This is a genomic window from uncultured Sunxiuqinia sp., from assembly GCF_947495665.1.
In the GTDB taxonomy this organism is placed as follows: Bacteria; Bacteroidota; Bacteroidia; order Bacteroidales; family Prolixibacteraceae; genus Sunxiuqinia; species Sunxiuqinia rutila.
Map to the genome: position 1 here is coordinate 1 of NZ_CANLZV010000002.1, position 57,671 is coordinate 57,671.

The following is a 57,671-nucleotide window of genomic DNA, read 5'->3' on the forward strand; positions in this document are numbered from 1 at the left end:
TAAATATGAGTACTCAAGTTAAGCCCATTTCCTGCACAATCAAAGCCCAGCCCGCATCGCGGGGTTTAGTTCAACACTTGTATATCCACAGTCTTGTGGATCTATTCGCTTTAGCTGGAGGTATTTTTGTTGGTTAATAGGCTGATTGTGTGCGGTGGGTGTCCGTTGGTTAATACTGTCATTGGTTTTTTCCTTTTTCGATTTCGCCGATTAAGTTACAAAAATTTACAAAATGTATGTACGAGTAAGCATCTTTTTGTTTTCATTCTAAGTAGTTGATAATCTTTATGGAGCATTTTCTATTTAACACCCCAGGGGGGTACCTCCGAGGTACCCCCCCCCACCTCAAACATGACTCGAGTTACCTCTGAGGTGACTGCAGTCGGTTCTGACCTGACTCGACTTACCTTGGGGGTGACTGCAGTCGGGTTCGAACGGACTCAAGTCATCAAAAAGGTGACTGCAGTCGGTAAAAGGGTCGGCGAAGTCAGCGCTGAGCAAACTCGAGTCGGCAAAAACAGAACTCGGGTTGGTTCCGGACAAACTCCAGTCGGGGATCAACTACGAGCTTCCCACCTGGGCCCATGTTCACCTGTAAGCTCAGAAGCTCCATTTTAAGCGGGCAAAGAGTAATTTACCAATTTCACCAAATTCGGTGCCTTCTTCCCCAAAAAACAATTGCCCGGTGGCCATTAGTTCCAGGTTGTTTTGAAGCGAATAGCTTGCTGTGGGGCCAATGTACCAGGAGCCATCGCTGGGATTCAGGATGCTGGAAAGATCGACGGAAAGCAGGGGCGTAAGCGGATAGGAACACTGCCCGAACAAGGAATAACGAGCCAGCGAAAGGTATTTGGCGGAAAGTTTGTTGTTGAAAAAGGGGTCTAATCCGCCCGCTTTGCCTGTGGTGCCATGGCTATTGTACAGAATGCCGGAGTGAATATAGAGGGAGCCAGGAAAAGTATAGTCGGCCGAAATGGAGGCCACCGTTGCGGTTTCAGACCCGGAGTCTTCTTGTCGTGGCTTGAAATGGGTGATCTCTCCGCGAAAACCGGCACCTTTAATATCGCCAGCCCAGCCGGCGCCCAGCATGTAGTCGGTACCAACCCATCCGCCGATAAACTGAAAATCGTAATCCCATTGTGAAAATCGGTACAGTCCGGCCAGGGCCATGTCGTTTGCATTTTCTCCCAATTGGTAAACCAGTTCAGCCGAAGAGGTCATTCCGGTATAGTATTGAATGCGCAAGGCATCGGTTCCGGGGCGCTCTTCGTAGTCGAAATCGAAATAGGAAAAGGAGTTGAAAACGTCGTTTGGATTCCACACCAGGTTGACACCCCAGTTGATTCGCTGGCGTCCCAGCCGGATTTGCCAGTTGCCCGAAACCCAGTCGAGGTAAGCCCGGTCGAAGAAGCTGTGCATGAACCAGCCTTTTCCTTCGAATGGCACAAAGGATAAATCCAGGTAGCCATTATCCACATCAACCACCGACTGGTAGGCAGGGTATTGCTTCACGAGGTTTCCAAACAGGATGCGGTTGCGCATTTCCACCACGGCTGTCAGTTGGGTGGACGCGTACCATTTAAAATTCAGTCGGTTGTGAAAGGTGTTGGCCACCAAGGCATCGGAGCCAATGCCCGGCAGCTCCTGGTCGGGTTTGTAATACATGAACAGCTCCTTGGCATACCCGGTCAGGCTAACCGCTTGCTGGGCCTCTGCCAGCAAAGGAACAGCCAGGAGCAGGAGCAGGTAAAAACGTTTCATCGTCCGGTTGCTGTAAAGCCATCAGTAAATTCAATGGTGCAAAAATAGTTGTAGGTCGGATGCTTATCTGCTGCCACGCCAACGGTGGTAAAACCGGCATCCAGAATGTTGGCACGGTGTCCGCGGTTAGCCACGCCGTCGTCAATTAACAGCGAAATGATCGCGTATTGGGCATTGGTGTAGCCGTACACCAGATTTTCGGCCAGTCGCGAAGTGTAGGTGCCAAAGCGTTTGACCCGAACCTGAGGCGTCCAGCCACTTTTGGTCAGGTGGCCGGTTCCGCCATAAGACTTTTGATCTTTGACCAGCAATTCAGCGGCGGAGGTTAAGCTGCGCGAAGGTTCCAGTGGCGGAACCGGAGCTGCTGTTTTCAAGGCCTGAATGGCTTCTTCCAGGGCGGCAACTCCCTCGCGGGTTTGCAAAGGCGCCTCGCCGGGGAAGGTGAGCACCTTGTTGTTGTAGGCCGCTTTTAACGGTTCGAGGTAGTCGGCCGCATAGCGGGCCGGGTTGTTGCGAACCTTGTTCAATTCCAGTACAATTGCTTTTTCGTAAGTATCCAGGTAAAAGGCTTGCTCGACGGTATTGATGCTTTCAGGCCACGAGTCATCCTGGGGCGTGTTGGCTGGTTCGTGGTTGTTTGAGGTGGAGACTAAAACTCCGAAAAGAATGAGCATGAGGTTTAAGATTGCCTGCATAATTAGCTGTTTTTACGATTGTCATTAATTATTTTTCCATCTTCAAGGGTAATAACCCGATGGGCTTTGTTGACCACGCGCTGGTCGTGCGTGCTAAAGATAAAGGTTATTTTTTCTTGCCTATTCAGCTCTTCCATGATATTGAGCAGATTTTCGGTTGATTTTGAATCGAGGTTGGCGGTGGGTTCATCGGCCAGCACAAACCGGGGTTTCGAAGCCAAGGCCCGGGCCACAGCTACCCGCTGTTGCTGTCCGCCGGAAAGCTTGGCCGGCCGGCTGTTTTCGCGTCCTTTTAGCCCGACAGCTTCCAGCAGTTGCATGGTGCGCTCCTCCCGTTCTTTTTTGGGCCTTCCTTGCAGGTGCATAACAAACTCCACATTTTCTTTGGCTGTCAGTACCGGAATCAGGTTGTAGGACTGGAAGACAAAACCTATGTTTTTCATTCTGAAATCAATGAGTTGTGACGATTTGAGCTGGGCCAGTTCGGTTTGATCAATGCGAATGGTTCCTGAACTTGGTTGGTCCAGTCCGCCAAGCATGTTGAGCAGGGTGGTTTTGCCCGAGCCGGAAGGGCCAACAATGGCGGTAAACTCTCCTTCATCAATGGATAAGTCAATGCCATTGACCGCGTGTACCTCGATTTCTGAATCTTTGTAGGTTTTAAACAGGTTATTGATGCTTATAATTGTCATCGTTGGATGGTTTTAAAAGTTGGTTCTTGAATTATTCTGTTCTGATGGCTTCGGCCGGATTGTATTTCAGTGCTTTGCGGGCCGGGTACACCGAGGCAATAATTCCGGTGAGAATGACCAGCAGGATAATGACCAGCACCATTTGAGTTTCAACCACCGGGTAAATGATGGCCGAATAGCCAAAATCTTCCAGCCCCTGTGCCCAGTTCGACAGGTTGATGCCTTTTTCCTGAAGGGCAAAAGAAGCTCCCAGCCCCAGGACGATTCCAATGAGGCCACCGGTAAGCGTGAGCAGGGTGGTTTCAAGCATAAGCATCAGGAACACCCGAAGCCGGCCCATGCCGATAGCCATGAGCATGCCAAGCTCTTTCACGCGTTCCATCACCACCATCAACATGGTATTAATAATGCCGAATCCCAGGGAAAGCAGGATGATGATGACAAAGATGTAGGTGTATAAATTGCCAATTTCATTGAGGTAGCCGAGTTCAGGGGTGAGCTCTTTCCAGTTCATGACTTCCAATTCAGGGTATTTGGCTCGAAGCTCTTGGGTGACGGACTCCAGCTTTTTCTGATCGTTAAGGTGAACAATGATTTCGTGCGCCACTCCTTCGGGAAGCATGCCTAAGCGGGCCAGATCGTTGTACCGGACAAAGACATTGGCCTCTTCAAACATGCTGTTGGTCAAATCAAAAATACCACATACCCGGAACGCTCCGCCGGTAATGTTTCCATCGGCATCCTGAAGTGTGATAACCACTTTGGATTTTAACTTGATTTTGAGTTTTTCGGCCAGTTTTTTTCCGATGATGATTGGGTTTCGGCTGATGCTTTCAAAATAGTCCCCTTCAGTAACAAACTGGCTTAATTTAGTCACCTGCTTCTCTTTTTCAGGAATGATGCCCATAATTTTAACGCCGGTGCCGGTTTCGGCCGAAGCAATCATGGATTGAATGGTTACCCGCGGACTGACTCCATCAACTTCAGGGAGCGCTGAAAGCTGGTCAGCCAGCTGAACTCCCTGCCGGATGAATTGGTTGATCTCATAATTTTCGCGATAGGTCGGCTCATGCAGCTGGATGTGTGAGGTTTCTGTCTCCACGCCGGCTTCCAGCCGCTGGTTCATCCAGCCTTTTGTGAAGGTAGCACTAAACACGCCGGCAAACATGCCAATTGAAATGGCCGTGATGATAATGCCTGACCGAACCGGGTTTCGCCAAATATTTCGCCATGCAACAGAAGTAATCATATCGGGTGGGTTTAAGCGTGTAGTGCGTTAATTAATTTCATTCGGTTGGCCGAAAAAATGGGGTAGAAGGCAATGAGCAGCGTGATCAGGAATACGGTGAGTGCCTGGTGCCAGAACACCGAAGGGGCCAGGGAAAAGAACATATACGGTTCAAAGCCGTAGTCTTCCATCAGTTGGGCTGCTTGTCCGGTTAGAGGAATGGGGTTTTGCGCCTGGAAACTGAGTAGCGGAATGCTGACCAGTAAGCCTGACAGGGCGCCAATCATGCCGATAAAAACCGTTTCGTAGAAAAGGATGGTGGCCAGTTTATAGCGTTGCATGCCAATGGCAACCATCACGCCAAACTCCCGTCTGCGTTCAGCAATCATCATCATAATGGTGCCCAGAATGCCAAAGCCTATGACAATGTAAAGCACTGCTTTCATGATGATGCCACCTGCCCGGTCGCTTTCAATTTGTTGCACCATTTCGGGCGACATCTCCTGCCAGCTCATAATGGAATAAGGTGAGGTGAGATCGGCCCGTAGTTTCTTCAGGCTCCGCTGAAGCAGGTCGTTGTCCTTGATGTTAACCACCAGGGAGCTTAGTCGGTTGGGTGCCGAAAAGAAATCCTGACAAACGGGAAGTGTCATGTAAACAATCATTTTATTCAGCTCTGGTGAGGCATGTTTGATGATGCCGCGAATGGGGTATTTCCCGGCGGCACTGATGCCGTGGTACCCTTGACTGATAAGTACCAGCGTGTCGTTCACACCCAGACGGAGATAGTTTGCCAGCCCTTCGCCAATCAGCAGTCCCTGGTCTTTTTCATCCAGGTAGGTGCCTGAGCGAACATTGCTTTTTAGCGAGGTCAGGCGGTTTTCCGGTTCCGGTTCAATTCCTAAAACCAAAACGCCCTTGGTTAGTTCGCGCGAGGAAGCCAGTGCGAAGGATTCCAGCCTCGGAATAAGAAAGTCCACTTCGTTGTGGGCTAAGATTTTTTGCCGGAGGGAGTCGTTGTCTTCAAAAGTGTCGTTGATGCTTTTGCTTTCCCAGTAGTTTTCGTGGTGTACCTGCATGGACCCCGAGTAATACTTTACGACCATGTCAACCATTTTTTCGTACGAACCTTCCTGCATGCTGGTCATGTAGGCCGAAAGCAGTACGCCAAAAAAGATGGAGGCCACGGTAATCAGGGTTCGCCGTTTGTTGCGCCAAAGGTTGCGCCATGCTATTTTTAGGTTAGTGGACATAAGTTACGGATTGAAGGATTGAAGGATTGGAGGATTGAAGGATTGATGGGTTGGTTTCATCGTTTATTGGTTTGAATTTTTTCGGGCTTTTGCCATGATCTTTAGCAGTTCAAGACTTTCGTTATGCAGGGCCTTTGTTTGCTTGTTGTTGCTCAATTCTGAAAGAATCAAAAGATCAAGCCACATTTCCGTTTCATCGGCTTCCTCTACGACAATGCACAGTTTACTGTAGAATTCATTTTTTGAACGGGCTCTGCAGGCTGCTCGGTAGTTGGCGTAAATTGAACTTCCTGATCGGATTAACTGATCTTTGATAATTTTCGTCTCTTGAGAATATGGGATTTGCGTTGTTAATTCCAGAAGATTGAGGACGAATGTTCTCAACCGCTCTTTCATCTCCATTCGATATTCTATTTGCTCTGAGGTTGCCATTCCTAGTTGTTTTTTGTTCGAACGTTCCATCTCTGCACCCTTCTGTCCATCAATCCTTCCATCCCTCAATTTCTTATTCTTTTCATATTCTGAATGGAGAAAAAAGATGCCTTCAAATCAACATCAAAATCGATCTGGTCAAAGGTCATGATGGTTTTGTGTCCTTCTTTTTCGGCCGGAATCATTTCCAGATGCGTTGGAATAATCCGGTCATCCATTTGCCTGATATCACTTAAAATTTCGGTGTTGACCAAAAAATTATCTTCGTCGTAAAATTCGGCTTTCAACCACAGCAGCTCTTCCTGGCTGACCCACATGTAAATTTTGCCCCACACAACGGCTGCTTCTTCATGTGGAATCAGTTCTATTTTATAGCATGCATAGCCTTCAAGGTTTTCTTCGCCTATCAGCTGGTGTTTATAATCTTTCACCAGCGATGATTCCTTCACCAAATCGTCGTTGGTAAAGTCGGAACCCATCCAGGATTGCATCATCATTGATGGCGGTATTTTAATCATCCGGTCAATGCTGGGAACCCAGTTCCACATTTCGTTTTCACGTTTCAAAAAAACCTGTCCTTTTTCTTTGGCAGGCGCTGTAATCAAAATCAAAGAATAGTCGGAGCCCAACGTCCAGTTTTTCATCGAAATGGTTCGTTCCCACGCCGGGCGTTGAATGGTCATGGTAAACTCGCCAATGCTGGAGTTGCCGCGTAGTTTTTGGTCGGCTTTGCGAACGATCTCTTTGATATCGACCGATTGGGCAGTGGTTGACAGGGTCAGGATAAACAGGACGAAGTAGGTTGTTAATTTTTTCATGAAAGCATTTTTAGTGAATGGTTTCGTTGACCGGTCAGGCAAACAAGTTTTGCAATTTATCCATTCGCTTGCTTGATTCGGTTTTTGGTTATAACCATTGTGTTAAGTTAAAACAGTGTGGCTTATTTTGCAACTTAATGGCCATGAAATTGCCTGCGGTATTGGGTAATTGGTTATAAGCGGCTTAATGAACCGCCTGATTTTTTTTGCAGGATAACTCTTTCCATGAAAAATAAGGAATTTGTGCAATCGAATTCGCATTTTACTTATTTCAATTATCTTTACAGGAACTACCAAATAAAATTAATTAAACACAACGTGATGAACGATACCCGAAGAACCTTTATCAAACAGTCGGCTGTTGTTACTGCCGGAATAGCTGCATTGCCTACGATTATGAATGCCGGATGTGCTTCGCCCAATGAAAAAATTACGGTGGGGCTGATTGGCTGCCGTGGAATGGGTTTTAACAACCTGCAATCATTCCTGAAAAACAAGGAAGTGGAATGCCTGGCTCTTTGTGATGTGGATCAGCGTGTGCTGGATAAGCGGGGCGAAGATGTGGAGAAAATGACCGGCAAACGTCCGATTTTATACAACGACTTTCGGCAGCTGATTGATAACAAGGATATTGATGCTGTGATTGTGGGAACACCTGATCATTGGCATTGCTTGCCCATGGTTTATGCTTCGGAGGCGGGAAAACATGTGTATGTTGAAAAACCCATTGGAACGACCATTGAGGAATGCAACGTGATGGTAGCCGCACAAAAACGCTATGGTAACGTGGTACAGGTAGGGCAGTGGCAACGTAGCCACCAGCACTGGAACGATGCGGTAAACTATGTACAAGGCGGAAACATTGGACGGGTGCGCTCCGTACGTTCGTGGTCCAATGTGGGCTGGAAACGCTCCATTCCGGTAGTGCCCGACTCGGAAGCTCCGGAAGGTGTTGACTACGACATGTGGTTGGGACCTGCTCCGAAACGTCCGTTCAATAAAAACCGGTTTCATGCCTCTTTCCGTTGGTACTGGGACTATGCTGGTGGGGTGATGACCGATTGGGGCGTACACCTGCTTGATTTTGCCTTGTTTGGGATGAATCAGTATGTGCCGAAATCAATTATGGCAGTGGGCGGAAAATATGCCTTCCCGGATGATGCTATGCAAACACCCGACACCATGACGACGGTATATGACTTTGGCGATTTTGGCTTGGTGTGGGACCACACCATTGGTATTTACGGTGCCAATTACGGAGGCCGCGGACATGGCGTTGCTTTTGTTGGCGAATACGGAACCTTGGTGATTGACCGTAGTGGCTGGGAAGTGATTGCAGAAACCAAAAGCACCAGTAAGAAGGAAGGTTATGATGGAGTGAAGTTGCAAAACGCCCAAGGAGATGGCCTGGATTTGCATGTGAAAAACTTTTTGGATTGTATTCGCACGGGCAACAAGCCCAATTGCGATATTGAAACCGGGGCGCACATTGCCCGCTTTGCTCACCTGGGGAATATCTCTTATCGCCTGGGACGCAAAGTAAACTGGAACCCCGATGCACAGCAGTTTATTAATGACGATGAAGCGAACGAACTGGTTAAAGCCCATTACCGTTCGCTCTGGACACTGCCCAAAGTATAACAATAATATTCAAATACAAAGCCCGGAGATTTCAAATTCCGGGCTTTTTTATGAGCTTAAACCAAGCTTCCTGGTTTGGTCTTCGAAGCCGGTTAAATGTTGATGATTTCTTGCATGTTCAATAAATCGGTATCAATGCTGTTTTTCAGCCTAACTGCTTTGCTAAAGGGAACATGCGTAATCCGGTTGTTCCTTAGCCCGATCATAATGCTTTGCTGATCGTCAAGCAGGGCCTCAATGGCTGCAATCCCAATTCGGGTGGCAACAATCCGGTCTTTAGCTGTCGGACTTCCGCCGCGCTGCATGTGCCCCAAAATGGAGACGCGGATTTCCAGATCCGGATTTTCCTGTTGGGCTTTTTCCGCCAGTTTGATTGCGCCGCCCATTTTGTCGCCTTCAGCAATAACAACAATGCCGCTTGTTTTTTTACGCTTGTAGCCCTTGCTGATGTAGCGTTCAAATACCTCTTTGTCTTTGGTTGACTCCGGAATCAGAATGACTTCAGCGCCAATGGCAATCCCGCTGTTCAGAGCCAGCAGACCTGCTTCCCGCCCCATCACTTCAATAAAGAAAATGCGACCATGCGAGGCAGCGGTATCCTTAATTTTATCGACTGCCTGAACAACCGTGTTAAGGGCCGTATCGTAGCCAATGGTGTACTCCGTGCCATAGATGTCGTTGTCAATCGTTCCCGGAATCCCAACAATGGGGATGTTGAATTCCTTGGAGAAAATAAGAGCTCCGGTAAACGAACCATCGCCACCAATAACGACCAAGGCGTCGATTTCGGCTTTTTGCAAATTTTGATAAGCTTTTTCGCGTCCCTCTTTGGTCCGAAACTCTGCGCATCGGGCCGTTTTTAAAATCGTTCCTCCTTGCTGAAGAATACCGCTGACATCGCGCGAACTAAGCGGTCGAAAATCGGCGTCAACCATTCCTTTATAACCATGGTTAATTCCAACCACTTCTAATTTATTGTAAATGGCAGCTCGTGTTACGGCGCGTATGGCCGCATTCATCCCGGGAGCATCACCTCCGGATGTTATAATGCCGATTTTTTTAAGCTCCCGTGATTGTCTGATGTTGGTTTTTTCTGATTTTGTCATGGAATACTTCGATTTATATTGACCTTGCAAATTAGCCATTCACGGGGCGATTAGCAATTATTTCGAGGAAATTATAACGGGTACCCTGCCTTGGGGCGTTTTCGAAATCCAGGTTATGAGAGATTCAAATTTCGGGAATTTTAAGCCCAAAGGGTGTGAGTTTCAGAGAGAGGATTCAGTTGCTTGCAATTAATAGCTTTTCACCAGTTCGGCTACTTCTTCCATCAGCCACTGCGGGGTAGAGGTTGCTCCGCAAATGCCCGCCGACTTTTTCCCTTCAAACCAGCCCGAATCAAGTTCATCTGGTGATGAAACAAAATGGCTGTTGGGATTTACTTTCAGACAAACTTCGAACAGAAACTTCGCGTTTGAGCTTTTTTTGCCGCCTACAAAAATCAGGATGTCATGCTGAGCGGCAAACTCCTTCATGCGGGGCACGCGGTTGGCTACCTGCCGGCAGATGGTGTCTTTCACCACAAGCTCTCCGGTTGATCGGGATTCAATCTTTTGGGCAAGCTCGTAAAATTCATCCACCGGTTTTGTTGTTTGCGCAAACAGGTAGGCCGGCTTGTTGCTGTTGATTTTTGCTAAGTCGTCTTCGTGTTCAACAATGATGGACTGGTTGTTGGTTTGCCCGTTAAGACCAATGACTTCGGCATGTCCCTTTTTTCCAAAGATGATAACTTGCCCGTCTTTTTGTTCCATTTCCTGAAAGGCTTCTTTTACCCGCTGCTGAAGTTTAAGTACCACAGGGCAAGTGGCATCAATCAGCTCAATGTTGTTGGCTTTGGCGTAAGTGTAGGTTTCAGGGGGTTCGCCATGTGCGCGAAGCAAGACCTGGCAGTTTTTCAAGGTGAAGTATTTCTCGCGATCAATCGTTATTAGCCCAATGGACTCCAGTCTTTTGATCTCCATGCCATTGTGCACAATATCGCCCAGACAAAAGAGCATACCTCCCTTGTCAAGGGTTTCTTCTGCTTTTTTGATGGCATTGACCACGCCAAAGCAAAAGCCTGATTTATGATCGATCTCTACTTTCACGGTAAAATTCTCTGTTGTCGCTTGGTCATTCAGCTAGCAGTTTTCAATACGCTCTTTGGCTCTTTCCACCGCCCATTTCAGTTGTTCTTCACGGTTGAGGTAACTGTTGTCCAAAATCAAGGCATCGTCAGCGCGCATTAGCGGGCTTTCCTTCCGGCCTGAATCAATCCGGTCACGGTCTTCCACATTTTTCAGAATTTCGTCCAGCTGCACCTGCTGCCCTTTGGCAGTTAGTTCATCGTATCGTCGTTGTGCCCGGACTTCAGGGCTGGCAGTCATGAAAATTTTCAATTCAGCCTGAGGGAAAACCACTGTGCCGATGTCCCGCCCATCCATAACAATGCCTTTGTTTTTGCCCAGCTCCTGTTGTTGCTTGACCATGGCCTGACGCACTTCTTTGATGGTGGCAACCGGGCTTACATGGTTTGCAACCGGAAGCTGTCGAATTTCTTCTTCTACATTCTCCCCATTCAGGTAGGTCTCGTTTTGCCGGGTGGCTTCGTTCCAGTGAAACTCAATTTTAATTTTCTCCAAACGGTCAATCAGGCCCTGCTCATCCACAGTCCCGTTTTTGGCCAGTTGGTTGCGTAATGCAAACAAAGTTACTGCGCGGTACATGGCACCGCTGTCCAGGTAAAGGTAGCCCAACTGTTTGGCCAGTTGTTTGGCCACCGTGCTTTTGCCACATGATGAGTGTCCGTCAATGGCAATCACAATTTTTTTGCTGTCAGTCTGATTCATTGTCGCAAATATATTGTTTTCTATGGAAGTTCCGGAAAATTGAAGGAAACAAATCACTAAACCAATACGGTTTGTTTGTGGGAGGAGGAAGTAGAAAAAGTCAGACCTGTCGTTTTTTAATGAAAGTTTTCATTCAAATTAATGGCCACGGAAATGTGGTTGCTGCTGGCTGCCAGGTGGTAGCGGGCAGACCCGTAATTGAAGTGAAACCGGTTGATTTTAAATCCGAAGCCCCATGAAAAACCAACAGTCGAGGCTTTGTCGTTAAAGATGAGCTCTTGCCGGCGTTGGTAATTGTAGCCTGCTCTTAAAGTCAGGTTTTCTGTTGGGAGCAATTCAATACCCAATAACAGGTGCCGCATAAACTGTTTCCCAAAGCTGTCTTTTTGAATGGTACTTTCAAAACCGTTATCGTTCTCTTTAGGTTGTGCCAGTTCCCATTTTTGAAGGTGCTGCAGGGTAGCCGACAGGCGCAATGGAGCGTGCTCAAGGCGCTTGGAAAAACCCAGTTGAATATCGAATGGAATGGACTCGCGCTCGGCTCCATCGTAATATGTGGTGACCTGACTACCGATATTTCGAAAGACAAGGGCAACATTGCTTAGCCGGTTGGGACTGGCATAACTTACGCCCAAATCGATGGCAACTCCGAAAGACTGGTAAGCCTCGAAAGAAGATAAAATGGGTTTTAGTGTGGCTCCAACCCGCAGCCGGTTAAAGGATTTTGACCAGAGAATATTCAGCGCATATTCCGCAGCTTTAAATGTTCCGCCTCGCTCTCCAAATTCATCGGCATACACAAATTTGCCGTAATTGATGTAATGCATGCCCAAAGCAAATACGCCTGCTTGTCCGTAGTTTTTCGCATACGAGGCGTAGCCAAATTGAATATCGTCAAAGTAATTGATGTAGTTGAGCAATAGTTTATTGTCCATTTCAGCATGGAGCAGCGATGGATTGTTGTAGGCAACATTCAGGTCGGTGGAGTCGTTGATGGCAATTTGGTTACCTCCAAGTGCTGCCATGCGGGCCGAGTTGGGAAGGTTGAGAAACTCATAGGTATTTTCGCCCCCAATTTGGGCACGAACTTGCAGTGTGGCAAAAATAAGAGCAAGCAAAATGAGTTGTTTGGTTTTCATCCCTCAGGGCTGGTTGGTGCTTCAAATGCCAAAGATATTTTTTTATTTTGATAAGGAGATGATTTGTCGCGATTTTCCCGACAGCTTAGGAGCTTTTGGGTGCTGATCAGGGAAGGCTAGGTTGCCCGTTTTTTCGGAGATTGCTTTTGTCAGCAGAAGGAGCGAGGGGTATAAAAAAACAGAGGCTGCCTTTTTAGGACAGCCTCTGTGAGCATATTTTGTCTTTTTTTATTTTGCCTCTTTATAAGTCAGGCGGTCAACGGTAGAGATTTCCATGAATGTGGAACCACCACCAATTCCAAAGCTTCCTCCAACATAGATCACCATGTCGTCTTTGGTTAAGCGACCCATTTTCTCAAGGGTTTTCAATGAGGAGCGAACAACTTTAAATTTGTCTTTTTTAGGCTCAATTAAAATTGGACGAACACCATAGGACAAGGCCAGTTTACGGAAAATCTTCATTTCGTAACAGCTGGCATATACTGGGTTTTTACCACGGAAAGCCGCCAGGTAGCGAGCTGTTTTGCCTGTTAGTGTGTTGGTAACAATGGCTTTGGTGTTTAGCTCTTCTGATGCAAGAATAGCTGCTTCTGACAAATAAGCCACCACCTCGTTGTTCACAGCTGGCAATGTAATGTCGTTCCGCTTGTCTTTGCTTCCTTCAACCTGATTTGCAATTTTTTTCATGGTAGCAACGGCTTCAACCGGGTATTGGCCGTAAGCTGTTTCTCCACTAAGCATTACTGCATCCGTTCTGGAATAGATCGCGTTGGCAACATCGCTTACTTCAGCACGCGTTGGGCGCGGATTCTCAATCATGCTGTGCAGCATTTGGGTAGCAATGATTACTGGTTTTTTACGCTGAACGGCTTTCTTGATTAAGAGGCGTTGGATGCCTGGAATTTTCTCTGCAGCAATTTCAATACCCAAGTCACCACGGGCAACCATAATACCGTAGGCGTGATCCAGGATTTCGTTGATGTTGTTTACGCCATCCAGGTTCTCAATTTTGGCGATGATTTCAATCGGACTGTTGTATTTGTCCAGTTCCTCCTGAACTTTCAGCACATCCTCTTTATTACGAACAAAGGAGTGAGCAATGAAGTCTAGTTCATGCTTGGCTGCAAATTCAATAAATTTTCGGTCTTTTTCGGTGACTGAAGGCAGGTTGACGCTAAAGCCCGGTGTGTTTACACTTTTCTTACTCTTAATCTGCCCCGGGTTTTCAACCCGACATAAGACGTAATCATCGTGTTTTTCCTGAACGGATAGTTCTAATTCTCCGTCATCAATCAAGATAGTTCCATCTGCCGGAATTTCAGTATGGAAGGCATTATAAGACACTGTAAGAACAGTTCGTCCTTTTTCACTTTTGCGTTCTATTCCTGAGACTTCAACCAGTTCGCCTTCAGCAACATCAATTGGGTCTTCGAGTGCACTTGTTCTGATTTCGGGTCCTTTGGTATCGATCAGAATGGCAATCTTGTCAGAAACTGAACGGATGTTGTTGACCATCATTAAAGCTGTCTCCTCAGTGATGTGGGCAGTGTTCAGCCTGGCAACATTCATCCCCGCTTGATATAAGGCTTTTACGAATTCTGGCTCGCACCTTCGATCTGATATTGAAGCGACAATTTTGGTGTGTTTCATCTCTGTTATTTAAAAATTAAGGGCTGCAAAATTAGGCTTTTTTCTTTCAGAGCGAAGAAAAGTGCATCACCATAGCGTTAAATGATTCAAAAATTAACGTTAGAGTAGACTTTCGATACCCAATCGGTAAGAATCAAGCCCAAATCCCATAATACTTCCTACACAAACGGGACCGATCAACGATTCGTGGCGGAAGTTTTCGCGCGTGAGTATGTTCGAAATGTGTACCTCAATTACGGGAGTTTTCACGCCAGCGATGGCATCGCGAATGGCAACAGATGTATGTGTATAAGCTCCCGCATTTATGATGATTCCATCATAGTCAAAACCCACCTCATGGATTTTATCAATCAGTTCGCCTTCAATGTTCGACTGGTAGTAGCTTAAGTCTAGTTGTGGGTATTTAGCTTGAAGGGTTTTAAAGTAGTCATCAAAGGACAAATCACCATAAATATTCTTTTCTCGTTTGCCTAATAGGTTTAAATTGGGTCCATTGATTAACAATATTTTCATTTTTATTGTATTTTAATTTAAAATTTTAGTAACTTTAACAAGCCGAAGGACGTATTGATAATTATGTATTCTTGGGGAAGAAACTATGTACTAATTAATACGTTTGAAAGCAACAGAACCAAAATTACAAAAATTGATTAGAGAACAAATTTAAATGCTTTTAATTATGAAATGGGAAGATAGTAAAAAAGGTTTTGAAAATTTCTTGAGATTGGAAAAATCATTGTCACAAAACTCCATTGCCGCTTATGTCAATGACATTAATAAGCTGATGGTTTTTTTGGAAGAAAATTTTAAGAAACTAGCGCCGGAAAAGGTCAAGTTAAATCATTTAAGAAGTTTTGTGGAGCACTTAAATGACCGGGGCGTTTCTCCTCGTACGCAGGCGCGTACCATCTCTGGTATTAAATCGTTTTTTAAGTATCTGTTAATCGAAGGCAAAATCCAGGGAGATCCGACCACGCTTTTGGAATCACCCAAAATCGGGCGTAAACTTCCGGATGTATTAACGATGGAAGAAATTGACACGATTATTGATGCCGTTGATTTAGAAAAGCCCGAAGGACAGCGCAATAAAGCAATGCTGGAAACGCTGTACAGCTGTGGTTTACGGGTGTCTGAACTGGTAAACCTGAAAGTAACAAACTTGTTTTTTGAACAAGGCTTTGTTAAAGTAGAAGGAAAAGCAGAAAAAGAACGTTTGGTACCGGTAAGTGAAAAAGCGGTAGTTGAAATTAACAAGTACCTGAATGGTTACCGGAAGACCTTAAAAATTAGTCCGGAGAGTGAAAATGTTTTATTCTTAAACCGGAGAGGTAAAAAATTGAGTCGAGTAATGATCTTTACCATTATTAAAAACCTGGCTCAAAAAGTTGGGATGGATAAAAAGATCAGTCCACACACCTTCCGTCATTCTTTTGCCACTCATTTAATTTCCGGAGGAGCGGACTTAAGAGCCGTTCAGGAAATGCTAGGGCACGAATCCATTTTGACTACGGAAATTTACACACATTTAGATCGTGATTATTTAAAATCAACGATTAGCCAATTCCATCCAAGATCTTAAGAAATTACCTGGTTCTGTTAATGATTTCTTAACATTTTAAGTTTGTGAATTTTTGGGTTTTATAATCTTCAAAGACAGCCTGTTGGTAAACAGGCTGTCTTTTTTCTGTTAATTAAATATGAACTTCTTCCAAATTAAAAATATAGGCCCGACTGCATCGGAAAAAAAAATTATTTTTGTCTTCCGAGAAAAAAAATAGGTTTTGTTGGAACTATTAATTTTTAATTGTTGAATATGAAAAATTTAGATTTATCAAAGTACGGCATTGTTGATGTAAAAGAAATCGTACATAACCCATCTTACGAGCAGTTATTTGAAGAAGAAATGAATCCGGCCTTGGAAGGATTCGAGAAAGGTCAGTTAACAGAGCTTGACGCTGTTAATGTAATGACTGGTGAATTCACAGGACGTTCTCCTAAGGACAAATACATTGTAAAAGACGATGTAACTAAAGATACAATGTGGTGGACATCTCCAGAGTCTCCTAACGATAACAAACCAATTACTCCTGAAGTATGGGCTGACCTGAAAAAAACAACTACTGATCAGCTTTCTGGAAAGAGATTGTTTGTTGTTGATACATTCTGTGGAGCAAACGAAGATTCACGCTTGAAAGTTCGTTTCATCATGGAAGTAGCATGGCAGGCACACTTCGTGACTAACATGTTCTTGCGCCCAACAGCAGAAGAATTGGCCAACTACGGAGAGCCTGATTTCGTTGTAATGAACGGTTCAAAAACTACCAACAAAAAATGGAAAGAGCATGGCTTGAATTCAGAAGTTTACACTGTATTCAACATGACTGAAAGAATGCAGGTTATTGGTGGATCTTGGTACGGTGGTGAGATGAAAAAAGGTATGTTCGCGATGATGAACTACTACTTGCCATTGCGCGGTATGGCTTCAATGCACTGTTCTGCCAACGTAGGTAAAGAAGGTGATGTTGCTATCTTCTTCGGTCTTTCTGGTACTGGTAAAACTACACTTTCAACTGACTCAAGCCGTCAATTGATCGGTGATGATGAGCACGGTTGGGATGATCAAGGTATCTTCAACTTCGAAGGTGGATGTTACGCAAAAACAATCAACCTGGATAAAGATGCTGAGCCAGAAATTTTTGGTGCTATCAAACGTAACGCTCTTTTAGAAAACGTAACTGTTGATGCTGATGGTAAAATTGATTTCACTGACGGTTCTGTAACTCAGAACACTCGTGTATCTTACCCAATCAACCACATCGAGAATATTGCAGTTCCTTCAAAAGCAGGTCACGCTAAAAAAGTTATCTTCCTTTCAGCTGACGCTTTCGGAGTATTGCCTCCGGTTTCAAAACTGACTCCTGAGCAAACTAAATACCACTTCCTTTCAGGATTTACTGCAAAATTAGCTGGTACTGAGCGTGGTGTAACTGCTCCTCAGCCAACTTTCTCTGCATGTTTCGGTGCTGCTTTCTTGACGTTACACCCAACACAATACGGTGCTGAGCTGGTTAAGAAAATGGAAGAGCACGGAGCTGAGGCTTACTTGGTGAACACTGGATGGAATGGTTCAGGAAAACGTATCTCTATTAAAGATACTCGCGGTATCATCAACGCGATTCTTGATGGTTCTATCGAAAAAGCAGAAACTAAAGTTGTTCCTGTGTTCAACCTGGAAGTTCCTACTGCATTGCCAGGTGTTGATTCTAACATTCTTGACCCACGCGATACTTACGCTGATGTTAAAGAATGGGAAGAAAAAGCAAAAGACTTGGGTGGCCGTTTTATCAAAAACTTCGAAAAATATACTGATAACGAAGAAGGTAAAGCATTGGTTGCTGCTGGTCCTCAATTGTAATCTTACGAAAACTAAGATATGGAAGCCCTGCTTATGCAGGGCTTTTTTTTGCTCAAAAAGTTGGTTGATACAGGCTATGTGTTTAGAATCTCATCCAAACAGGAGTCCAGCGTGGGGTATTGGTAGTTAAAGTTTTGTGCTTTGAGCCGGCTGGGTAAAACAACCGGATTGTTCAGAATGAGAGTTGATGCTTTGCCAAACAAAAGTTTTAGCAGGAAAGCGGGCACCTTGAAAACTGCCGGTCGCTTGAGTTTTTTAGCCAGCACCTGCGTAAACGATTTGTTGCTTATTTGTTCGGGAGCAACCAGGTTGTAAATCCCAAAATAGCTTTCGTTAGAAGCCGCTTCAACAAAAGCTTTCGTCAAATCCTGAATGTGAATAAATGGTAAGGCTTGTTGTCCATTGGCTATCTGACCACCAAGCCCGAGCTTGAAAACAGGCAATAACCGGCTCATAAATTGCGATTGTTTGCCGAGCACAATGCCAATCCGAAAAATGACTAGTCGTGTGGTGTCGGGAAGACCAACCAGGGCATCTTCCCAGTCGTCAATCACACGGGTAGCAAAATGGTTGGCAAATTTGGAGCTGGTTTCATCATGGTTCATGTTGTTGCGGTAGATGCCAACAGCTGATGCGGACAAAAATGTTTTGGGTTGCTGGCTGTCTGGAAGCAGTTGGATGGCTTCACAAAGATGTTTGGTTGTAAGTACCCGACTGTTGTATATAATGGTTTTATTTTTCGATGTCCAGCGTTTTAGAATGGGAGCTCCGGCAAGATTAATGACCACATCATGCCCTGCCAAATGATTGGCAAGTTGCTTCGGATCGCCATATAGGAGATGCCGTTTCAAGGGTTTGATTGTTGCGCCCTGCCGCTGCAGTTCGCCCATTATGTTCTGACCGAGGTAACCGTTGGCCCCTGTAACTACTACTTTCATCTAGGTATAAATCTTAATATTCATTCTAAAGACAAATTTGCTGACTGAAAAGTTCTTAAATGTAAGTACCGATTCCGGCATCTGTTTCCGTTTTATTTATCTAATTTTGTTTTTTAATTCAGATTAAAATGACTTCAAAGAGCTCTAAAAAGATACAAACAACTAAACGAAAGCCAGCCCCAAAACGCAATAAAAACACAAAGAAGCGGAAAAAACGCAGTTTATGGCTGATCCTGTTTCAGCTGTTTCTTGTTGGTGTAATCTTGTTTTCGATCTTCTTCATGATTGTTTACCTGGGTTTCACCGGCCATGTGCCCAGCTCAACGCAACTGAATGAGATTAAGAATCCGCAGGCCTCTGAAGTTTTCTCTGAAGATGGCAAGTTGCTGGGGCGCTACTACATTGAAAACCGGAGCAATGTTCGTTTTGATGAGATTTCTCCGAATGTGATCAATGCCTTGGTGGCCACCGAGGATGCCCGCTTTTATGAGCACCGGGGAATTGATGAGATTGCACTGATGCGGGTCTTTTTTAAGACGATTTTGTTGCAGGACCGCAGTGCCGGGGGAGGAAGTACGCTTAGCCAGCAGATTGCCAAAAACTTGTTTCCCCGAAACGACTTATGGGTATTCAGCATGCCGGTTAATAAATTGCGTGAGGCCATTATTGCTTATCGGCTCGAGCGGATTTATTCCAAAGAAGAAATTCTGACGCTGTATTTGAATACCGTTCCTTTTGGTGAAAATATTTTTGGAATAGAAGTAGCTGCTGAACGCTTTTTTAGCAAGAGTCCGCGCGATTTAACTGTTGACGAGGCTGCTGTGCTTGTCGGAATGCTAAAGGCCAATTATACCTTCAATCCACGGATTAATCCGGATAAATCAAAAGAACGCCGTAATGTGGTAATCAGCCAGATGGTAAGCAACGGCTTCCTGACAGAAGCGGAAGGCGATGTTTTCAGCGCGAAACCTCTGGGAGTTAAGTACCGTCGAATTTCTTACAACGAAGGACCGGCTCCTTACTTTTTGGAAATGCTGAAACCAGAATTGTTGGAGTGGTGTGCCAATCATACCAAAGAGAACGGAGAGCCTTATAACTTATACACCGATGGTTTGCGGGTTTCGACAACCATTAACTATGATTTTCAGTATTATGCCCGGCAGTCGGTGCTGGAGTACATGAAAAATCTTCAGCAGGTTTTTGACGATCATTGGAAAAATGCAGATCCCTGGCGTGGAAATGCCAGCATTTTAGAACGTGCCGTTAAGCGATCGGAACGCTACAAAATCATGCATGCCAATGGCAAATCTGAGAATGAAATAGATGCCGCTTTCAACCAAAAAATAAAGACCACTCTTTTTACCTGGAACGGGTTAAAGCAGGTTGAAACCACTCCAATGGACTCAGTCAAGCATTACCTGCGGTTTCTGAATTCGGGCTTTTTAGCCCTGGAACCTTCAAGCGGAGCTTTGAAAGCCTGGGTGGGTGGTATTGATTTTCGCTTTTTCAAATACGACCACGTGCTGGCTGCCCGGCAGGTGGGATCAACCTTTAAGCCGTTTGTGTATTTAGCTGCTCTGGAAAACGGCCTCAGTCCTTTTGATTACTATCCGAATGAGAAGAAAGTGTATGAAGAATACCAGGACTGGTCGCCAAGCAACTCGCATGGCCAATACAAAGGCTTTTATTCCATGGAGGGCGCCTTGGCTCAATCGGTCAATACCGTTGCGGTGGATGTTCTGATGAAGACAGGAATTGACGAGACCATTGAGACCTGTCGGGAGCTGGGGCTGGAAGCTGATTTGCCTGAATTTCCCTCGCTGGCCTTGGGGGTAGCCTCCATCAGCCTGAAAGAGATGCTTTACGCGTATGCCACCATGTTGAATGGCGGAATTTGTGTCGAGCCCAATTACCTGGTGGCTATTTCGGATAATCAGGGGAAAACGCTGGAGACATTTATGCGCCAGCCAGCCCAGCCCACCAAACTGAATCCAGTAAATTGTCGAATTATCAGTCATATGATGGAGTCGGTGGTGGACCAGGGAAGTGGACGGTCGATCCGCACGGTGTATAAAGTTCCGGGCGAATTTGCCGGAAAAACCGGGACGACGCAAAACCACTCTGATGGCTGGTTTGTTGGCCTGACTCCTAAGCTCGTTACCGGGTGTTGGGTGGGGGCGGCAGACCCTGGCGTTCACTTCCGAACCATCCGCTACGGACAAGGGGCTTACATGGCATTGCCCATAGTCGGGAAGTTTTACCATAAATTGTACCGGGACTCGCGCTACCGGCAAATGCAATATGCTTCTTTCCCTCGTTTGGATAACCAGCTGCTGGCTGATTTGCATATTCCGGCTTACCGAGAAATGCTGGAACTGGACAAAGAGGATAATTTTATTGAACGGTTATTTGCCGGAAAATCGAAAGAAGAAAAGTTGAAAGAAGTACAAGAACCTTCCAAGAAGAAAGAGAAGAAAAAGGTTTGGGAGACGATTAAGAGTATTTTCAAAAAGAAAAAATAGATTCAATCTGGAAATCGATACCCTTTTATTACTTTTGCGCTGAAATGGAAAATAAGCTGCCGATAGTTGTTCGTTTTCACCGCTGGCGTTTAAAACATTTGAGCGAACGTCGATTTGTGGTGATCTTGAGTGGAGTGATTGGCATACTTGCCGGGCTTGCTGCCACACTCATCAAAAATGCTGTTTGGTTAACCGAGCGATTGGTTCATGCCCTTACTGATGGGAAAGATGTGGAGCACTACAGCTATTTCATTCTTCCCAGTATTGGTATTCTCATTGCTGTCTTGTTTATCAATTACATTATTAAGAGTCCTGTTCGACACGGAATTCCCAATGTTTTGCATAGCCTTTCCAGGCGACGCGGAGAATTAAGCCGACATAACCTGTTTTCATCCATCGTTTCCTCGGCTTTTACCGTTGGTTTTGGGGGCTCGGTGGGGCTGGAGGGACCAACAGTGGCTACTGGTGCTGCTTATGGCTCCTGGTTGGCCAAACTCATGCGCTTAAGTTATAAAAACACCATTCTGATGCTTGCCTGCGCGGCAGCAGGAGCGATGGCTGCTATTTTCAAAGCGCCCATTGCAGCCATTGTTTTTGCGGTTGAAGTGATTATGATTGACTTAACGGTCTTTTCGCTGATTCCCTTGTTGCTGGCTTCTTCAGCGGCTGTGTTGACCTCTTATTTTTTTATGGGGCAGGATGTTTTGTACCCGTTCACGGTAGAAACCAGCTTCGAAATGAATGATCTTCCTTACTACATCTTACTTGGAATATTTGCCGGCTTGGTTTCAGCCTATTTTTCCAAAATGTACTTGTATATTGAAAATATATTTGAAGGATTTCAGAAGAAACGAACACGTCTGGCGGTAGGTGGTATTGGACTGGGGATTTTGATTTTCTTTTTTCCATCGCTCTATGGCGAAGGCTACGAGGATATTAACATGGGGCTGCGAGGTGACATGTCTTTCCTTTATGACAATACCATTTTCCACAGCCTCAGAGACGAGTATTGGAGTGTGTTCGTTTTGCTGGCTGCCGTTATTCTGCTGAAAATTGTCGCCACCGCTTTGACCTTTGGAGCTGGAGGTATTGGAGGAATTTTTGCTCCCACGCTTTTTATGGGGGTGAATACCGGAATGCTGTTTGCCCATTTTATCAATATGACCGGATTGAAACAGTTAAGTGTAAATAACTTTGCATTAATCGGGATGGCCGGTTTACTTGCCGGCGTACTTCACGCGCCTTTAACCGGTATATTCTTAATTGCCGATATTTCCGGCGGCTATAAATTGTTTGTTCCGCTGATGATTGTGGCAACTTTTGCCTACCTTACGGTAAAGGCTTTTACGTCCAACTCGGTTTATCATATCCAGCTGGCGAAACGCAAGGAACTAATGACCCACGATAAAGACCTGAACATTATCCGAATGATGGAGGTGAAGAAACTGGTGGAAACCGACTTCCAGATCCTGCATCCGGATGCTACATTGCGAGACCTGACGCAAGCCATTTCAAAAGCTCATCGTAACCTTTTCCCCATTGTTGACGAAAATGGATATTTGAAGGGGATGGTGAAAATGGATGACGTAAGACATCTAATCTTCAGACAAGAACTGTATGATAAAGTTCATGTGAGCCACTTGATGTACCAACCCGAACACTTTATTTCAACCCTTGATTCGATGGAGCAAGTGATCGACAAATTTGAATCAAGCGGGCGGTACAATCTGGCTGTAATCGACAATGGAAAATACATCGGCTTTATTTCCAGAGCTCGTGTTTTTTCTATTTACCGGAAGAAAATGGCAGACTTTTCACACGATTAAGAAAATAGTATAAGACATGTTGGGTATTGATCATTCGAAAATGAACACATTGGCTAAACAGCTGATGGGTACAAAAAAACTGTATTGGATCAGTTTTGTGATTGGAGTAGTGAGTGGGGTAGCAGCCTTGATTCTGAAGAATCTGATTCACTTTATCGGGAACAACCTGGTGGGGCATTTTGTCATTACCAGCGAAAATTATTGGTACCTGGCGTTTCCGCTTATCGGTATCGTCATCACCGTATTAATTATTCGGTTTTTTATTAAAGACGATTTGGGGCATGGGGTATCCAAAATTTTAGCGGCCATTTCCTTGAATAAAGGAAGAATTAAGCCGCATAATTCCTTTTCGTCCATGATTACCAGTAGTTTTACCATTGGTTTTGGTGGATCGGTTGGAGCTGAGGCCCCGGTGGTTTTAACCGGAGCTTCGATTGGGTCGAACCTGGGGCGGTTTTTTAAGCTCGACCAGGCTGATATCATGCTGATGATTGGCTGTGGGGCAACCGGCGCCATAGCCGGTATTTTCAAAGCACCCATTGCCGGCATTGTTTTCACGCTTGAAGTGCTGATGCTGGAGTTGACGATGGCTTCGCTGGTTCCACTGCTGATTTCCGGAATTACGGCTGCCGTGATTGCCTTTTTCTTTATGGGCGATGCGGTATTATTTCGCTTCAATGTTATTCATTCGTTCGAAGCAAAGCATATTCTCTACTACATTGTACTTGGGATTGCAGCCGGTTTCTTTTCGGTGTACTTTACCCGGGCAACCATGTGGGTTGAACGTAAGATGAAAGGCATTGGGAAGCAATCAACCCGCTTGATTTATGGCGGGATTATCCTCGGGGTTCTCATTTTTGTTTTTCCTCCGCTATGGGGTGAAGGCTATAATTCGATCAATAAGGTTTTTAACGACATGGGCTTGAACTTGCTGGATAACTCCATGTTTTATGACTTCCGAACCAATCCCTGGTTTTTTGTCGTTTTCCTGGTAGCGCTTCTGTTTTTCAAAGTAATTGCCATGTCGGTAACCACGGCTACCGGAGGTATTGGAGGTATTTTTGCGCCAACCTTGTTTGTTGGTTCCATCGGTGGCTATCTCTTTGCCTACCTGTTAAACCTGGTGTTTGGGGTGAATTTGCCTTTGGATAATTTTGCTTTGGCTGGCATGGGAGCCATGATGGCCGGTGTAATGCATGCCCCTTTGTTGGGGATCTTTTTAACAGCCGAAATTACGGGAGGCTATGAGCTTTTGTTTCCCTTGATCATCTCTGCCCTGGCAGCCTACATAACCATTATGCGTTTTGAACCTCACTCCATTTACACCAAGCGACTGGCGATGGATGGTAAATTGGTGACTCACCATAAGGACAAGGCCGCACTTCACTTTATGGAAGTAGAGGAGCTGATTGAAACCGACTTGGAAATGGTTGATCCGGATGCGACGCTGGGGGATTTGGTGAAGGCTATTTCACGCTCGAAACGTGATTTGTTCCCGGTTGTTGATGCCGATGGCATGCTGAAAGGAATGGTGAAAATGAATGATATCCGGGATATTGTGTTTAACCAGGAGTTGTACGACGAAGTGCTGGTTAAAGATTTGATGTACATGCCTGAGTTTTTTATTTCACCGAAAGATTCGATGCATAAAGTGGCGGAAAAATTTGAAACCAGCGGACGTTATAACCTCGCTGTAATTGATAAAGGAAAATACATCGGGTTTATTTCACGAGCCACCGTCTTTTCGATTTACCGCGATACGGTTCGTACTTTCTCACAGGAATAAACTTCCTGCTCACCTATTCCGAAAAAAGCAAGAGTGCTGCTTTCGGAATAGTTAAGTCTGAATAATGGTTTGGGAAAACGGAGAATTTGAATTCAAAAAAATGGAGTAACTTTGAGTAAGAGGTATTTTACAGTTTCCTTGCTCATGGGCTCAATAAAATTAAATAGATTAATTACCCTCTTGAAAGAAGACTTGAAATTCTTACTTAGCATTGCCTTAGGCATTTATTTATTTCTTCTTTTCTTTCAACCTATTCCGTTTGATCAGTTTGATTTCAACAACCGGCTTTTATTTGCCGCTGGTTTTGTGGGCATTATCTTCTTTTTCCAGGTGTTGATTCGGGGGCTACTCCGCAGCTTCCTGCCCCTGTCTCGTTTTAGTAAGGATGAATTACTGATGTTTTCCTATAGCGGCATTTTCTTAATTGCGACTTTGAGCTCTTTGGCAATTGCTTTTTACCTGCGCTATGTGGGGTCTGTAATCATAACTTTTCACCTGGTGTTTAAGGTTATATTTATTTGCCTTGTCTTGCCAGTACTTTCTACGATTTACGATGCCTTTTCAAGTCTGAAAAAGCGGCTTGAACAGGAGATTCAGGAGAAGGAGAATATGCAAAAAGAGATCAGGCACTATCAGGAAGGCTACCAAAATCAATCGATTGAACTGATTTCGGTACACCAGGCTGATCACCTGAATGTATTGGTTGTAGACTTGCTTCTTCTGCGGTCGGCTGACAATTATGTCGAGATCATTTACCGAGAAGGCTCCAAGCTGAAAAAAAAGTTAATCAGAAACACTTTAAAAGCAATCGAGCAGCAGATTAATTCATTTTCCGGTTTTGTGCGTTGTCACAGAACCAGCATTGTTAATGTGTTTCATATTGAAAAGCTGAACCATGAGGGAAATAGCTATTGGCTCAAAATGAAAAATATGGATGAGCCTGTACCCGTTTCCCGCCAGTATTTACTGAAAATAAAAGAAGTTATTTCGGTTATGGGGTGAATGGTATTCACCTTCCCTTTTTTTTACTCGCCCCAAAATATTTTGAAATTCGTGCTTTTAATAGCCGTTAATCCCTTTTTTGTTTCGGAGCAGTTTATTGGAGGTATCTTTGTAAAGTCTTTCAGAGCGTCACTCCACACTTGAAAGACATTTTGTTTGATAAGCAGGGCTGTATTCGATCAGTAGATCTGATCATCGTCTTGTCGCTACTATTTACAGACAGGCTTTTTATTAAAGAATGATTACCATGAAAACACCAGCAATTCAATTCCCCAATACCAGTCAGCAAGAGTTTGTTCTTGAACTTCGAAAACGCATTTTCGATTATTTTGAAGAGAATAATATTTCGAAATATGGCAATAGCACCATGTTTCTGAAAACCGCCTTCATGTTTAGCTTGTATTTGGTTCCCTATTTTCTAATGATCTTTTCGGTTGTTACAAACCCACTGATTCTGTTTTTCCTATGGGTTACTATGGGCTTTGGAATGGCGGGTATTGGCCTGTCGGTTATGCATGATGCCAATCATAATTCGTATTCGAAAAATCAGACGGTGAATAAAGTGTTGTCTTATTCTCTGAATCTTTTGGGGGGATTTTCGCCTACCTGGAAATACCAGCACAATACGCTGCACCATCATTATACAAACATTGAAGGGCATGATGAGGATATTGATGCGGGGAAGGCATTGCGCCTTTCTCCTAATAAACCACGGTATAAATTCCATCGGTTTCAGCATTTTTATGCTTGGTTTCTTTATAGCTTGATGACTTTGATGTGGACCACCAGCAAGGATTTTAAACAGTTATACCGTTATTCGAAAGAAGGGGTGCTATTGGGCCGTAAAAGCACGTATAGAAAGTTGCTGATGGAATTAATAGTGTCCAAAGTATTTTATTACAGCTACATTTTGCTAATTCCGATTTTGGTCCTACCCGTTGCGTGGTGGATGGTCCTTCTGTTTTATTTGAGTATGCACTTGATTTGTGGATTTATATTAACTGTTATTTTTCAAACAGCGCATGTGATGCCCGGTGCTCAATACCCGGTTCCGGACGACAGTGGAACTGTTGAGAATAACTGGGCTATTCATCAATTGCTGACAACCACAGATTATGCGCCTGGAAATAGGTTGTTCTCCTGGTTTGTTGGAGGATTAAATTTTCAGGTTGAACACCATTTGTTTCCGGCGATTTGTCATGTCCATTATCAGAAAATTGCGTCTTTGGTCAAGGAAACGGCCCGGAAATACAATTTGCCTTACCGGGTGCAGTCAAGCTTTTTTCAAGCTATTGGGAGCCATTTTAAAATGCTTCGGATGTTGGGGCGCTAAGCTAAGTTCTTCTTCGCTTTAATTTTGGAGCTGATGCCTATGGTCTCTTTCAAAGGTTCTTGCTTTTTAGCTCATGTGCTTGTAAAACGACAGGTAGATCAGCAAAAACAGGGAGGTGAAAATGAGATTGATGACCGAGAAAGCGCTCCATCCGAGCCAGAGCACGGGCATAAACAGCAGGGCCACTTGTGCCCCCAGGTAAAAGAAGAAGCCTGCTTTTTGCCATTTTCGGATTTTAATTACGCCGATCAATGAAAGCAGCGAAACAGCCATCAGCAGCACAAAGTAAACAGGAGTAAAATGGTCCATACTGGTGCTGTTGGTTACGCTGATGATCCAGTTTTTGGACGGCTCAAAAACGAGAGCGACAAAACCAAAGGCCAGTACGCCAAGTCCGCTTCCAAGCAGGCTTAACAGGGTGGTGGATACAAATAAAAGCGGTTGATTTTCGCGGTCTTGCTTCATGATAACTTTTTCTGATTCGGCTCAAAAGTATTCATTTCTGTCCGAAAATAGAATCGGGCAGCTGAAGATTTCGCTTAAAGGCTGATGGACAGATTCCAAAAAAAAAGAAACCTCAGCCCAATGAGGTTTCCTTAAAGATCGTACGCGTTTGTTCCGGCTTGCAGAAGGAGTGGGCACGGACTAAATGACCCGGGCTGTACTAAAAGCCAGTACAACGGGCTGTACCAATCGTTCAAAATCGGCATAGGTCATTCGGATGAGTTCAACATGAGTGCCGGCGTTGAAGGCAATTTCTTCATCTTCAGCCAGGCTTTCTGCAACAAAAACTTCCATATCGTACAGGTTGCCAAAAGGAGGCATTGCCCCGATTTCGCACTCAGGAAACAGGTGCTTGAATTCCATTTCATTGGCCAGTTCCACTTTTTTGGCGCCAATTAATTCTTTCAATACATCCAGTTTCACCAGGTAAGAAGCCGGGAGAACAGCCATGGCCATTTTGCCATCAATTTTGACCATCACTGTTTTTGCCAGTTCCTTGCCCGGAATATGGGTTGTTGCGGCAATTTGTTGGGCGTTAAATGCCAGTGAGTGACGGATGGTAATGTACTCAATGTTGTTTTTGTCCAGATAATCTTTTAGTTTTTTGATCGGCATGACGTTCGCTTTTTGGTCGTAAATCACAGATGTTTCGTAAACATCACATAGCACTTAACACAAAAATCACCGTCAATAGACATGGTTTGAAGAAATGATTTTTGGTTAATCTAAAGTCAGGTCATTGTTGGCTGTTCAAGAAAACAACACCAACCGGTTTATTTAATTCTACTTGATCAATTCAATTTTTGTTACCAAAAGCATTCGTATTGAAGGGAGTATTGCCTGTTCTTTGCACGTGTTGGAGGCTGATGCAGCTGACGCGAAGCAGGGGCAAATGTTAAGCGATGGAAAAAACTGGCCTATCTTAATTTCTATTCGTTTCCGGTGGACGCAAAATATTTTACCTTTACGCTTTATTTCTATTTTTTCGAGAAATAGCAGCAGAAACAAGTCATCAGGAACGTTTTCATGGAAAGCAAGCCTGATGATGCGTTCAAGGTATATGATCTAAAATAAACAATTATAATCACATGAAAAGAGATCAAGTTGTATTTGACATTATTGAAAAAGAACGCCAACGTCAGTTGAGCGGAATTGAATTAATTGCATCGGAAAACTTCGTGAGCGAGCAGGTTATGGATGCGATGGGTTCTGTAATGACCAACAAATATGCCGAAGGCTATCCGGGCAAACGCTACTATGGCGGATGCCAGTTTGTGGATATGACCGAGCAGTTGGCGATTGATCGTTTGAAAGAACTATTTGGTGCAGCTTATGCCAACGTGCAGCCTCACTCAGGAGCGCAGGCCAACGCTGCCGTATTAAGTGTGATTCTTAAGCCTGGCGATAAATTTTTGGGACTTGATCTCTCTCACGGTGGTCACTTGTCACATGGTTCTCCGGTTAACTCATCGGGTATTTTATATCACCCAATCGCTTATCACGTGAAAGAAGATACCGGTTTGGTGGATTACGATGAGATGGAAGCTTTGGCACGTGAGCATCAGCCCAAATTGATCATTGGTGGAGCATCGGCATACTCGCGCGAGTGGGATTATGCCCGTATGCGTAAGATTGCCGACGAAGTAGGAGCAATGTTTATGGTTGATATGGCTCACCCTGCAGGATTGATTGCTGCTGGTTTGCTGGAAAACCCGGTAAAACATGCGCACATTGTCACTTCAACAACACACAAAACATTGCGTGGTCCTCGTGGAGGTATCATCTTGATGGGTGAAGATTTTGAAAACCCATTTGGATTCAAAACACCTAAAGGTGTGACTAAAATGATGTCAGCCGTATTGGATTTTGCGGTATTCCCCGGACAACAAGGTGGCCCGCTGGAGCACGTAATTGCTTCCAAAGCCATTTCTTTTGGCGAAGCGCTTGATCCTTCTTACAAAGAATACCAAACTCAGGTGAAAAAGAATGCTGCTGTTATGGCGCAGGCTTTTGTAGACAAAGGATACAAAGTTATTTCCGGAGGAACGGACAACCACAGCATGTTGATCGATTTGCGTACCAAATTCCCTGAACTGACGGGTAAAGTAGCTGAAAACACCTTGGTGAAAGCTGATATTACCATCAACAAAAACATGGTGCCTTTCGATAGCCGTTCACCATTCACTACCTCAGGTTTGCGTGTAGGTACGCCAGCCATTACCACGCGTGGTTTGAAAGAAGACCAAATGGCCATTATCGTTGACTTGATTGACGAAGTGCTGAGCGATGTGGAAAATGAAGCCGTAATCACTTCAGTTCGCGAAAAAGTGAATAAAATGATGAAAGACCTGCCTTTATTTGCCTGGTAGTCGCTTTCGGATTAAAGCATATTGAAAAAGGTATTCCGTTTTGGAATACCTTTTTTTTGTGCCCATTCGGCATGGGACGAGAGTTATTGCTTTGCTCTGCCTGAAGTCTGTGGAATTATTCGCTTGAACGTTTTCAACACCTTTTCTGCCCGGGATATGCCCAAATGGTAATTGGTTTCATCCTGATGAAGGCGAGGGGAGAGGCGCGTTTTTGGCGGACGATTTCCGGATCATCGAATGGTTTTTCTATATTCGTTGTTCAATTACTATTAAACGAAAACGTATGCATATCAAATCGAACAATCTCATTCGCCTGATGCTGTTAGTGCTGTTAGCCACCCAAATAAGCCTGGCATCGGCTGGTACTGGTAACCAAACAACTCCGGAAGAGCCGGTTGAAACCCAGTCGGTCTTTCGTACCAAACCCTTTCTTCAAAATCCGATTGGTGGAGGAATTACCGTATCGTGGTTTACCCATGTGCCCACACATGGATGGGTGGAATTTGGCATGGACGAAAGCCTGGGCACTAAAATGGAAACCCTGATTGCGGGACAGGTTGTGGCCAACGTGAAACAGCACAAGGTGCGGCTGAACGGACTTCAGCCGGGACAAACCTACTATTACCGGGTGTGCTCCAGGGAGGTGCTGACTTATGGAGCCTACAAAAAGGAATTCGGAGAGGTGGCCTACAGCGAGACCTACCAGTTTACACTGCCCGATACGAAGAGCCCCGATTTCACCGCCATTATTTTTAACGATCTGCACCAGAAGAAGCAAACCCTGCAGCAACTGATGACACAGCTTGAAGGGGTGAACTACGATTTTGTGATTTACAACGGCGACTGCATTGATGACCCGCGCAGTGAAGATCAGGTGCTTAATTTCCTGACCTTTTCCAATGAGCAGGTTAATGCGGCCGAAAAGCCTGTGTTTTACATCCGTGGAAATCACGAAATACGAGGTGCCTATTCGGTGGAATTCAACCAGCTTTTTGATTATGTAGGGGGGAAAACCTATGGTGCTTTTAACTGGGGCGATACCCGTTTTGTGATGCTGGATTGCGGCGAGGACAAACCCGATTCGCATCCGGTTTATTATGGCCTGAACAGTTTTGAGCAATTGCGAAACGATCAGTTGGATTTTCTTCGCCATGAAACCAAGAGTAAGGCCTTTAAAAAGGCTGCCAAGCGGGTGCTGATTCACCACATTCCCTTGTATGGCATGGATGAGAAATACTACCTGCCATGTGCTGAGCTGTGGGGCGAAACCTTAAACAAAGGCCGGTTTGCCGTTGCCATAAACGGGCATACCCACAGTTCTGCCTACCAAGAAGCGGAAAGCCTGGGCAATGCTTATCCGGTAGCGATTGGCGGTGGCTACAGTGCCGACAATGCCACGGTGATGGTGCTGAGCAAAACCGGCAATACGTTGCACCTGAAAATGATTGGCTACGATGGTACTGTATTGGGCGATTTTTATTTCTAAGCGGAGATGCCAATTGGGCCGGAGATAAATACTTCTTGCACCAGATTCGGTCTGAATTTTCAAATTCGGGATTTAAGTTGTATCATTGCAGGCTATTAATCGCACAGCGTAAAAAAGAATTAATGAATTTATCATTTTCCATCATCAACATGACAACTATGTGTTGCTGTATGTTTTTCAAACATGTGGAGGGTGATGCTGTGCTTCTATAAATTATAGAATACTTAAATATAAAAATAGGTTTCAGCCCTTCACAGTTTTGTGAAGGGCTTTTTTTTTACTAAAAATTCAAAAAAGAATGGCAGATTTAAATTTTAAAATTGAAGGTGAAGCTCAAACAGGAGCGCGATTTGTTGCCGGAGCACGGCAGTTTACGATTGTAATTGATGAGCCCCCAGCGCTTGGAGGAGATGACCTTGGAGCAAACCCTGTTGAATACCTTTTGGCAAGTTATGCCGGATGTATCAATGTTGTTGCCCATCTTACAGCGAAAGAACTGGGAATTCAGGTTGAAAAATTGGGTATTGAGGTCAGTGGTAACCTGAACCCTGCCCGCCTGATGGGGCAGGCAGATGCCGAGCGTGCCGGATTTAAACAAATTGATGTCAAGTTTTCGCCCATTACCGATGCCGGGCCCGAGCAAGTCAATCAATGGATTGCGCTAATCAAAGATCGTTGTCCAATTAATGATAACCTGACCAATACGACTCCTTTGACCTTTAATCTGGTTTCGGAGGAAGTAAGTGTTTAAGTAGTTTTAAGGAAGCTGTCTGGAAAGTCACTGGAGTAGGAAAAACCGTCATTGCGAGTGAAACGAAGCAATCTGCTATTTAAAAGATTGCTTCAGTCGTTCCTCCTTCGCAATGACGAAGAACCATACTTTTTAGACAGCTTCATTGCTTTTTCATTTTATCCCAGCACCCGAAAGGATGCGCGCAGGAGCAGTGTCAGATCAAATAAGCCATTGCTAGGACGATGCTGCTGGCTGCTCGATGTTGACGGAAGCTTCTGCATGATTGTTTGCTTCCGGGCTACCTGCCGCCTGTTGCAGGCCCAGGTAACAAGCCAGACGATCGGCGCAAGCTCCTTGTTTTTTATTTGCTTTAAGCATCCAGGAATAGTTTAACTGCAACAAACCGCCACATCCAACTTGATTAAAAAGTTCTCTTAGTTGCTGATGCTCTTTAATATCGGATGCAATAAACGTGTGGAGACGATCAATTCCAAGGTAAGCCTTATCCAGTTTGGCCAGGCCGGCCAGCTCTTGAAGCTTTTTCCCTTCGGGTGTTCCGTTGTTGGTTACAAAAAGGAAGGTTCGAACCACCAGCTTATCGCCAATGATATCAGCTTTCAGATAACCCAGCCGGATGTCGCCCTCAGTCATTGGGAACAGAAAGCTGTTGGGTTTACCTGCCGGAAGCGGTTCTTGCAGCAAGGCCGTAACGATATACAAATACCCTAAATCAACGAAAGGTTTTCCGAGCCGTTCTTCCATACGCACCAAAACATGCTTTTGCATAAATACCTTTAGCGGAAACTTTTGCATCATTCCTTTCAGTCCCAGTTTTTCGGGAGTGATTGTAAGAGGAGTAAATGTTTGTTGCGTATTTAAACAGACCTGGAATACGGTGCGCCGGTGTCCGCCAATTTCCAGCAACTCGGTTTCCACCTCTTTTTGTTCCACCACATAGTTGTTGTAGAAAGCCGATAAATCGAGGGGGGAGCGATCATCCTCCAGCTTTTCTTTAACAAAACGGGTCGTACTGGTTGTGAAATCGGAAAACAACCAGGCTAGCGTCTCTAACCGGCGTTCAACCGTATTGAATACTTTTAGGCGTTGTGCATCAAACTCCTCTTCTTCAAAAATAGGGAAACACGCATAAAACTGTTCGCCAACATCGGGCTCCTGCCGCGCCACATTGCGCCAAAATAAGAACAGGGTTTCGGCATAGATTGAAAAATCATACAAGCTCATCTTGATTTGGTGCTTGTCCAGCTCAACCCAGGTGTGCTGCAATAAGCGAGTTAAGTTGCTATTCAGCATCTGTAAGGCAGCTTTCGATGCCCGCTTCCCTTCGGTTGGGTTAATGACCTTAAAAGGACGAATGCGGGTGTGATAAATCATCAGGCGCCTTCTTTTATTGAGCAAATCAAAGGCCGAATCATCGCCCAGTAGCGCCATAATTTGTTTCAGCTTTTTAAAAAACTCGTTTTGGCGGTGCTGACGCTCTTGTTTGTTTTGAATGGCATTGTTTTTCTTTTTCCGTTTCATAAGCAGTGGTAGGTTAAGTTAAGCAGGGCGTAACCTATTCGGTTAGAATAAAAAAGATATTAAAAAATGCGCTTCAATGCAACAGTTTCGGATACCTCCGCTGGTGCCAATTCCAATTTGTGCCTTGCCCCTCAAGGTAAATAACTTCTTGCTTTTACAAGCAAGGCCGGATTTGAAAAACCGCGCCAGCGGAGGCGGGCAACACCGCGTTCAGCCATTGTGCTGCACACTTAATTGTTAACATCAGTTTTTCATATTCTGCCGTCTTTTGCCAGTTTGTAAAATATTGTAATAAAATGTAAAGTATCTAGGATTATCCAAATAAAAAGAAGGATGTAAATGCTTACAAACCATTCTTTTGATTTTAATAAACTTATTTTGTCAAATAATGATGAATACAGCAACGAATAAAATCCAAGGCTTATAGACAAATACACGATTCGTTTATTATAGTCAATAAGTCTCGAATACAAATTTCCATCTTTTATTTCTTTTGTCGATTGAATAATTAATGCCAAAACTGTTAATAGGAAACCGAATAAAATAAATGAAATGTCAACACTTTTGGAAATAATTAAAGTTGGGTCTTTGCACGATAATAAATTTGGAAATACAAGATTTAATACTCCCGCCAAAAGAGCAATGAAAGGGGCGTGAAGAATTTCCAGATAGTATTTATCAGTTTTCATTGTATTGGAGCTAAAATTCTAAAATCATCTCTACAACCAACATAAACTTCAAACAGGGAAGTGGTTTTTTCCCTAATTTGTGGGTCACTCAGTACATTAGGTTCATCAACACTAAGTGTTTTGTGATACCTATCTAAGAGTAAATCAATATCGTCTCTTTTTGTGACATCTTCTTCAATGTCTTGATAATAACCAGAAATGGTGAATTTTTCGACAATTCTTTCGTCGTAGTTATTGGCTAACCTTTGAATGCGCCTGATTAAATTACTTATTATTTGATTTGGCATTCCCTCCAAAGGACGACCTTTTATATCAAACTTTAAATCAACTGTATCTGAATTTAATAATTGGCAAGTATTTATTGCTGAAGAAATAGCGTCATTTTCATCCAAAAAGTCCTGGATTCGAACAGATGGATTAGCTATTTTTACTTCGACACTCTTATAAATATCAAGATTAAGCATCCTTTGATATGCTTCAATTCTCAATAAAGGAGCAAATGAAATGTCTAATAATTCATCCTCATTTTCGTTAAATAGATTTATTAGATATCGTCTTAATGATGAAAGGTAACATCCATTTTTATTGAATTCATACATTAAAACTCCAAATTGTTTGTCATAAATAAAAACGTTGGCATAACCCAATCCTTCTCCATCTCCTTCGTTGATTTGGATTTGTTCAAATGTATTTTGTGTTGGATTATGTTTTGGGGGAATACCCGTTTGCTTTGTCGTATTTACATACCCTTGAAAGTAGTCGTCGGTTTCCCTTATTCTGTGCAGAGAGATTAGTTTGCCATTTCCTTCATCATAATTCATATCAAGGACTGAATTTAGGACTTGGGGGAATGATATTCTATTCTCGGAGAGACTTACTCTCATCGTTTCGATTTTTTTTCTTCGTACTGTCATAGGTCAGGTTTTTTTTAATTGGCGCTAATGTCCGTGTATATTTTCCAGGTACATATATCCCGCTAGTATTCGACTAGCTTTTTACACTTTCGATGATTGTTTTGCTATGCCGGCTTGAAAAGGGGTAGGAGGGCTGGTGTTTAAATTCATCGTTTTAAGTTTAGTTGGTTTCGATTTCGCCGATTAAGTTATAAAAATTTACAAAATGTATGTACGAGTAAGCGCCTTTTTATTTTCGTTCTAAATAGCTGATAATCTTCATGGAGCATTTTCTATTTAACACCTCAGGGGGGTACCTCCGAGGTACCCCCCCCCACCTCTGAGGTACCCCTCCCCACCTCCAAACCGAACTCGCGGAGGTCGAACATGAACTCGCGAGGGTCAAAACCGAATTCAGTTCCCTTGGAGGTGAATTAGTTCGGCTAAAACATGAATTAATTCGGGTCTGAACCAAACTCATTCGGGTCTGAGGTGAATTGATTCGGTAAAAAGGTGAATTAGAGCAGGTCGGAATTGAACTCGCGCACCCAAAAGCTGCTTGAAAGCGGTTTTTAGCTCCGGCAGTTCGGTCGCAAGCTGAATGCACTTGGTTTTAACCGGGGGCAAGCTTACTGGCGCTCTTTTGGAGCGAAGCTAAAACAGCAAACCGGAATTGGCTTGCTGTTTGGCTCTTCCTGCTGTTGGTTCGTTCTACTCGGCCGAACTCCTTGGCCCATTGCTGGCAAATCGTTTCCGCAAATCCTCGTAAATGGCTTTTGAGCCGGGAATACTGAGTTTGGCGGCCTGTTTCACCGAGTTGTAATAAGTAAGTGCTGCGGTGTAGCTTTCTGATCCGGCCTGGGTGGTGGTGTCATCCAGGTTCAACACCAACTGCTGAACGGGGCGCAAGACCGCCATAAGTTTCTCCCAGCTATCCATGTCGTTCTTGAAACCTTCAACATCGAGGAAAGGAGGTGCAAACTGAGGATCGCTGTTGGAGTAATCCAGGCATTTCTCGACAAACGGAGCCGTGCCATCGCTCATTTTCGGTAGCGCCATCCGCTCATCGGCATTTAAGGCAATCAGGTAAGGTTTCAGCAAAGTAACGGCTTCATTGATGTGGTTTGCTGCTTCTTCGGCCACGGTGTCGGGCAACTGGTAATTAATCTTATTTTCCATCTGTTTAGGTATTAAATGATTAGTGACTAAAAGTTAAATGTTCTTTTTCATCTCTCATAAGAATTTACCATAAATTTCATGAACTGACCATTTTAGCCCCGAAATGAGCCCTCCCGACTCATGAACGAACATTTTTGCCCCTCAAACAAAAGCAAAAAGCATTGGTTTTCAGGATCATTTCTTCTGACTTACTCGTCAAAAACAGTCGTTGAGTCGAGAGTCGCTTGTCACGAAGGCACGAGGACATGAACGTACGAAGGCACGAAGGCACGAGGTCACGAAGGAATGAAGTCACGAACGCACGAGGGCACGAAACTGTCAACATCCAACTTCTCCATTTCGCCGGAAGAACAAGATTTCACACCTTACGCTAGTGGTTGGATTTCCTTCCATTCTCGAAGGGAAAGTGTCCCGGGAACCGGGACGGATGGGTTACCCAAAAGTGAGCAGATGAGCCAGGCAGCAGGGAGAAGGGAGAGGGCACGAAGGTACGAAGTCAAGAACGCACGAGGGCACGAACTCAGGAACTGCTGATAACTGAAAACCGACAACTGACGACACTCCTTTTTAACCGCAAAGACGCAAAGAGAACCGTGAAGAAAAGAACACACGAAGTCACGAACGTACGAAGGTATGAAGTCACGAAGGCACGAACGTACGAAGGTATGAAGTCACGAAGGCACGAACGCACGAGGGCACGAAACTGTCAACATCCAACTTCTCCATTTCGCCGGAAGAACAAGATTTCACACCTTACGCTAGTGGTTGGATTTCCTTCCATTCTCGAAGGGAAGGTGTCCCGGGAACCGGGACGGATGGGTTACCCAAAAGTGAGCAGATGAGCCAGGCAGCAGGTACGAACGCACGAACGCACGAAGGTATGAAGTCACGAACGCACGAGGGCGCGAACTCAGGAACTGCTGACAACTGACGACACTCCTTTTTAACCGCAAAGACGCGAAGAGAACCGCGAAGAAAAGAACACACGAAGTCACGAACGTACGAACTCACGGGGGCCGAAGCTAGCAAAACCTAACTCCCCAGCTTCTCCGCCAGGTGAAAACCCTCGTCTGCCTTGATCTTTTCGTTCTTTTGGATTAAGCCAAAAGGACAAGGTTGCTTGATGGAAAAGAGCAGAACGCATGGGGCAAAGAGCAAGGAAGAAGCGGGGCAGGTGAATCATCCAGTAAACAGTGATCGAGGAACCGATTTTGTTTTAATCAAACTCTCCCCGGAGTCGTTTTCAATCCTAGCGGATTAAACCGACTCTTCCCCTCTCTTTTAAAGAGAGGGGAAAAGCCTGCAAAGCGGGCTTGGGGAGAGTTTTGAAATAAGCTGTACCTATTTAATCAGGCAGTTACGGAGATTCTATTTCCAACTTCACCGCAAGAAATGAAAAGCCTCGTTTACACTGAAGCCTTAATAACAAAACCACCTCGTCACCGGTAACCCGGCGCCACTCCTCCTTGCTAAAAAGGAGGAGAAAAGAGCGCATCGGCAAACGGTGCCTACAACCTGACAGCGTCGGAAGGTCCTGTCAGCGTTTAATCAAAACCGACAACTTCTGACCAATAACAGATCCTGAAACAAGTTCAGGAAGACGCTCAAAGCGGATAACCGAAAGCACGAGGGTACGAACTCAGGAACTACCGACAACCGACAACTGACAACCGAAAACTGACAACACTCCTTTTTAACCGCAAAGTCGCAAAGAGAACTGAAAAGGTTAAAGAATCAAGGAGAAAGGTTAAAGGAGGAATCCAATAAAGCTTATTTTTCATTAAACCTTAGTAGTAAGATGCAGCCCCAAACGATCAACCTTATTTCCTTATTTTAATCCGACTTAATTCGTATTTGATAATAGTAGATATCCTCTTTGAATAAGGTAATAAGGTTTGCTTTGTGAAAAATTGAATAGTGCTACTAAGGTTTTATGAAACGCACCTTACGCTAGTGGTTGGATTTCCTTCCATTCTCGAAGGGAAGGTGGCCCGGGAACCGGGACGGATGGGTTAAGGAGAAGTGAGCAGATGAGCCAGGCAGCAGGGAGAAGGGAGAGGGCACGAAGGTACGAAGTCAAGAACGCACGAGGGCACGAACAATCCGAATAACCGACAACTGACAACACTCCTTTTTAACCGCAAAGACGCAAAGAGAACTGAAAAGGTTAAAGAATCAAGGAGAAAGGTTAAAGGAGGAATCCAATAAAGCTTATTTTTCATTAAACCTTAGTAGTAAGAAGCAGCCCCCAAAAGATCAACCTTATTTCCTTATTTTAATCCGACTTAATTCGTATTTGATAATAGTAGATATCCTCTTTGAATAAGGTAATAAGGTTTGCTTTGTGAAAAATTGAATAGTGCTACTAAGGTTTTATGAAACGCACCTTACGCTAGTGGTTGGATTTCCTTCCATTCTCGAAGGGAAGGTGGCCCGGGAAACCGGGACGGATGGGTTAAGGAGAAGTGAGCAGATGAGTCAGGCAGCAGGTACGAAGTCACGAACGCACGAACGCACGAACAATCCGACAACCGACAACCGAAAACTGACTCTCACTTTACTTCAAATACAAATTGCTGTCGCCATAGCTCAGAAAGCGGTAGTTGTTGTTCAGCGCGTGCTGGTAAACCCGCTGCCAGTCGTCGCCCAAATAGGCTGAGATGAGCAAGAGGAGCGTGCTTTGGGGTTGGTGAAAGTTGGTAATCATGCCATCGACCAATTGAAATTCGTAGCCCGGAACAATAATGATTTGGGTGGATGCCACCAGGTGACTCAGTTGGTTTTCATCCAGGTAAGTCAGCAGGGCATTCAGCACTGTTTTTACGGCCGGTTTTTCCTCCTTGCGGTAAGGCGACCATTGCTCAACGGTGAGGTTCTCGGGCGAAAGCTGCTTGTTTTCAAGCAAGCTTACCCCCAGCCAGTAAAGACTTTCCAGCGTACGGATGGAGGTGGTTCCAACGGCAATCAACGGCCCTTCGTGCTGCAAAAGCTGCTCCAGCAACGGACGCGAAACCACGATCTTTTCGGCATGCATTTCGTGTTCGGCAATGGTAGCCGCTTTGACGGGCTTAAATGTTCCGGCACCAACATGCAGGGTCACTTCGGCCAGGGAAATGGATTTTTTCTTCAGCGCTTCAAAAACCGAATCGGTAAAATGCAGTCCGGCTGTTGGCGCAGCCACCGAACCTTTAATTTTCGAGTAAATGGTTTGGTAACGCTCCAGGTCGCTGGCTTCGGTATCGCGGTGCAAATAGGGGGGAATGGGCAAGATGCCGCTGGCCTCAATCAAGGAAGCAAAATCAACCGTTGCATCGTTCCAGCTAAATTCAATCACCACATTGCCCGGAGTTTGCTGTTGTTTGCTGGCAACCAGTGTAACGGGCTTCCCATCTACCAGAACCTCTTTCTCCAGCGGTTCATTTTTCCACTTTTTCAGGTTCCCCACCATGCAGTTCCAGCTGCACTTTTGGGTTTGCTGAAAAGCGACCTGGTAATCAGCAGGCGATTCCGGATCGAGGCAAAAGATTTCAATCTGGGCCCCTGTTTTTTTCTGAAAAGGCAAGCGCGCACGAATGACTTTGGTGTTGTTGAAAACCAGCAGGCTTTTTTCAGGCAGGTAATCGGCAATGGAGCGAAAGCTGGCATCGCTGATTTCGCCATTTTTCCACACCAACAATTTTGAGGCATCCCGCTCGTCCAACGGATATTTGGCAATCCGGTTGTCGGGTAACTCATAGTTCAAGGCCTGAGCACTTTGATTAAAAACAGGTTTTATGACTGATTTTTCATTCATGGGCCGCAAAAGTACGGAATAATTATTTTCGGTTAAAATTGTTCTTAATTTTGTAGTAAAAATAGAACGAAATGATAAAAGTAGGAGATCGGGTAAAGTTTATGAATGATGTCGGCGGAGGCATCGTGACCAAGATAATCAGCAAATCCCTGGTTCATGTTGAAAATGACGATGGGTTTGAAATTCCAACCCTGGTAACCGAGTTGGTTGTGGTGAATGAAGAGCTGGACATCAACCAGAAACCTTCGGTTGAACAGTTTGCCGCTCAGGCCAGCCCGAAAAAACCAACTCCGGAACCCGAGCCGGTTAAAGCCAGCCCGGTGATGATTGCAGGCAACGATGAGCCGAACTTCCAGTTGGCTTTTGTGCCGGACAACAGCCGGAATCCGTTGGAGGGATCCATTAAACTGTATTTAATCAACGATAGTAATTTTTCGGTGCTCTATCATTTTTCGGAGTTTAAAAACAATGAATACACCAGCAAGGAAGCCGGAGAACTGGAGCCCAACACCAAATTGTGGCTCGATTCGATTGCCCAGGTGGATATTGCCGGACTGCCCGAGTACTTTTTCCAGCTGATCTGCTTTCGCGAGCAATCCAGCCGACTGGAAAAGCCGGTAGAAGCGTCAGTAAAAGTGAACCCGGTGAAGTTTTATAAAACCGGCAGCTTTGTCGCCAATGACTTTTTTACCGAGAAGGCCATGCTGGTGAAGTTAAACCAGTCGGCCATGGAAAAGGCGATAGAGAACCTGACCGAAAAGGAAGTGAAAAAAGTGGTTCGCCAGAAAGAACCGGCACGCAAGGTTAAGCCGGTGGTTGAAAATACCGATTTGCTGGAAGTTGATTTGCATATTCATGAGCTGATTGATAATACAAAAGGGCTAAGCAACAAGGAAATGCTGGACTTGCAGATGAAGCATTTTCATGAAAAGATGGATGAAGCGATCAAAAAGCAGGTGAAAAAGGTGGTTTTCATTCATGGTTTAGGCCATGGAACCTTGAAACAAGAGCTCCGTCGTGAGCTGTCGCACAAATACAAACGATATGCCTTTCAAGATGCCAGTTTTCAGGAATATGGCTATGGCGCCACAATGGTTATTTTAAGAAAATAAACGGCATTAGGGTGCTGGAATATCAGCATTTTTCATAATTTTGCCGGGCAGACCGCTCTATCGCTTTTCCTGAGCAATCGGGGAAGGAGGAAAGTCCGGGCAACGCAGGGCACCATGTTTCTTAATGGGAAGGCGGGCGAAAGCTTGCAGTAGTGTAACAGAAAATAACCACCTCGATTCGTCGGGGAAAGGGTGAAAAGGTGAGGTAAGAGCTCACCGGTTCCGGAGGTAACTTCGGAAGCCGTACACCTCATGGGTTGCAAGACCAAATATATCACGACCAGGGGCGGCCCGTTCCATTTCAACTTGGTTGAAAGTCGTGAGGGGTAGGTTGCTAGATCGTAGCAGTGATGCTGCGGCCAGATAAATGATAGAGGTTCTTCGTCTTCTGACGGAGAATACAGAACCCGGCTTATAGGTCTGCTTTTTAAAATTAAAAACAAACGAACAAACTATTCGCATCACTTTTGTGTGCAAATAGTTTGTTTAGTTTTAGGACATCGCTGCATGGTGTCAAAAGCATTACAATTCCATGGTACAGAAAATAGTCACACTCGTATTTCCTTTATTCGTATCCCTGGGTTTGCTGGCTCAAAACACAGCAAACAAACCCGCTTTAAGTCTGGAGTCAAGAACGCTTGTTTCTACCGGTAATCAGCTTCCTTTTTGGATGCAGATGAACCAGCTGGGCATGGTTGATGGCTCAGACGCATTTCAACAACTCGTTGTCCTGCATTGGCTGCAGCAACCTCAGGAACTCGATCCGGAGCAATGGCAGTTTTCGTATGGCCTGAGTGTGGCTGGACGTTTGTCGGAACATGCCGTGCTTCAACCCAATGAATACTGGGGACGGCTGCACTATAAAGGATGGTACCTGCATGCGGGCGCCAAGGGGGAACCGGTTTTCGCCAATGGCTTGAGCATGACCAATGGAAATATGTATTTGTCGAACAATGCGCGTCCGATGCCGCGTGTGGGCTTCGGAACGACCAACTTTCAGTTGTTTCGTTCGGGATGGCTTAGTCGTTTTGCCTTCGACTTCGAGTACAACGAATATTTTTTGCTGGATGACCGGATTGTGGACGATGCGAATTTGCACCACAAGCGGCTGGATATGAATTATACGATTGCTGAAGGATGGCGCTTGTCGCTTGGCCTGGATCATTGGGTTTTTTGGGGAGGGACCTCTCCAACACATGGAGAACTACCGGGATTTGAAGATTACCTGAGATACGTTTTGGGACATACCGGAAGCGAAAATGCGCCGGAGACAGATCAGAATAATGTTGCAGGAAACCAATTGGGTAATTATGCGTTTTCGCTTACCCGCGAAGCCGAAAACAGCTCGGTTGAACTTTACTGGCAACATCCTTGGGAAGATGGTTCCGGCACGCGTTTCGAAAATATGCCCGATGGACTCTGGGGCGTTTCCTGGAAGCAGCACCAGCCGCACCAGCTTTTGGAAGCAATGGTTATTGAGTATGTCAACACGCGCCATCAAAGTGGAAAGTACCACAAAGAACCCAATCCGGATAAGCCTGGTGAGGTGATGGGGAATGGGCGCGACAATTATTTCAACAACAGTGTCTACCGGTCGGGCTTTGTCAGCTATGATCGCATGATGGGGTTACCGCTTTTTATTCCCGGATTCAATGCGGATGGTGTTTCCAGTGGATTTCCCAACACCCGTCTGTGGGCTGTTCATCAAGGCATGAATGGCTGGCTGTCGGAGCAAATTGGCTGGAAAACCCTGGCAACTTACTCCAAACACTACGGACAACATTGGGCTGAGTATCCTCGACCGAAAGAATTGTTGTCGCTGGCTGCACAGGTCGATTATTATCTACCCACCAAGCCTCTGGCCTTTTCGTTGAAACTGGCTTACGATAACGGAGCAGTGCTTGATTCGGGCTTTGGTGCCGAACTGCGTGTGCGGTTTACCTTGAAATAAGCACGAGCCGTGCGATTAGCTTGGGAAACTTTATCCTGATCGAATCGGATAAGGCAATAAACTTACATTGATTACTGGTCTGTCTGGAAGCTCTACGTGAAGCTATTCATTCAATAGCCGTCTTGCGTTTCCATTGATTGACTAATTGAAATAGTTGGCCTGGGCACTAATTGCCCGGCAGCTAAACCCATTAGCTGATTGAAACATCATTGCAAGCAAGCTTTTTTGAAGCCTGTTAATTCTGATAAATCTTCTTCTTTGTTTCCAGGATATGGAACGGATCTTCCTGCAAAGGAAGGCCTGTTGACAGAATTTGACGGGTAAGCCGGATTTGCTGCTCTCTTCTTTCCGTAATCTTATCCGTCCGTTTTTTCAGCAGGGCGATGGCGCCAAAGCTCATTCCAAGCACTAGAATAAAACTGATGGTGCTTGACAAATAGGTTGCTGTTGCCAGCGTAAACGCAGCAAAAAAGGCGGTGTATAAAACCAAAAATGAGCTGGCCTGAATATGCTTCATGCCTGAGCGAATCAGCAGGTGATGAATGTGATTCATATCGGGTGAGAAAGGAGACCGCTTTTGGTAAATCCGGATCGTGAATACCCGTAAAGTATCGGTTACAGGAACGATCAGCAGAGACAGGACAAAGGCCGGTGCATTCTGCATTTTCACCAAGGTAGGCGCTGCGATATTCAAATTCAGAAACTGAATGACCAGAATTCCCAATAGCCCCCCCAAAATTAAAGAGCCGGTATCTCCCATGAAAATTTTGTTATCGCCTCCCCATAGGTTATAGCGAAGAAAAGCCAGTAAACTACCTGCAATGGCAAAGCTCAGAATGGCATATTGAATGTGTCCTGAAACAAAGAACCAGCTTCCTAAAACACCTGAAACCAGAATGGCAATGCCGGATGCCAGGCCGTCAATCCCGTCAATCAGGTTCATGGCATTGATGATGAACAGCAACAGCATGAAGGATAACGGAATGCTGATCCATGCGCTAATCTGGTTTAAGAAAAATAAGTTTGAAAGATTGGTAATCTCAACATTCCCTAAGGTAACCAGAATGATGGCTGCAACAATTTGAACCATCAGCTTTTTGCGGGCAGAAATCACCAGGATATCATCTTTTAGCCCAATGAAGAATAACATAATCAGTGCCGCAAAAATATACCGAAGCTCAAAAAAATGCAGGCTTCCAAGAAACAAGGTGGCTCCTAAACTTACTCCAATGAAGATACTTACTCCACCAAGGGTAGGAATAGCTGTTTTATTTAATTTTCGCGAATTGGGCTCATCAAACAAGTGTTTTTCGTTTGAAATGCGCACAATCGGCGGAATTGACAAATAAGTAAGCAGGAAACTTGCTGTGATAGCAGCAAATATATTTAATAAGTATTCAGTCATAAAAGTCGAGTTTGAAAGTGCAAAGGTAAATCGAGAATATGTTTTTTAGCAGCTTTTTGTGTTATTAAAACGTTTTGTTTTCATTCTACTTCAGGTTTGTTATGATTCGTTTGTCTGTCAGGTTTTTGTTCGTTTCATATTCGTTTGTTTTATTCCATCATCTGCTGTCAATTCTATTTTTAGCGTTATACCGATTCATTGAAATGTATACCTTTGTCCAACGAAATTGGATGTTCACTTATTATGAATTCCGAATAAACAAAAAAGGTAACCCTGGTTCAACTTCTTAGTTGATGTTTTTTTTTAACAATGGTTGCGTCAGAACTTTAAGTTTTTTTACTATGATCAAAAAGGGGGTATACAAATGGCATGCCGTTTATGTCAAATCCAGAGCTGAAAAACGTGCCTTGGAGGATTTAAGGTATAAAGGCATTGAAGTTTATTTGCCACTTCGTATCCAGAAAAAGAAATGGAGCGATCGGATTAAAGTAGTTGAAGAACCTCTTTTGAAAGGGTACTTGTTTGTGCGTGTCAGCCAGGCTGAGTATGCGGATGTGTTGCGGACAAGCGGCGTTGTGGCTTATGTAACCTTTGGAGGTGTGGCCGCCGAAATTCCGGAGAAACAACTCGAAGACCTGCGCTTGTTTCTGGATAAGGTGAATGCTTCGGTTTGTGTTACGAGTGAGGCAGTAACAAAAGGACAAAAAGTTAAAGTGGTCGGGGGTGTGCTCCAAGGCGTTGAAGGAGAAATTGCGGAAGTGCGTGGAAAGAAACGAATTGTGCTGCGTTTTGAAAGCCTTGGATGTGTCGTTTTTGCTGATGTTGCTATTGATTTAATTGAAAAAGTAGAGCCCATTGAGCCCTAAGCCTGTTGCAGCTTAAGCTGGGCATTCAGCACTTTATAGAGGGCAATTCCAAGAACAACCCCGGTGGTGTTAGCCACAATATCGAGCATGGAAAACTGACGCCCTGAACGCATCAGAATCTGTAAAATTTCCATAAACAAGCCCCAGCTGATAACAAAGGCATACAATTTCCAGCGTGCAACTTTGCTGGTATGAAAGGTCCATAAACTAAGCACGGAAAGAACAAAGTACATGCCGGCATGGATCAGTTTATCGGCGCCGGGAAACAGCGGCACCTGTGGCAAATCCTTGACAGGAAGCAATGAAAGAAGGGCAATAACTCCTAAGTAAAGAATGGTAACGGCTACTTTGACCTGAAATGGGATGTGGTTGAATATTTTTTTCATGTTTGTAATAAACGTCTCGTTGTCAATTTTGTTGTTATCAGCAAGTTTTGATTTTTTTGATAAAAAAGTGTCAAAATGATAATTTTGCAATTGCTTGCTTTATGTTGTGGGAATGCTGTTATTTGAAACCGACAAAAATAACGATAAATAGGGAGCTTATGAAAAAACGCTTGAACTTCGTACTCATTCTTTTAGTCATGCTAACCACTCCAGGATGGAGTCAGGAGCATCGTTTACAGTTTAATACTGATCAAACCTTTAAGATCGTTCAGTTTACCGATATGCATATTAAGGCGAAAGACCCGGCCTCAAAAGCTGCGTTTGAAACCATGGACAAGATACTGGACCAGGAAAAGCCGGATCTGGTGGTTTATACCGGTGATATTGTAACCGGAAAGCCAGTGCAGGAAGGATGGGAATTGGCCTTAAACCCTTGTGTGGAACGGAAAATTCCTTTTGCAGTGGTCTTTGGCAACCACGATGATGAACATGGCGTATCGCGTGCGGAACTAACAGAAATGATCCGCCAGATTCCTTATAGCTTATTGCAACCCAAAGTTAAGAAGGTAAATGGCTACGGGAACTATGTGTTGGAAGTAAAGTCAGCAAAGTCTGATGAGAATGCCGCGGTGCTTTATTGCATGGATTCGAATGCGTACAGCACGCTGGAAGGCGTTGACGGCTATGGCTGGTTCGATTTAAGTCAGGTGGTGTGGTATCAGCAGCAGAGCCGCAAGCAAAAGGAAAAGAACGGAGCTGTTTTGCCGGCCCTGGCCTTTTTTCATATTCCTTTGCCCGAATACCGCGAAGCTTACCGGAATGAAAAGAATCCGGCGATTGGTGTGCGTTTCGAAGATGAATGCGCCCCGAAAATTAACACCGGCATGTTGGCGGCCATGTTGCAGGCTGGCGATGTTATGGGCACCTTTGTCGGGCACGACCATGTGAACGACTACATGGCCTACTATCGTGGCGTGGCACTTACCTACGGACGCTTTTCAGGAGGGAAAACAACCTATGGCGATTTGGAGAACGGTGCCCGGGTGATTGTACTCCAGGAAGGCGAACGTGCTTTTGAAAGCTGGATTCGCACAGGTTCGGGCGATAAACTTTTGCCGGTAAATTTTCCGGCCGATTTTACAGAGAAAAAATAGAACGGACAAAGAAGGGGATTTTCACGCCCCGACGGAACTAAAACGAAGTAGATGCCATGAAAGCTTCTTCACTTAAAGAATTGCGGGACGAGCTGAAAATCTATCCGCCGGAACAATTGCAGGCTTTGTGCATTCGGCTGGCTAAATACAAAAAGGAAAATAAGGAGTTACTTACTTATTTGCTTTTTCAGGCCGATGATGAACAGGGCTATATTGAGGCGGTAAAGGAGGAGATTGATTTGGGGTTTGAAGGTATAAACATGAAAAATACTTACCTGATCAAAAAAGGGCTGCGCAAAATTTTGAAGGACACCAACAAGTACATCAAGTATTCGGGGATTAAAACCACGGAGCTGGATCTGCTTGTGCATTTTTGCCGAAGGGTACGAACATCAAAAATTCCCTTATCGCGTCATGTCGCACTGAAAAATATCTATGCACGCCAGGTGGCTAAAATTGAAACTGGATTAAGCAAGCTGCATGAGGATATTCAGATCGATTACCAGGACGATCTGATGTTTTTAAAGGCTTAGTAGCCGCCAAAAAAAAGCGAAACAGGATTCCTGCTTCGCTTTTTTTGTATGATTGATACCGATGATTAATCGTATTTGTGATTGGTTTCAGCATCTCCGCATTCACAGTCGCAGTCCAAGCCTTTTTCGTATTGTTCAAGGGCTCTCAGGCTCATTCCCATCGAAGAGAATCCACCATCGTGGAACAGGTTCTGCATAGTCACTTTCCTGGTCAGATCCGAAAATAGAGTGATGCAGTAGTCGGCACACTCATCGCCGGTTGCATTGCCAAGTGGAGACATCCGTTCGCCAAAATCGAGCAGTTTGTCCATTCCTTTCACGCCGCTTCCGGCAGTGGTAACTGTGGGTGATTGCGAGATGGTGTTGATACGAACATTGCGCTCACGTCCGTAGATGTAGCCAAAGCTACGTGCAATGGACTCAAGCAATGCTTTGGCATCAGCCATGTCGTTGTATCCGTAAAATGTGCGCTGCGCAGCAACATACGATAAGGCAACAACAGAGCCCCACTCATTGATTGCATCCAGTTTTCGGGCTGCCTGCAATACTTTGTGGAATGAAACAGCAGAGATGTCCAGCGTTTTCTCCAGCGATTTGTAGTCCAGATCACTGTAGTGACGTCCTTTGCGAACATTGGGTGACATACCAATGGAGTGGAGGATAAAATCAACTTTTCCACCCAGTACTTCCATCGATTTCTTAACCAGGTTTTCCAGGTCTTCAACATTAGTTGCATCAGCTGCAATAAGTTCAGCACCGCATTTTTCAGCTAATTCTGCAGTGTTTCCCATACGTAGGGCAACGGAAGTATTGGTTAATGTGAAGGTTGCTCCTTCTTCATGAGCGCGCTCAGCAACTTTCCATGCAATGGAATCTGCATTTAGTGCTCCGAAAATAATTCCTTTTTTACCTTTAAGTAAATTATAAGCCATGGTTTTAAATTTATGAGTTAAACAACTCTATTTTAAAATGGTTGTCAAAAATTATCAAACAATAAAAAAACCGGTAGTTGCCGGCAGTTTTTTAGATTTTCTCTATGCTGTTTTCAGGTAACCATCCCTGGTTCCCATCAGCTATTCGGATTTCTCGCCAACTTCCTAAACTGTCTTTTATTTCGACTTTTAGGCCTTCATGAATCAAAAACAAATCCGTTCCGGTTTCGGAAGGAGAGCTCTTTACGGTTACGCTAGGTTGAGTTATAATGGCAAAATTATGGCTAGTCATGCGTTTTTTCTGCCGCGCGGCAAAGTTAAAACTAAAAATGGAAATGGCTACGATTAATATTCCAAACCAGAATGAAAGTCGTTTGATGGCTACTGTGCGGGTAAAAAAGAATATGCCGGCAAGCAACAAAAACAAGACAAAGGAGAATACACTGATTTTTGCCCAGCCGTCCGTTGAAAACTTATTGGCGATGTTATGCCACCAACGCACGAAGAAAACCTGGGGCAGCGGATCGATGGCATCCACCACATGCTGATTGGCCAAATCCAGGTTGAATTGAATGTCTTCATCGTTTGGAGCCAGTAACTTGGCTCGCTCGTAACTGATGATGGCTTGGGTGACCTGACCGGTTTTGTAATAGGCATTTCCCAAGTTGTAATGCACTTCGGCTGATTCCTGGTCGCCGTTCAAAATTTCCAGGTAAGTGTCAATGGCTTCTTGGTATTCTTGCTTGGTGTAGTGTTCGTTGGCTTTTTCCAGCAGGCTGTTTTGGGCCACAGCATTTGCTGAAAAAAGAGCGAATAATATGATTTGAAAAATAGTCTTCATTGTTTCAGGTATTAACGAATTTGTTTTTCCAGTTTTCCCATCAAGGCTGCTGCCCTTTGGTAAAGGTCTTCCTTGGTCCCTTCAACCGCACTTGGCGCATAACGGGCATATTCACAGGTATCGACAATCTGAATAAATTCGGAAATGATTTCTGACTGAACTTGTCGTTTTTTCAACGATTCTGTTGCATTTTCCCGATTTAAATCAGCTGCCGGAATGCTCAGCTTATCGCTTAAGTAACCCCAGAAAGCTTTCAGAACGGCTTCGTAAAAGGCCTCGTCATGGTTCTGTTTCAAATGAGTGGCAGCGGCTTTCAAGCGTTTGCGTGCAATTTTATTAGCCTTTTTGTTTTTAACCAGTTGAACGTTGGCATTTTCTTTTAGCTTTTTTCGGTACACCAAGGCAACCATGGCAAAAAGCAACAAAGCACCAAGATAAATCAGGTAGAAAGCCAGACTTCCAAAGAAGGACGATTCCTTGGTTTTTAGCTTGTACTGCCCTTGTTTGATGAAACGAATGTCCTTACCAATAAAGCGCACATCTTCTTTCGAATACGCGCTGGTTACTGTCGTATTCTGGTCGTCGCTTCCTTTTTCAACCTGCAGCACAAACTCGTCCGATTGCTGGTAGCTGTACTTTCCGGTGGAAGGATTGAACGAGGCAAACTTTATGGGCGGAATGGTGTATTCGCCGGCAAATCGAGGAATAAACAAGTATTCAAATGTTTTAGTGCCCGTAAGTCCATTGGTTGAAGCTTTTAGTTTTTCATCAGTTTTAGGATCGTAAACTTCAAAATCGGCCGGAAATTCCACCTTGGGAGCATCAATCAGGCGCAGGTTTCCGTTTCCGGAAATCGTAATTTTCAAGGTGGCAGCTTCGTTTGATTTGAGTTGCTGCCGGTCAACCGAGGCCCTGAAGTTCAGTTTCCCAACTCCGCCGGCAAAGCTGGCAGGTGGCGATGGCAGCTCTTTTACGTTGACGCTAACCGGGTCGCTCACCACCTTGGCTTGAAGGGTACGGTAGTTGTCGAAAAAATCATCGAAAAAGCTGCGCTGTTGCCGAATACGCTGACGAACCAGACAGGTAATTTCAAAGGGATCGATGGTTATTTTTCCGGTTTGTTGCGGGAAAAGAATGGTCTTCTTCAGCACACCCACCTGGTAAATTTTATTGTCGAACACTTCGCGGGTGAAGCTGATTTGATTGGGAATATCAATTTCCTGAGTCCAGAATCCAGCGTAGGAGGGGAGTTTTACATCATCGAAACTGGTGATGGGCACATCCGGAGCCACATAGATTTTTACGGTGGCAATAATTTGTTCTCCCTTAAAAACTCGGCGTTTATCCAGATCTACTTTGACAAACAAATCTTCTTTGCCAATGTTGGTGGCTGAAGATGCAGGCTGCTGTTGCTGCTGCCCTCCTGAAGAAGTTTGTGGCTTTTGGCCTTTTACCACCTGAATTTTGAGTTCGTTGGACTCGTATACCTTGCCATCAACCTGAATGGAGGCCGGGCGAATGGTAAAAGTACCTTCCTCCTTGGCGCGCAAAATATAAATGTAAGAAAAGCTGACCGTTTGCGTCGTTTTTCCATTGATGATCTGGATGCTGGAACTTTGCGATGTGGAGGGCCCCATGAGTACATCAAAACTGGAGATTTCGGGTAACTGCAGGTTTGAGCCACGTTCATTCAAGGTAAAGGATAAACGAAACTGCTCGCCCACAGAAACCACATTGGGCCCCGACATGCTAAACTTTACGCTGTCGGCATCGGCAAAAAAGGCCGGAATAAGTAACAATAGTGTGACTATAATTTTTTTAATCATTGTGCTTAATTATGCTTTGACTAAAATTTGGTGCAAAAGTAAGAAATTATGAACTACCAGTCTTTGTCGGTTTTGCGTTGCTGCGCTTTGGCGGCCTTCGCTTTTTTTACTTTCTCTTGAATTTTTTCTTCATCGTTTTGCAGAGCCTGCAACAACCGTTCCGCATTTTCCTTTGAAATTTTTTGCTGCTGAGGTTGCTGTTGCTGCTGGTTTTGTTTGTTCTGGTCCTGATTCTGCTTTTGCTGGTCTTTATTTTGATCCTTGTTCTGATCTTTGTTTTGATCTTGTTGGTCTTTGTTTTGCTGTTGATCCTTATTCTGATCCTGCTGATCCTTGTTTTGGTCTTTATTCTGATCCTGGTTTTGTTGTTGCTGCTGTTGCTGCTGTTCCTGCTGTTTTTTCAGGTTCATGGCGTACACCAGGTTGTATTTGCTTTCCAGGTCATCCGGATTGTTGCGAAGCGCTTTTTTGTATGCCTCAATGCTTTCATCCAGTTTGTTTTGCATCATCATCGAGTTACCCAGGTTGTGGAAAGCCCGGGCTTTTTCATACTTATCTTCGCTTTTCTCGGCAATCTCTTCAAACTTGGAAGTTGCTTCTTCAAACTTCATTTGCTTATACAAGGCGTCGCCCAGGTTGAAGTTCCATTTCAAATCATCCGGTCGCTTGTCCAGGGCTTTGCGGTAGGCCGTTTCAGCCTGGCTAAATGCCACCGTGTCAATTTGGGTGGTGTCCTGCAAGGCCTGTTCAAAGATTTCGTTTCCTTGCCGTACGAACTTCCGTTCGTTTTGGGCCTGCGAACTGATGCCCAGCAAGAGCATAAAGATTAAAAGTCCTGTATGTAAGATCACTTGTTTCTTCATCATCCAAATAGTTTGATGTTTTTCAAATATTTGTTTTTCCGTTCTAAAATCAGAAAATCAACAAGAAGCATCAGGATGGCAAATCCTAAAAACCACTGAAACTGGTCTTCATAGTCAGAATAAACCAATGATTCCATTTCTGCTTCCTCCATCTTGTCAATCTCGTTAAAGAGTGTGTTTAAGCCTACCTGAGCATTGTTGGCACGAACATAGATTCCGCTTCCGGCTGCTGCAATCTGCTGCAGCATTTCTTCATTCAGCTTGGTAATTACCACCTTGCCATCCTTGTCTTTCCGGTAGTCCTTTTGTCCGTTTACAGAGACCGGAATGGGGCCGCCTTGGGGCAAGCCCATGCCGATGGTGTGCACGATAATACCACTTTCGGCCGCTGCTTTAGCCGCACCAATGGCATCGTCTTCATGGTTTTCACCATCGGTAATGATGATGATGGCTTTGTTGCCTTCAAACTGAGGGCTGAAAGACACTTGGGCCATCTCAATGGCCGCGCCGATGGCCGTTCCTTGGCGAGGAACAATGTCTGTACTTACCGAATTTAGGAATAGCTTGGCCGAAGGGTAATCGGTGGTAATTGGCAACTGGGTGTAAGCATCACCGGCAAATACAATCAGTCCGATTTTGTCATCACTCAGGTTGTCAATTAAACGCGAAATAGCCCGCTTGGCCCGCTCGAGGCGGTTGGGTTGAATGTCTTCGGCCAGCATGGAGTTAGACACGTCCAGACCGATAATCAGCTCCACGCCTTGACGCTTGACTGTTTTGAGTTTGCTGCCAAACTGAGGGCGGGCCAGTGCCACAATCAGTGAACTGATAGCCAGCAACCAGATAATGAATTTAACCACTGGTCGTGACTGGCTGACGTTGGGCATCAATTGGCTGATGGTTTCCGGCTGTCCGAAGCGTTCGAGGGCTTTTCGCCGGCTTCGTCGTGTAATCCAAAACAGGAGGATGAGCACTGGAATAATTGCCAGTGCGTATAGGTATTCAATATGTGCAAATCTGAACATTTCCATGGTCTGTGTCATTAAGGAATGTTTCTGAATAAGGTTGTTTTTAGGAAGAGTCCCAAGAGAAGAACAACTCCGGCCAGTATGGCCACTCGGCTGAACTCTTCGTCTTTCCGACTGTATTCCTTCACTTCCATTTTTGATTTTTCAAGCTGATCAATTTCCTCGTAAATCTGAATCAGCTTATCGTTGTTGGTGGCCCGGAAATAACGTCCATCGGTAATGTCTGCTATTTTCTGTAAAGTTTCCTCGTCAATTTTTACTTCCACCTCACGCATTTGGGTTCCAAAAGGCGTTTGCATGGGGTAGGGGGCGGTACCAATGGTTCCGACACCAACTGTGTAAACCCGGATGCCAAAGGTTTTGGCCAGCTCGGCAGCAGTTTCCGGAGCTATTTCGCCGCGGTTGTTCTCACCGTCAGTCAGCAGAATAATGACTTTGCTGATGGCATCACTTTCTTTCAGGCGAGCCACAGAGGTTGCTAGCCCGTTGCCGATGGCTGTTCCATCCTCAATCATACCACTTTCAATATCCTTGAAAAGGTTGATTAGCACCGCGTGGTCGGTGGTCAGCGGGCACTGGGTAAAGCTTTCGCCTGAAAAAACAACCAGTCCCATTTTGTCATCGCGGCGGCCGGAGATAAACTCGGTAGCCACATTTTTTGCCGCTTCCAACCGGTTGGGCTGGAAGTCGCGCGCCAGCATCGAGCTGGAGATATCCAGGGCAATAACAATGTCAATTCCTTCGGTGGTTACATCCTGCCAGCTGTTGGAGGATTGCGGGCGGGCCAGCGCCACAGTTAGCAGTCCAATACCGGCCAGTTGCAAAACAAAGGGCAAATGGCGCAGGTAGTGTTTCCAGCTTTTCGATAAGCCGCTAAATCCTTTTAAGGTTGAATACCGGATGCTTGCTCCTGCTTTTCGGTACCTGAAAAGATACCACACAATCATGGGAATGAGTACCAGCAACAGGTAAAAGAACTCCGGATTTTTATAGGTTACTCCGTTCATCATTTTTCCTTATTTTAAATCAACCTCTTCGCCTTCGCGGTCATCTTGCGGTTGACTTGTTTTTTTATCTTCCTGTTTGGTTTGATTCACAAAGAAGTAAGCGTTCATCAACGTCAGGTTATGGTCATCCGGCAGGGGATGGTATTTGGCAAATTTTACCAGGTCAGACAAGTTGAGAATGCTTTTCAGTTCTTCCAGTGATTTGGCCGAAATCAGATTTTTTTGTTGTTCAAAGGCCTGTACCGTTTCAACGGTAGTGTACTCCATGGCCTGAATCTGAAACCGGTCTTCAATGTAGGTTCGCAGCGTATCGGACACCAAACTGTAATAGGTTTTGATTTCTTCACTCTGCCATAGCTTTTCTTCTTTAATCCGGTCTAATTCGCGCAAAGCAATAAGATGTGCCGGTTCTTTCGGTTTCGGCGGCTTCACAAAAATGGGTTTGTTTTGGCGTCGGCGCTGGATGTAGTAAAACAAGAAGAAAAGCAGGGCTCCAATCAAGATTACCCCCAAAATGTAGGGGGAAACTTCCTTGAGTGTTACCGGAGCCTCATAAGGCCTTTTGATGTCAACTGGTCCTTTGGTTGTATCAATGGGCATGCTGTGCACAAAAAACTCAGCAGGCAAGGTTTCAATGGAATCGTACAACTCTTCATACTTCAAACGGAAATAGAAGGGAGGAACCACCTGCCGGCCACTGTCAAAAGAGGTGATGGTCAGGTTCTGGATGATTTTAATTTGATTTTCGGCATCCAACTGAAACGTGTCCAAGGGAGATTTTTCAATGACTTCAACCGAAGAAGAAAGTGAATCGCTGATCTCCGGAAATTCGAGGATCACATTGTTGGGCTGATCCACCTCAAGGCGCAGATTGAGTTGGTCTCCAATCAAAACATTGGTGGAGTCGATTACAGCGCGTGCCTGTATTTTTTGTGCTTGAACGGTTGGTGCTTCCAGTAAAAATAAAGCCATTCCAACCGCCAGGTATTTTAGTTTTTTCATGCTGTTATGCTTTTAAGCCCCGCTTTTTGAAAAGCGTCATCAATGATCTCACATAGTCCTCATTGGTATTGATGTCGGCATAGTCCACGCCACTCTTTTTGAAACTGGTATCCAGTTTTCGGCTGGTTTCCTGCCACCATTGGGCATAGGTGTCGCGCACTTTTTTGCTGCTGCTGTCCACCCACGTGTATTCGTTGGTTTCGGCATCTTTTAGCTTGATCATGCCAATGGGCGGCAGTTGTGTTTCCCGTTCATCGTAGATGCGCAGGGCCACAATGTCGTGTTTGTTGTTGGCAATGGTCAGTGCTTTATCAAAGTCGGGTTCGTTATGCAGAAAGTCGGAAATGATGAATCCCGTACATCGCTTTTTGATTGCGTTGGTCAGGTAACGAATCGCTTCGGTGATGTTGGTTCCTTTGTTTTCCGGCTCAAAATCAATCAACTCACGGATGATCCGCAGAATGTGCGATTTTCCTTTTTTGGGTGGAATGAATTTCTCAATCTTCTCCGAAAAGAAAATGACCCCGATTTTATCGTTGTTTTGAATGGCCGAAAAAGACAGGATCGCTGAAATTTCGGTGATGACATTCTTTTTGAACTTGTCCAGCGAACCAAAATCACGCGAACCACTGACATCAATCAGCAGCATGACCGTTAGCTCACGTTCTTCCTCAAAAATTTTGATGTACGGTTTGTTGTAGCGGGCGGTTACGTTCCAGTCGATGTTCCGAATATCGTCGCCAAACTGGTACTCGCGCACTTCGCTGAAAGCCATACCACGGCCTTTGAAAGCCGAGTGGTACTCGCCGGCAAAAATATTCCGGCTCAGCCCTCGGGTCTTAATCTCAATTTTCCGTACTTTTTTTAATAGCTCTGTGTGTTCCATATTTACAAGTTTGTGAAAGTTCAAAGTTTAAAGTTTCAAGTTGCCCAACTCGCAACTCACAACTCGTAACTCATTCTAAGGAACTTCAATCGTATTCAAAATATCTGTAATGATTTCTTCGGATGTGATGTTGTTGGCCTCGGCTTCGTAGCTTAATCCAATACGGTGGCGCATTACGTCGTGACAAACGGCACGCACATCTTCGGGAACCACATAGCCCCGGCGCTTAATGAAAGCGTAGGCTTTGGCTGCTTGTGCCAGGCTGATACTTGCACGGGGCGATCCTCCGTACGAAATCATGTCGGCATATTTTTCGAGCTTGTATTCTTTGGGTTCGCGGGTTGCAAAAACAATATCGACAATGTATTTGCTTATTTTTTCATCCAGGTAAACGTCTTTCACCACATCGCGGGCATTTAAAATATCTTGTGGTTGAAGGATGGTTGTTGCCTTGGGGAATTGCTTCAGCAGGTTCTGCTGAATAATCATTTTTTCTTCTTCCTTTTTCGGATAATTGATGACCACTTTCAACATGAAACGGTCAACCTGAGCTTCAGGCAGCGGGTAGGTTCCTTCTTGCTCAATGGGGTTTTGGGTGGCCATTACTAAAAATGGTTCCTGCAATTTGAAGGTTTCATCGCCAATGGTAATCTGGCGCTCCTGCATGGCCTCCAGTAAGGCCGACTGCACTTTGGCGGGGGCCCGGTTAATCTCGTCGGCCAAAACAAAGTTGGTGAAAATAGGCCCTTTTTTAATGATGAATTCTTCGTTTTTCTGGCTGTAAATTAGTGTTCCCAGCAAGTCGGCAGGTAACAGGTCAGGGGTGAACTGGATGCGGGCAAAGTCGGCATTAATGGTTTGCGAGAGGGTGTTAATCGCCAAGGTTTTAGCCAATCCCGGAACCCCTTCCAAAAGGATATGACCACCGGAAAGCAATCCGATTAATAAGCTTTCTACCAAGTGTTTTTGACCTACGATGACCTTGTTCATCTCCAAACTGATCAAATCCACAAAAGAACTTTCTTTTTGGATTCGTTCATTCAATTCACGAATATCAACTGCTTGATCCATATTTTAATTATTTGTTTCGATTTTGGTTCACGAAAATAGTTTAATGATCTTCTAAAAAGGATGTAACTTTGTTAAAAATTGTTAAGTTAACTTCCCGCTGAAAGAGCTGTAAAATTAATAATTTCAGACTTCCATTCAGCCTTTTAGCTTATCTTTTTTACATTTGCGGAAAATGCTATGTTTTGAAACAACGATATTTTATAGAGTTAGCTTATAATGGAACCCGTTTCCATGGTTGGCAGGTACAGCCCAATGCCAAAAGTGTGCAGGAATCGCTGGAGAAAGCGCTGAGTACGATTTGTCGGGAATCCATCGCTGTTACTGGTGCCGGGCGAACGGATACAGGGGTTCATGCCAGTTATTTTGTAGCCCATTTCGAGTCGGAAAAAACCGTGCTTGATCATCCGGATTTCACCTACAAAATGAACAGCTTCCTGGGGCCTGACCTGGTGATTTTTCGAATCAGCAAAGTTGGTCCGCAGGCGCATGCCCGTTTTGACGCCACCTCGCGAACTTACCATTACTTCATCAACCAGCGCAAGGATCCGTTTGCCCGCGAAACTTCCTGGTATTTTACCCGTCCGCTTGATGTGCACCAAATGAA

General features: G+C 44.8%; 49 protein-coding genes and 1 other RNA gene (1 of these 50 running past the window's edge). 18 read left to right on the top strand and 32 right to left on the bottom strand.

All coding sequences use genetic code 11. The features are described 5' to 3' along the window. Nucleotides 1–600: 600 nt before the first annotated feature. From Q1A18_RS02915 to Q1A18_RS02945, 7 genes are all read right to left on the bottom strand, one after another. Nucleotides 601–1,761 carry a hypothetical protein gene (locus tag Q1A18_RS02915; protein WP_299577178.1) on the bottom strand — a complete coding sequence of 387 codons (1,161 nt, stop codon included), beginning with the start codon at nucleotides 1,759–1,761 and terminating at the stop codon, nucleotides 601–603. Continuing rightward, a complete protein-coding gene (locus Q1A18_RS02920; RefSeq protein ID WP_299577180.1) occupies nucleotides 1,758–2,456 on the bottom strand; it encodes a CAP domain-containing protein in 699 nt (232 codons plus the stop codon). Before Q1A18_RS02920 ends, Q1A18_RS02915 begins: the two co-directional genes overlap by 4 nt. Nucleotides 2,457–2,458: 2 nt before the next feature. Further along, complete coding sequence (locus Q1A18_RS02925; protein WP_299577182.1) at nucleotides 2,459–3,148, bottom strand: ABC transporter ATP-binding protein; 690 nt, start codon at nucleotides 3,146–3,148, stop codon at nucleotides 2,459–2,461. Between the two features lie 31 nt (nucleotides 3,149–3,179). Beyond that, complete coding sequence (locus tag Q1A18_RS02930; protein ID WP_299577184.1) at nucleotides 3,180–4,397, bottom strand: FtsX-like permease family protein; 1,218 nt, start codon at nucleotides 4,395–4,397, stop codon at nucleotides 3,180–3,182. An 11-nt stretch (nucleotides 4,398–4,408) separates the two neighbouring features. Further along, nucleotides 4,409–5,629 carry an FtsX-like permease family protein gene (locus tag Q1A18_RS02935; RefSeq protein ID WP_299577185.1) on the bottom strand — a complete coding sequence of 407 codons (1,221 nt, stop codon included), beginning with the start codon at nucleotides 5,627–5,629 and terminating at the stop codon, nucleotides 4,409–4,411. A 63-nt stretch (nucleotides 5,630–5,692) separates the two neighbouring features. Then, a complete protein-coding gene (locus tag Q1A18_RS02940; protein WP_299577187.1) occupies nucleotides 5,693–6,061 on the bottom strand; it encodes a four helix bundle protein in 369 nt (122 codons plus the stop codon). A gap of 65 nt (nucleotides 6,062–6,126) precedes the next feature. After that, nucleotides 6,127–6,879 (bottom strand): outer membrane lipoprotein-sorting protein, encoded by a 753-nt coding sequence (locus Q1A18_RS02945; RefSeq protein ID WP_299577189.1) that lies wholly within the window; start codon nucleotides 6,877–6,879, stop codon nucleotides 6,127–6,129. Between the two features lie 321 nt (nucleotides 6,880–7,200). On the opposite strand from Q1A18_RS02945, the gene Q1A18_RS02950 reads away from it, so the two are divergent. Beyond that, entirely contained in the window at nucleotides 7,201–8,520 is a 1,320-nt protein-coding gene (locus tag Q1A18_RS02950) for a Gfo/Idh/MocA family oxidoreductase (protein WP_299577190.1), read from the top strand. Nucleotides 8,521–8,612: 92 nt separating this feature from the next. Here the strand turns inward: Q1A18_RS02950 and pfkA are convergent, their stop codons facing one another. The 6 genes from pfkA to aroQ form a co-directional block, all read right to left on the bottom strand. After that, nucleotides 8,613–9,626 carry a 6-phosphofructokinase gene (gene pfkA / locus Q1A18_RS02955; RefSeq protein WP_299577192.1) on the bottom strand — a complete coding sequence of 338 codons (1,014 nt, stop codon included), beginning with the start codon at nucleotides 9,624–9,626 and terminating at the stop codon, nucleotides 8,613–8,615. Between the two features lie 189 nt (nucleotides 9,627–9,815). Then, entirely contained in the window at nucleotides 9,816–10,667 is an 852-nt protein-coding gene (locus Q1A18_RS02960; RefSeq protein ID WP_299577194.1) for a 4-hydroxy-3-methylbut-2-enyl diphosphate reductase, read from the bottom strand. Nucleotides 10,668–10,700: 33 nt separating this feature from the next. Then, nucleotides 10,701–11,408 carry a (d)CMP kinase gene (gene cmk, locus Q1A18_RS02965; RefSeq protein WP_299577196.1) on the bottom strand — a complete coding sequence of 236 codons (708 nt, stop codon included), beginning with the start codon at nucleotides 11,406–11,408 and terminating at the stop codon, nucleotides 10,701–10,703. Between the two features lie 116 nt (nucleotides 11,409–11,524). After that, a complete protein-coding gene (gene porQ / locus Q1A18_RS02970; protein WP_299577198.1) occupies nucleotides 11,525–12,547 on the bottom strand; it encodes a type IX secretion system protein PorQ in 1,023 nt (340 codons plus the stop codon). A 228-nt stretch (nucleotides 12,548–12,775) separates the two neighbouring features. Beyond that, nucleotides 12,776–14,197 (bottom strand): pyruvate kinase, encoded by a 1,422-nt coding sequence (gene pyk, locus Q1A18_RS02975; RefSeq protein WP_299577200.1) that lies wholly within the window; start codon nucleotides 14,195–14,197, stop codon nucleotides 12,776–12,778. 99 nt (nucleotides 14,198–14,296) lie between these two features. Further along, a complete protein-coding gene (aroQ, locus tag Q1A18_RS02980) occupies nucleotides 14,297–14,710 on the bottom strand; it encodes a type II 3-dehydroquinate dehydratase (RefSeq protein WP_299577202.1) in 414 nt (137 codons plus the stop codon). Nucleotides 14,711–14,876: 166 nt separating this feature from the next. On the opposite strand from aroQ, the gene xerD reads away from it, so the two are divergent. Continuing rightward, nucleotides 14,877–15,776, top strand: a complete 900-nt coding sequence (gene xerD, locus Q1A18_RS02985) for a site-specific tyrosine recombinase XerD (RefSeq protein ID WP_299577204.1) — start codon at nucleotides 14,877–14,879, stop codon at nucleotides 15,774–15,776. Between the two features lie 234 nt (nucleotides 15,777–16,010). Continuing rightward, nucleotides 16,011–17,612, top strand: coding sequence for a phosphoenolpyruvate carboxykinase (ATP) (gene pckA, locus Q1A18_RS02990; RefSeq protein WP_299577206.1), 1,602 nt, complete (start codon nucleotides 16,011–16,013; stop codon nucleotides 17,610–17,612). Between the two features lie 74 nt (nucleotides 17,613–17,686). Here pckA and Q1A18_RS02995 read toward each other — a convergent pair whose 3' ends face one another. Continuing rightward, on the bottom strand, nucleotides 17,687–18,550 hold the full coding sequence (locus Q1A18_RS02995) for a TIGR01777 family oxidoreductase (RefSeq protein WP_299577208.1): 864 nt from the start codon (nucleotides 18,548–18,550) through the stop codon (nucleotides 17,687–17,689). 128 nt (nucleotides 18,551–18,678) lie between these two features. Here Q1A18_RS02995 and Q1A18_RS03000 point away from each other — a divergent pair, with 128 nt between their 5' ends. From Q1A18_RS03000 to Q1A18_RS03020, 5 genes are all read left to right on the top strand, one after another. Continuing rightward, complete coding sequence (locus Q1A18_RS03000; RefSeq protein ID WP_299577210.1) at nucleotides 18,679–21,072, top strand: transglycosylase domain-containing protein; 2,394 nt, start codon at nucleotides 18,679–18,681, stop codon at nucleotides 21,070–21,072. 98 nt (nucleotides 21,073–21,170) lie between these two features. Beyond that, complete coding sequence (locus tag Q1A18_RS03005) at nucleotides 21,171–22,898, top strand: chloride channel protein (RefSeq protein WP_299577212.1); 1,728 nt, start codon at nucleotides 21,171–21,173, stop codon at nucleotides 22,896–22,898. Between the two features lie 40 nt (nucleotides 22,899–22,938). Next, the gene (locus Q1A18_RS03010; protein WP_299577214.1) at nucleotides 22,939–24,684 is read left to right on the top strand and encodes a chloride channel protein; all 1,746 of its coding nucleotides are present in this window, start codon (nucleotides 22,939–22,941) and stop codon (nucleotides 24,682–24,684) included. Between the two features lie 180 nt (nucleotides 24,685–24,864). Continuing rightward, nucleotides 24,865–25,686 carry a LytTR family DNA-binding domain-containing protein gene (locus Q1A18_RS03015; RefSeq protein WP_299577216.1) on the top strand — a complete coding sequence of 274 codons (822 nt, stop codon included), beginning with the start codon at nucleotides 24,865–24,867 and terminating at the stop codon, nucleotides 25,684–25,686. A 247-nt stretch (nucleotides 25,687–25,933) separates the two neighbouring features. Continuing rightward, nucleotides 25,934–27,019 carry an acyl-CoA desaturase gene (locus Q1A18_RS03020; protein ID WP_299577218.1) on the top strand — a complete coding sequence of 362 codons (1,086 nt, stop codon included), beginning with the start codon at nucleotides 25,934–25,936 and terminating at the stop codon, nucleotides 27,017–27,019. 66 nt (nucleotides 27,020–27,085) lie between these two features. On the opposite strand, the gene Q1A18_RS03025 is transcribed toward Q1A18_RS03020, so the two are convergent. After that, the gene (locus Q1A18_RS03025) at nucleotides 27,086–27,484 is read right to left on the bottom strand and encodes a hypothetical protein (protein ID WP_299577220.1); all 399 of its coding nucleotides are present in this window, start codon (nucleotides 27,482–27,484) and stop codon (nucleotides 27,086–27,088) included. A 180-nt stretch (nucleotides 27,485–27,664) separates the two neighbouring features. Then, nucleotides 27,665–28,138 (bottom strand): YbaK/EbsC family protein, encoded by a 474-nt coding sequence (locus Q1A18_RS03030; RefSeq protein WP_299577222.1) that lies wholly within the window; start codon nucleotides 28,136–28,138, stop codon nucleotides 27,665–27,667. A gap of 473 nt (nucleotides 28,139–28,611) precedes the next feature. Here Q1A18_RS03030 and glyA point away from each other — a divergent pair, with 473 nt between their 5' ends. The 3 genes from glyA to Q1A18_RS03045 all read left to right on the top strand — a co-directional run bounded on the left by glyA (nucleotide 28,612) and on the right by Q1A18_RS03045 (nucleotide 32,129). Continuing rightward, complete coding sequence (glyA, locus tag Q1A18_RS03035) at nucleotides 28,612–29,892, top strand: serine hydroxymethyltransferase (protein ID WP_299577224.1); 1,281 nt, start codon at nucleotides 28,612–28,614, stop codon at nucleotides 29,890–29,892. Between the two features lie 283 nt (nucleotides 29,893–30,175). Continuing rightward, nucleotides 30,176–31,378 (top strand): FN3 domain-containing metallophosphoesterase family protein, encoded by a 1,203-nt coding sequence (locus Q1A18_RS03040; protein ID WP_299577226.1) that lies wholly within the window; start codon nucleotides 30,176–30,178, stop codon nucleotides 31,376–31,378. A 298-nt stretch (nucleotides 31,379–31,676) separates the two neighbouring features. Further along, nucleotides 31,677–32,129, top strand: a complete 453-nt coding sequence (locus Q1A18_RS03045; RefSeq protein ID WP_299577228.1) for an OsmC family protein — start codon at nucleotides 31,677–31,679, stop codon at nucleotides 32,127–32,129. A gap of 216 nt (nucleotides 32,130–32,345) precedes the next feature. Here the strand turns inward: Q1A18_RS03045 and Q1A18_RS03050 are convergent, their stop codons facing one another. The 5 genes from Q1A18_RS03050 to Q1A18_RS03070 all read right to left on the bottom strand — a co-directional run bounded on the left by Q1A18_RS03050 (nucleotide 32,346) and on the right by Q1A18_RS03070 (nucleotide 40,204). Then, a complete protein-coding gene (locus Q1A18_RS03050) occupies nucleotides 32,346–33,650 on the bottom strand; it encodes a hypothetical protein (protein WP_299577230.1) in 1,305 nt (434 codons plus the stop codon). Nucleotides 33,651–33,901: 251 nt separating this feature from the next. After that, nucleotides 33,902–34,339 (bottom strand): hypothetical protein, encoded by a 438-nt coding sequence (locus Q1A18_RS03055; RefSeq protein ID WP_299577232.1) that lies wholly within the window; start codon nucleotides 34,337–34,339, stop codon nucleotides 33,902–33,904. Beyond that, entirely contained in the window at nucleotides 34,336–35,253 is a 918-nt protein-coding gene (locus tag Q1A18_RS03060) for a DUF6731 family protein (RefSeq protein ID WP_299577234.1), read from the bottom strand. Before Q1A18_RS03060 ends, Q1A18_RS03055 begins: the two co-directional genes overlap by 4 nt. 690 nt (nucleotides 35,254–35,943) lie before the next feature. Beyond that, nucleotides 35,944–36,411: a hypothetical protein gene (locus Q1A18_RS03065; protein WP_299577236.1), complete on the bottom strand. Its 468-nt coding sequence runs from the start codon at nucleotides 36,409–36,411 to the stop codon at nucleotides 35,944–35,946. A 2,557-nt stretch (nucleotides 36,412–38,968) separates the two neighbouring features. Continuing rightward, entirely contained in the window at nucleotides 38,969–40,204 is a 1,236-nt protein-coding gene (locus Q1A18_RS03070) for an S-adenosylmethionine:tRNA ribosyltransferase-isomerase (RefSeq protein WP_299577238.1), read from the bottom strand. Between the two features lie 71 nt (nucleotides 40,205–40,275). On the opposite strand from Q1A18_RS03070, the gene Q1A18_RS03075 reads away from it, so the two are divergent. The 3 genes from Q1A18_RS03075 (at nucleotide 40,276) to Q1A18_RS03085 (ending at nucleotide 43,267) form a co-directional block, all read left to right on the top strand. Further along, complete coding sequence (locus Q1A18_RS03075) at nucleotides 40,276–41,316, top strand: DUF2027 domain-containing protein (RefSeq protein ID WP_299577240.1); 1,041 nt, start codon at nucleotides 40,276–40,278, stop codon at nucleotides 41,314–41,316. A gap of 44 nt (nucleotides 41,317–41,360) precedes the next feature. After that, nucleotides 41,361–41,747, top strand: an RNA gene (rnpB, locus tag Q1A18_RS03080) — RNase P RNA component class A. 101 nt (nucleotides 41,748–41,848) lie between these two features. After that, a complete protein-coding gene (locus Q1A18_RS03085) occupies nucleotides 41,849–43,267 on the top strand; it encodes a capsule assembly Wzi family protein (protein WP_299577242.1) in 1,419 nt (472 codons plus the stop codon). Nucleotides 43,268–43,502: 235 nt separating this feature from the next. Here the strand turns inward: Q1A18_RS03085 and Q1A18_RS03090 are convergent, their stop codons facing one another. Then, nucleotides 43,503–44,672 carry an MraY family glycosyltransferase gene (locus tag Q1A18_RS03090; protein WP_299577244.1) on the bottom strand — a complete coding sequence of 390 codons (1,170 nt, stop codon included), beginning with the start codon at nucleotides 44,670–44,672 and terminating at the stop codon, nucleotides 43,503–43,505. Nucleotides 44,673–45,013: 341 nt separating this feature from the next. Here Q1A18_RS03090 and Q1A18_RS03095 point away from each other — a divergent pair, with 341 nt between their 5' ends. Continuing rightward, on the top strand, nucleotides 45,014–45,538 hold the full coding sequence (locus tag Q1A18_RS03095) for a UpxY family transcription antiterminator (RefSeq protein WP_299577246.1): 525 nt from the start codon (nucleotides 45,014–45,016) through the stop codon (nucleotides 45,536–45,538). Here Q1A18_RS03095 and Q1A18_RS03100 read toward each other — a convergent pair. Continuing rightward, a complete protein-coding gene (locus Q1A18_RS03100; RefSeq protein WP_299577248.1) occupies nucleotides 45,535–45,924 on the bottom strand; it encodes a VanZ family protein in 390 nt (129 codons plus the stop codon). The two genes, Q1A18_RS03095 and Q1A18_RS03100, sit on opposite strands and share 4 nt — an antisense overlap. A gap of 158 nt (nucleotides 45,925–46,082) precedes the next feature. Between Q1A18_RS03100 and Q1A18_RS03105 the strand changes: the two genes are divergently transcribed. Next, nucleotides 46,083–47,078, top strand: a complete 996-nt coding sequence (locus tag Q1A18_RS03105; protein ID WP_299577250.1) for a metallophosphoesterase family protein — start codon at nucleotides 46,083–46,085, stop codon at nucleotides 47,076–47,078. Nucleotides 47,079–47,134: 56 nt separating this feature from the next. Beyond that, a complete protein-coding gene (locus tag Q1A18_RS03110; RefSeq protein ID WP_299577252.1) occupies nucleotides 47,135–47,611 on the top strand; it encodes a hypothetical protein in 477 nt (158 codons plus the stop codon). A gap of 65 nt (nucleotides 47,612–47,676) precedes the next feature. On the opposite strand, the gene Q1A18_RS03115 is transcribed toward Q1A18_RS03110, so the two are convergent. From Q1A18_RS03115 to Q1A18_RS03155, 9 genes are all read right to left on the bottom strand, one after another. Further along, nucleotides 47,677–48,543 carry an SDR family oxidoreductase gene (locus Q1A18_RS03115; RefSeq protein WP_299577254.1) on the bottom strand — a complete coding sequence of 289 codons (867 nt, stop codon included), beginning with the start codon at nucleotides 48,541–48,543 and terminating at the stop codon, nucleotides 47,677–47,679. Nucleotides 48,544–48,634: 91 nt separating this feature from the next. After that, nucleotides 48,635–49,384, bottom strand: a complete 750-nt coding sequence (locus tag Q1A18_RS03120; protein WP_299577256.1) for a tetratricopeptide repeat protein — start codon at nucleotides 49,382–49,384, stop codon at nucleotides 48,635–48,637. 11 nt (nucleotides 49,385–49,395) lie between these two features. Beyond that, nucleotides 49,396–51,210 carry a BatD family protein gene (locus Q1A18_RS03125; protein ID WP_299577258.1) on the bottom strand — a complete coding sequence of 605 codons (1,815 nt, stop codon included), beginning with the start codon at nucleotides 51,208–51,210 and terminating at the stop codon, nucleotides 49,396–49,398. 53 nt (nucleotides 51,211–51,263) lie between these two features. Beyond that, a complete protein-coding gene (locus tag Q1A18_RS03130) occupies nucleotides 51,264–52,076 on the bottom strand; it encodes a tetratricopeptide repeat protein (RefSeq protein WP_299577260.1) in 813 nt (270 codons plus the stop codon). Continuing rightward, entirely contained in the window at nucleotides 52,073–53,116 is a 1,044-nt protein-coding gene (locus tag Q1A18_RS03135) for a VWA domain-containing protein (RefSeq protein WP_299577262.1), read from the bottom strand. Before Q1A18_RS03135 ends, Q1A18_RS03130 begins: the two co-directional genes overlap by 4 nt. Continuing rightward, nucleotides 53,116–54,111: a VWA domain-containing protein gene (locus Q1A18_RS03140; RefSeq protein WP_299577264.1), complete on the bottom strand. Its 996-nt coding sequence runs from the start codon at nucleotides 54,109–54,111 to the stop codon at nucleotides 53,116–53,118. Before Q1A18_RS03140 ends, Q1A18_RS03135 begins: the two co-directional genes overlap by 1 nt. A 6-nt stretch (nucleotides 54,112–54,117) precedes the next feature. Continuing rightward, on the bottom strand, nucleotides 54,118–55,110 hold the full coding sequence (locus tag Q1A18_RS03145; protein WP_299577266.1) for a hypothetical protein: 993 nt from the start codon (nucleotides 55,108–55,110) through the stop codon (nucleotides 54,118–54,120). Between the two features lie 4 nt (nucleotides 55,111–55,114). Further along, entirely contained in the window at nucleotides 55,115–55,996 is an 882-nt protein-coding gene (locus Q1A18_RS03150; protein ID WP_299577268.1) for a DUF58 domain-containing protein, read from the bottom strand. 75 nt (nucleotides 55,997–56,071) lie between these two features. After that, entirely contained in the window at nucleotides 56,072–56,986 is a 915-nt protein-coding gene (locus tag Q1A18_RS03155) for an AAA family ATPase (RefSeq protein WP_363322875.1), read from the bottom strand. 263 nt (nucleotides 56,987–57,249) lie between these two features. Between Q1A18_RS03155 and truA the strand changes: the two genes are divergently transcribed. Further along, nucleotides 57,250–57,671: the 5' portion of a tRNA pseudouridine(38-40) synthase TruA gene (gene truA, locus Q1A18_RS03160; protein WP_299577271.1), read on the top strand. 343 nt of this gene lie beyond the right edge of the window; the window shows 422 of its 765 coding nt (coding positions 1–422); the start codon lies at nucleotides 57,250–57,252; its stop codon lies off the right edge, out of view.

Excerpts from the sequence above, each read along its gene's own strand:
- Q1A18_RS02915 (WP_299577178.1), bottom strand. The coding sequence starts at position 1,761 with ATGAAACGTTTTTACCTGCTCCTGCTCCTGGCTGTTCCTTTGCTGGCA.
- Q1A18_RS02920 (WP_299577180.1), bottom strand. The coding sequence starts at position 2,456 with ATGCAGGCAATCTTAAACCTCATGCTCATTCTTTTCGGAGTTTTAGTC.
- Q1A18_RS02925 (WP_299577182.1), bottom strand. The coding sequence starts at position 3,148 with ATGACAATTATAAGCATCAATAACCTGTTTAAAACCTACAAAGATTCA.
- Q1A18_RS02930 (WP_299577184.1), bottom strand. The coding sequence starts at position 4,397 with ATGATTACTTCTGTTGCATGGCGAAATATTTGGCGAAACCCGGTTCGG.
- Q1A18_RS02935 (WP_299577185.1), bottom strand. The coding sequence starts at position 5,629 with ATGTCCACTAACCTAAAAATAGCATGGCGCAACCTTTGGCGCAACAAA.
- Q1A18_RS02940 (WP_299577187.1), bottom strand. The coding sequence starts at position 6,061 with ATGGCAACCTCAGAGCAAATAGAATATCGAATGGAGATGAAAGAGCGG.
- Q1A18_RS02945 (WP_299577189.1), bottom strand. The coding sequence starts at position 6,879 with ATGAAAAAATTAACAACCTACTTCGTCCTGTTTATCCTGACCCTGTCA.
- Q1A18_RS02950 (WP_299577190.1), top strand. The coding sequence starts at position 7,201 with ATGAACGATACCCGAAGAACCTTTATCAAACAGTCGGCTGTTGTTACT.
- pfkA (WP_299577192.1), bottom strand. The coding sequence starts at position 9,626 with ATGACAAAATCAGAAAAAACCAACATCAGACAATCACGGGAGCTTAAA.
- cmk (WP_299577196.1), bottom strand. The coding sequence starts at position 11,408 with ATGAATCAGACTGACAGCAAAAAAATTGTGATTGCCATTGACGGACAC.
- porQ (WP_299577198.1), bottom strand. The coding sequence starts at position 12,547 with ATGAAAACCAAACAACTCATTTTGCTTGCTCTTATTTTTGCCACACTG.
- pyk (WP_299577200.1), bottom strand. The coding sequence starts at position 14,197 with ATGAAACACACCAAAATTGTCGCTTCAATATCAGATCGAAGGTGCGAG.
- aroQ (WP_299577202.1), bottom strand. The coding sequence starts at position 14,710 with ATGAAAATATTGTTAATCAATGGACCCAATTTAAACCTATTAGGCAAA.
- xerD (WP_299577204.1), top strand. The coding sequence starts at position 14,877 with ATGAAATGGGAAGATAGTAAAAAAGGTTTTGAAAATTTCTTGAGATTG.
- pckA (WP_299577206.1), top strand. The coding sequence starts at position 16,011 with ATGAAAAATTTAGATTTATCAAAGTACGGCATTGTTGATGTAAAAGAA.
- Q1A18_RS02995 (WP_299577208.1), bottom strand. The coding sequence starts at position 18,550 with ATGAAAGTAGTAGTTACAGGGGCCAACGGTTACCTCGGTCAGAACATA.
- Q1A18_RS03000 (WP_299577210.1), top strand. The coding sequence starts at position 18,679 with ATGACTTCAAAGAGCTCTAAAAAGATACAAACAACTAAACGAAAGCCA.
- Q1A18_RS03010 (WP_299577214.1), top strand. The coding sequence starts at position 22,939 with ATGAACACATTGGCTAAACAGCTGATGGGTACAAAAAAACTGTATTGG.
- Q1A18_RS03020 (WP_299577218.1), top strand. The coding sequence starts at position 25,934 with ATGAAAACACCAGCAATTCAATTCCCCAATACCAGTCAGCAAGAGTTT.
- Q1A18_RS03025 (WP_299577220.1), bottom strand. The coding sequence starts at position 27,484 with ATGAAGCAAGACCGCGAAAATCAACCGCTTTTATTTGTATCCACCACC.
- Q1A18_RS03030 (WP_299577222.1), bottom strand. The coding sequence starts at position 28,138 with ATGCCGATCAAAAAACTAAAAGATTATCTGGACAAAAACAACATTGAG.
- glyA (WP_299577224.1), top strand. The coding sequence starts at position 28,612 with ATGAAAAGAGATCAAGTTGTATTTGACATTATTGAAAAAGAACGCCAA.
- Q1A18_RS03040 (WP_299577226.1), top strand. The coding sequence starts at position 30,176 with ATGCATATCAAATCGAACAATCTCATTCGCCTGATGCTGTTAGTGCTG.
- Q1A18_RS03045 (WP_299577228.1), top strand. The coding sequence starts at position 31,677 with ATGGCAGATTTAAATTTTAAAATTGAAGGTGAAGCTCAAACAGGAGCG.
- Q1A18_RS03050 (WP_299577230.1), bottom strand. The coding sequence starts at position 33,650 with ATGAAACGGAAAAAGAAAAACAATGCCATTCAAAACAAACAAGAGCGT.
- Q1A18_RS03055 (WP_299577232.1), bottom strand. The coding sequence starts at position 34,339 with ATGAAAACTGATAAATACTATCTGGAAATTCTTCACGCCCCTTTCATT.
- Q1A18_RS03060 (WP_299577234.1), bottom strand. The coding sequence starts at position 35,253 with ATGACAGTACGAAGAAAAAAAATCGAAACGATGAGAGTAAGTCTCTCC.
- Q1A18_RS03065 (WP_299577236.1), bottom strand. The coding sequence starts at position 36,411 with ATGGAAAATAAGATTAATTACCAGTTGCCCGACACCGTGGCCGAAGAA.
- Q1A18_RS03070 (WP_299577238.1), bottom strand. The coding sequence starts at position 40,204 with ATGAATGAAAAATCAGTCATAAAACCTGTTTTTAATCAAAGTGCTCAG.
- Q1A18_RS03075 (WP_299577240.1), top strand. The coding sequence starts at position 40,276 with ATGATAAAAGTAGGAGATCGGGTAAAGTTTATGAATGATGTCGGCGGA.
- Q1A18_RS03085 (WP_299577242.1), top strand. The coding sequence starts at position 41,849 with ATGGTACAGAAAATAGTCACACTCGTATTTCCTTTATTCGTATCCCTG.
- Q1A18_RS03090 (WP_299577244.1), bottom strand. The coding sequence starts at position 44,672 with ATGACTGAATACTTATTAAATATATTTGCTGCTATCACAGCAAGTTTC.
- Q1A18_RS03095 (WP_299577246.1), top strand. The coding sequence starts at position 45,014 with ATGATCAAAAAGGGGGTATACAAATGGCATGCCGTTTATGTCAAATCC.
- Q1A18_RS03100 (WP_299577248.1), bottom strand. The coding sequence starts at position 45,924 with ATGAAAAAAATATTCAACCACATCCCATTTCAGGTCAAAGTAGCCGTT.
- Q1A18_RS03105 (WP_299577250.1), top strand. The coding sequence starts at position 46,083 with ATGAAAAAACGCTTGAACTTCGTACTCATTCTTTTAGTCATGCTAACC.
- Q1A18_RS03110 (WP_299577252.1), top strand. The coding sequence starts at position 47,135 with ATGAAAGCTTCTTCACTTAAAGAATTGCGGGACGAGCTGAAAATCTAT.
- Q1A18_RS03115 (WP_299577254.1), bottom strand. The coding sequence starts at position 48,543 with ATGGCTTATAATTTACTTAAAGGTAAAAAAGGAATTATTTTCGGAGCA.
- Q1A18_RS03120 (WP_299577256.1), bottom strand. The coding sequence starts at position 49,384 with ATGAAGACTATTTTTCAAATCATATTATTCGCTCTTTTTTCAGCAAAT.
- Q1A18_RS03125 (WP_299577258.1), bottom strand. The coding sequence starts at position 51,210 with ATGATTAAAAAAATTATAGTCACACTATTGTTACTTATTCCGGCCTTT.
- Q1A18_RS03130 (WP_299577260.1), bottom strand. The coding sequence starts at position 52,076 with ATGATGAAGAAACAAGTGATCTTACATACAGGACTTTTAATCTTTATG.
- Q1A18_RS03135 (WP_299577262.1), bottom strand. The coding sequence starts at position 53,116 with ATGACACAGACCATGGAAATGTTCAGATTTGCACATATTGAATACCTA.
- Q1A18_RS03140 (WP_299577264.1), bottom strand. The coding sequence starts at position 54,111 with ATGATGAACGGAGTAACCTATAAAAATCCGGAGTTCTTTTACCTGTTG.
- Q1A18_RS03145 (WP_299577266.1), bottom strand. The coding sequence starts at position 55,110 with ATGAAAAAACTAAAATACCTGGCGGTTGGAATGGCTTTATTTTTACTG.
- Q1A18_RS03150 (WP_299577268.1), bottom strand. The coding sequence starts at position 55,996 with ATGGAACACACAGAGCTATTAAAAAAAGTACGGAAAATTGAGATTAAG.
- Q1A18_RS03155 (WP_363322875.1), bottom strand. The coding sequence starts at position 56,986 with ATGAACAAGGTCATCGTAGGTCAAAAACACTTGGTAGAAAGCTTATTA.